Source organism: bacterium (genome assembly GCA_036504735.1).
In the GTDB taxonomy this organism is placed as follows: Bacteria; Electryoneota; RPQS01; order RPQS01; family RPQS01; genus DASXUQ01.
Genome location: DASXUQ010000005.1, coordinates 634,385 through 692,055, shown reverse-complemented (window position 1 = coordinate 692,055; position 57,671 = coordinate 634,385). Strand labels below are relative to the sequence as shown.

The 57,671-nt window shown below is 58.2% G+C and carries 52 protein-coding genes and 1 tRNA gene (2 of these 53 running past the window's edge); 45 read left to right on the top strand and 8 right to left on the bottom strand.

Going from position 1 to position 57,671, the window contains the following annotated elements; translation table 11 throughout:
• The 45 genes from VGL38_04705 to rplI all read left to right on the top strand — a co-directional run.
• Nucleotides 1-561, top strand: partial view of a sigma-70 family RNA polymerase sigma factor gene (locus VGL38_04705; protein ID HEY3294712.1) — the 3' portion only. 114 nt of this gene lie to the left of the window's left edge; only the last 561 of its 675 coding nucleotides appear in the window; its start codon lies beyond the left edge, outside the window; it ends in the stop codon at nucleotides 559-561.
• A complete protein-coding gene (locus VGL38_04700; GenBank protein ID HEY3294711.1) occupies nucleotides 558-1,052 on the top strand; it encodes a hypothetical protein in 495 nt (164 codons plus the stop codon). The genes VGL38_04705 and VGL38_04700 overlap by 4 nt, the downstream gene beginning before the upstream one ends.
• A gap of 449 nt (nucleotides 1,053-1,501) precedes the next feature.
• The gene (locus VGL38_04695; GenBank protein ID HEY3294710.1) at nucleotides 1,502-1,933 is read left to right on the top strand and encodes a prepilin-type N-terminal cleavage/methylation domain-containing protein; all 432 of its coding nucleotides are present in this window, start codon (nucleotides 1,502-1,504) and stop codon (nucleotides 1,931-1,933) included.
• Between the two features lie 78 nt (nucleotides 1,934-2,011).
• Nucleotides 2,012-3,094: a type IV pilus twitching motility protein PilT gene (locus VGL38_04690; protein ID HEY3294709.1), complete on the top strand. Its 1,083-nt coding sequence runs from the start codon at nucleotides 2,012-2,014 to the stop codon at nucleotides 3,092-3,094.
• Nucleotides 3,095-3,127: 33 nt separating this feature from the next.
• A complete protein-coding gene (locus VGL38_04685; protein ID HEY3294708.1) occupies nucleotides 3,128-3,649 on the top strand; it encodes a hypothetical protein in 522 nt (173 codons plus the stop codon).
• A 46-nt stretch (nucleotides 3,650-3,695) separates the two neighbouring features.
• Entirely contained in the window at nucleotides 3,696-4,478 is a 783-nt protein-coding gene (locus tag VGL38_04680; GenBank protein HEY3294707.1) for a hypothetical protein, read from the top strand.
• A 318-nt stretch (nucleotides 4,479-4,796) separates the two neighbouring features.
• Nucleotides 4,797-6,308, top strand: coding sequence for a hypothetical protein (locus VGL38_04675; protein HEY3294706.1), 1,512 nt, complete (start codon nucleotides 4,797-4,799; stop codon nucleotides 6,306-6,308).
• A 271-nt stretch (nucleotides 6,309-6,579) separates the two neighbouring features.
• The gene (gene pilM / locus VGL38_04670) at nucleotides 6,580-7,656 is read left to right on the top strand and encodes a type IV pilus assembly protein PilM (protein ID HEY3294705.1); all 1,077 of its coding nucleotides are present in this window, start codon (nucleotides 6,580-6,582) and stop codon (nucleotides 7,654-7,656) included.
• Between the two features lie 18 nt (nucleotides 7,657-7,674).
• The gene (locus VGL38_04665; GenBank protein HEY3294704.1) at nucleotides 7,675-8,349 is read left to right on the top strand and encodes a hypothetical protein; all 675 of its coding nucleotides are present in this window, start codon (nucleotides 7,675-7,677) and stop codon (nucleotides 8,347-8,349) included.
• 15 nt (nucleotides 8,350-8,364) lie between these two features.
• Entirely contained in the window at nucleotides 8,365-8,919 is a 555-nt protein-coding gene (gene pilO / locus VGL38_04660; GenBank protein ID HEY3294703.1) for a type 4a pilus biogenesis protein PilO, read from the top strand.
• Nucleotides 8,920-8,929: 10 nt separating this feature from the next.
• Nucleotides 8,930-9,481 (top strand): hypothetical protein, encoded by a 552-nt coding sequence (locus VGL38_04655; protein ID HEY3294702.1) that lies wholly within the window; start codon nucleotides 8,930-8,932, stop codon nucleotides 9,479-9,481.
• A gap of 136 nt (nucleotides 9,482-9,617) precedes the next feature.
• A complete protein-coding gene (locus tag VGL38_04650; GenBank protein HEY3294701.1) occupies nucleotides 9,618-11,006 on the top strand; it encodes a secretin and TonB N-terminal domain-containing protein in 1,389 nt (462 codons plus the stop codon).
• A 6-nt stretch (nucleotides 11,007-11,012) separates the two neighbouring features.
• A complete protein-coding gene (locus VGL38_04645) occupies nucleotides 11,013-12,683 on the top strand; it encodes an SLBB domain-containing protein (GenBank protein ID HEY3294700.1) in 1,671 nt (556 codons plus the stop codon).
• Nucleotides 12,684-12,804: 121 nt separating this feature from the next.
• A complete protein-coding gene (locus VGL38_04640; GenBank protein HEY3294699.1) occupies nucleotides 12,805-15,537 on the top strand; it encodes a hypothetical protein in 2,733 nt (910 codons plus the stop codon).
• 173 nt (nucleotides 15,538-15,710) lie between these two features.
• Nucleotides 15,711-17,414: an ATPase, T2SS/T4P/T4SS family gene (locus tag VGL38_04635; GenBank protein HEY3294698.1), complete on the top strand. Its 1,704-nt coding sequence runs from the start codon at nucleotides 15,711-15,713 to the stop codon at nucleotides 17,412-17,414.
• A gap of 70 nt (nucleotides 17,415-17,484) precedes the next feature.
• Nucleotides 17,485-18,738, top strand: a complete 1,254-nt coding sequence (locus VGL38_04630) for a type II secretion system F family protein (GenBank protein ID HEY3294697.1) — start codon at nucleotides 17,485-17,487, stop codon at nucleotides 18,736-18,738.
• A gap of 155 nt (nucleotides 18,739-18,893) precedes the next feature.
• On the top strand, nucleotides 18,894-19,949 hold the full coding sequence (locus VGL38_04625) for a prepilin peptidase (protein HEY3294696.1): 1,056 nt from the start codon (nucleotides 18,894-18,896) through the stop codon (nucleotides 19,947-19,949).
• 125 nt (nucleotides 19,950-20,074) lie between these two features.
• Entirely contained in the window at nucleotides 20,075-22,138 is a 2,064-nt protein-coding gene (locus VGL38_04620; GenBank protein HEY3294695.1) for a T9SS type A sorting domain-containing protein, read from the top strand.
• A 255-nt stretch (nucleotides 22,139-22,393) separates the two neighbouring features.
• Nucleotides 22,394-23,422 (top strand): GTPase ObgE, encoded by a 1,029-nt coding sequence (gene obgE / locus VGL38_04615; GenBank protein HEY3294694.1) that lies wholly within the window; start codon nucleotides 22,394-22,396, stop codon nucleotides 23,420-23,422.
• Nucleotides 23,422-24,537, top strand: coding sequence for a DNA-processing protein DprA (dprA, locus tag VGL38_04610; protein ID HEY3294693.1), 1,116 nt, complete (start codon nucleotides 23,422-23,424; stop codon nucleotides 24,535-24,537). The genes obgE and dprA overlap by 1 nt, the downstream gene beginning before the upstream one ends.
• On the top strand, nucleotides 24,524-25,855 hold the full coding sequence (locus VGL38_04605) for a putative sugar nucleotidyl transferase (protein HEY3294692.1): 1,332 nt from the start codon (nucleotides 24,524-24,526) through the stop codon (nucleotides 25,853-25,855). Before dprA ends, VGL38_04605 begins: the two co-directional genes overlap by 14 nt.
• On the top strand, nucleotides 25,855-27,462 hold the full coding sequence (locus tag VGL38_04600; protein HEY3294691.1) for a S41 family peptidase: 1,608 nt from the start codon (nucleotides 25,855-25,857) through the stop codon (nucleotides 27,460-27,462). The genes VGL38_04605 and VGL38_04600 overlap by 1 nt, the downstream gene beginning before the upstream one ends.
• Nucleotides 27,463-27,698: 236 nt before the next feature.
• Nucleotides 27,699-29,384 carry a tetratricopeptide repeat protein gene (locus VGL38_04595; GenBank protein ID HEY3294690.1) on the top strand — a complete coding sequence of 562 codons (1,686 nt, stop codon included), beginning with the start codon at nucleotides 27,699-27,701 and terminating at the stop codon, nucleotides 29,382-29,384.
• Between the two features lie 69 nt (nucleotides 29,385-29,453).
• Nucleotides 29,454-30,215, top strand: coding sequence for a MotA/TolQ/ExbB proton channel family protein (locus tag VGL38_04590; GenBank protein ID HEY3294689.1), 762 nt, complete (start codon nucleotides 29,454-29,456; stop codon nucleotides 30,213-30,215).
• Nucleotides 30,216-30,266: 51 nt separating this feature from the next.
• A complete protein-coding gene (locus VGL38_04585) occupies nucleotides 30,267-30,833 on the top strand; it encodes a biopolymer transporter ExbD (protein ID HEY3294688.1) in 567 nt (188 codons plus the stop codon).
• 18 nt (nucleotides 30,834-30,851) lie between these two features.
• A complete protein-coding gene (locus VGL38_04580) occupies nucleotides 30,852-31,451 on the top strand; it encodes a biopolymer transporter ExbD (GenBank protein HEY3294687.1) in 600 nt (199 codons plus the stop codon).
• Nucleotides 31,452-31,519: 68 nt separating this feature from the next.
• Nucleotides 31,520-32,272 (top strand): TonB family protein, encoded by a 753-nt coding sequence (locus VGL38_04575; GenBank protein ID HEY3294686.1) that lies wholly within the window; start codon nucleotides 31,520-31,522, stop codon nucleotides 32,270-32,272.
• 215 nt (nucleotides 32,273-32,487) lie between these two features.
• The gene (locus VGL38_04570) at nucleotides 32,488-33,234 is read left to right on the top strand and encodes a TonB family protein (GenBank protein HEY3294685.1); all 747 of its coding nucleotides are present in this window, start codon (nucleotides 32,488-32,490) and stop codon (nucleotides 33,232-33,234) included.
• A gap of 33 nt (nucleotides 33,235-33,267) precedes the next feature.
• Entirely contained in the window at nucleotides 33,268-33,507 is a 240-nt protein-coding gene (locus VGL38_04565) for a hypothetical protein (GenBank protein HEY3294684.1), read from the top strand.
• Nucleotides 33,504-34,391, top strand: coding sequence for a substrate-binding domain-containing protein (locus VGL38_04560; protein HEY3294683.1), 888 nt, complete (start codon nucleotides 33,504-33,506; stop codon nucleotides 34,389-34,391). Before VGL38_04565 ends, VGL38_04560 begins: the two co-directional genes overlap by 4 nt.
• 217 nt (nucleotides 34,392-34,608) lie before the next feature.
• Entirely contained in the window at nucleotides 34,609-35,700 is a 1,092-nt protein-coding gene (gene gcvT / locus VGL38_04555; GenBank protein HEY3294682.1) for a glycine cleavage system aminomethyltransferase GcvT, read from the top strand.
• The gene (locus VGL38_04550; protein HEY3294681.1) at nucleotides 35,701-36,504 is read left to right on the top strand and encodes a 2-phosphosulfolactate phosphatase; all 804 of its coding nucleotides are present in this window, start codon (nucleotides 35,701-35,703) and stop codon (nucleotides 36,502-36,504) included. It abuts the gene before it with no gap.
• Complete coding sequence (locus tag VGL38_04545; GenBank protein ID HEY3294680.1) at nucleotides 36,464-38,764, top strand: DNA translocase FtsK 4TM domain-containing protein; 2,301 nt, start codon at nucleotides 36,464-36,466, stop codon at nucleotides 38,762-38,764. Before VGL38_04550 ends, VGL38_04545 begins: the two co-directional genes overlap by 41 nt.
• Nucleotides 38,730-39,377 carry an outer-membrane lipoprotein carrier protein LolA gene (locus VGL38_04540; protein ID HEY3294679.1) on the top strand — a complete coding sequence of 216 codons (648 nt, stop codon included), beginning with the start codon at nucleotides 38,730-38,732 and terminating at the stop codon, nucleotides 39,375-39,377. Before VGL38_04545 ends, VGL38_04540 begins: the two co-directional genes overlap by 35 nt.
• A gap of 10 nt (nucleotides 39,378-39,387) precedes the next feature.
• Nucleotides 39,388-40,542 (top strand): lysylphosphatidylglycerol synthase transmembrane domain-containing protein, encoded by a 1,155-nt coding sequence (locus tag VGL38_04535; protein HEY3294678.1) that lies wholly within the window; start codon nucleotides 39,388-39,390, stop codon nucleotides 40,540-40,542.
• A 15-nt stretch (nucleotides 40,543-40,557) separates the two neighbouring features.
• On the top strand, nucleotides 40,558-42,831 hold the full coding sequence (locus VGL38_04530) for a polysaccharide biosynthesis tyrosine autokinase (protein ID HEY3294677.1): 2,274 nt from the start codon (nucleotides 40,558-40,560) through the stop codon (nucleotides 42,829-42,831).
• 228 nt (nucleotides 42,832-43,059) lie between these two features.
• Nucleotides 43,060-43,908, top strand: a complete 849-nt coding sequence (gene ispE / locus VGL38_04525) for a 4-(cytidine 5'-diphospho)-2-C-methyl-D-erythritol kinase (GenBank protein HEY3294676.1) — start codon at nucleotides 43,060-43,062, stop codon at nucleotides 43,906-43,908.
• Between the two features lie 63 nt (nucleotides 43,909-43,971).
• Nucleotides 43,972-44,277 carry a SpoVG family protein gene (locus VGL38_04520; GenBank protein ID HEY3294675.1) on the top strand — a complete coding sequence of 102 codons (306 nt, stop codon included), beginning with the start codon at nucleotides 43,972-43,974 and terminating at the stop codon, nucleotides 44,275-44,277.
• A 31-nt stretch (nucleotides 44,278-44,308) separates the two neighbouring features.
• A tRNA-Gln gene (locus VGL38_04515) sits at nucleotides 44,309-44,381 on the top strand.
• A 96-nt stretch (nucleotides 44,382-44,477) separates the two neighbouring features.
• Entirely contained in the window at nucleotides 44,478-45,503 is a 1,026-nt protein-coding gene (locus VGL38_04510) for a ribose-phosphate pyrophosphokinase (GenBank protein HEY3294674.1), read from the top strand.
• A gap of 50 nt (nucleotides 45,504-45,553) precedes the next feature.
• Nucleotides 45,554-46,201 (top strand): 50S ribosomal protein L25, encoded by a 648-nt coding sequence (locus VGL38_04505; GenBank protein ID HEY3294673.1) that lies wholly within the window; start codon nucleotides 45,554-45,556, stop codon nucleotides 46,199-46,201.
• Between the two features lie 49 nt (nucleotides 46,202-46,250).
• Complete coding sequence (pth, locus tag VGL38_04500) at nucleotides 46,251-46,889, top strand: aminoacyl-tRNA hydrolase (protein ID HEY3294672.1); 639 nt, start codon at nucleotides 46,251-46,253, stop codon at nucleotides 46,887-46,889.
• Nucleotides 46,890-46,892: 3 nt separating this feature from the next.
• Nucleotides 46,893-47,354, top strand: a complete 462-nt coding sequence (gene rpsF / locus VGL38_04495) for a 30S ribosomal protein S6 (protein HEY3294671.1) — start codon at nucleotides 46,893-46,895, stop codon at nucleotides 47,352-47,354.
• 78 nt (nucleotides 47,355-47,432) lie between these two features.
• Nucleotides 47,433-47,933, top strand: a complete 501-nt coding sequence (gene ssb / locus VGL38_04490) for a single-stranded DNA-binding protein (protein ID HEY3294670.1) — start codon at nucleotides 47,433-47,435, stop codon at nucleotides 47,931-47,933.
• Between the two features lie 89 nt (nucleotides 47,934-48,022).
• A complete protein-coding gene (rplI, locus tag VGL38_04485) occupies nucleotides 48,023-48,469 on the top strand; it encodes a 50S ribosomal protein L9 (GenBank protein HEY3294669.1) in 447 nt (148 codons plus the stop codon).
• Between the two features lie 74 nt (nucleotides 48,470-48,543).
• On the opposite strand, the gene VGL38_04480 is transcribed toward rplI, so the two are convergent.
• The 8 genes from VGL38_04480 to VGL38_04445 form a co-directional block, all read right to left on the bottom strand.
• Entirely contained in the window at nucleotides 48,544-49,296 is a 753-nt protein-coding gene (locus VGL38_04480; GenBank protein HEY3294668.1) for an isoprenylcysteine carboxylmethyltransferase family protein, read from the bottom strand.
• Nucleotides 49,297-49,299: 3 nt separating this feature from the next.
• Nucleotides 49,300-50,712, bottom strand: a complete 1,413-nt coding sequence (locus tag VGL38_04475; GenBank protein ID HEY3294667.1) for a glycine--tRNA ligase — start codon at nucleotides 50,710-50,712, stop codon at nucleotides 49,300-49,302.
• A gap of 58 nt (nucleotides 50,713-50,770) precedes the next feature.
• Nucleotides 50,771-51,556: a DNA repair protein RecO gene (gene recO / locus VGL38_04470; GenBank protein ID HEY3294666.1), complete on the bottom strand. Its 786-nt coding sequence runs from the start codon at nucleotides 51,554-51,556 to the stop codon at nucleotides 50,771-50,773.
• A gap of 71 nt (nucleotides 51,557-51,627) precedes the next feature.
• Nucleotides 51,628-52,500 carry a 16S rRNA (adenine(1518)-N(6)/adenine(1519)-N(6))-dimethyltransferase RsmA gene (rsmA, locus tag VGL38_04465; GenBank protein HEY3294665.1) on the bottom strand — a complete coding sequence of 291 codons (873 nt, stop codon included), beginning with the start codon at nucleotides 52,498-52,500 and terminating at the stop codon, nucleotides 51,628-51,630.
• Nucleotides 52,497-53,363, bottom strand: a complete 867-nt coding sequence (gene sucD / locus VGL38_04460) for a succinate--CoA ligase subunit alpha (protein ID HEY3294664.1) — start codon at nucleotides 53,361-53,363, stop codon at nucleotides 52,497-52,499. The genes rsmA and sucD overlap by 4 nt, the downstream gene beginning before the upstream one ends.
• Before the next feature lie 42 nt (nucleotides 53,364-53,405).
• Entirely contained in the window at nucleotides 53,406-56,030 is a 2,625-nt protein-coding gene (locus VGL38_04455) for a hypothetical protein (protein HEY3294663.1), read from the bottom strand.
• Entirely contained in the window at nucleotides 56,015-56,932 is a 918-nt protein-coding gene (traF, locus tag VGL38_04450; GenBank protein ID HEY3294662.1) for a conjugal transfer protein TraF, read from the bottom strand. The genes VGL38_04455 and traF overlap by 16 nt, the downstream gene beginning before the upstream one ends.
• Before the next feature lie 41 nt (nucleotides 56,933-56,973).
• A protein-coding gene (locus VGL38_04445) for a hypothetical protein (protein ID HEY3294661.1) crosses the window boundary here: on the bottom strand, nucleotides 56,974-57,671 show its 3' portion. The gene runs 1,222 nt beyond the window's last position; only the last 698 of its 1,920 coding nucleotides appear in the window; its start codon lies off the right edge, out of view; the stop codon is at nucleotides 56,974-56,976.

Below are 57,671 nucleotides of genomic sequence, written 5' to 3'. Positions count from 1 at the left end.
GCACAATTACTGTGGCGGCTTTGGCGGGGAGACACGCAGGCGTTTGCGGAGACGGTAGATCTCTACAAGGGCATGGTGTTGAACCTTGCGGCGCGCATGACGGGCAAGCCGGACTCGGCGGAGGATATCGCTCAGGAGGTCTTCCTGCGGGTGTGGAAGGGGCTTCCACAGTTTCGCGGAGAATGCAAGCTCTCGACGTGGATTTACCGGATCACCATCAATTTATGCATTGCCGAAGGGAAGACGGCGCGGGGGCGATCCGAGTTTGTGGCGATTGACGACCCCTCGATCATGGCCCAGCCGCAACTTCGGACCGAGAGCGATAATGAGTACGCCGAAGAAGTTATCCTGAAAGAGCGGGTGCAGACGCTGCTCACGCACATGCCGGAGCATTACCGCACGGCAATATCGCTTTACTATTTGAAAGACCTTTCCTATCAGGAAATCAGCGACATCATGCAGGTCCCGATGGGTACGGTAAAGAGTTACCTGTTCCGGGGAAAAGCATGGCTGCGAGATAAGCTTCTGGGACGGGAAGTGGCGAAGGAGGAAACGGCATGAAAATCGAAGACGCATACCGCCGGTTGCCGGACTATCTGGATGGAGGCTTGACCGGAGCGGAGCGAACAGAGTTCGAAAGGCTTCTGACAGAGCAGCCCGAATTGCTCGAGACCGTACAGGTATCACAGCGGCTGGACTCGGCGTTGCGCGGCCAGCCATGGCTGGTGCCGTCGCCCCATTTTACGCGAGACATCTTATTGCGTATAGAGCCTGCTCCTTCTGTTGCGGTATCCGCGTGGCCCGTGGCGTGGGAACGTGCCAAATTGGTTTTGTCTGCGGCGGCTCTGGTGATAATGGTGTTGTTTTATGGGCGAACCATTTTGTTGTGGTCGAATGATCTGTTATCAGGAGCGGGAACCTGGGTGCAATCGTTGACAGGTTTCAGTCTGTTTGCTTTGCATCCGGTGCTGATTCTGGGCTTGATTGCGCCGCTGTTGGCGGGTGGATTAGCTACGTGTGTGCTGACCGGGCGGTGCAGACTGAGTTCTTGAGCCCCTTTGGGGAGTTTTAGGATTGTATCAGGCCGTGCTTCGGGGAGATAGGAGCGCGGCCTCTTCGTTTCAAATAATTTGGATAGTTAAGATAGGATTAAGAGGCGAATGCCTCTCATTTTTCCGAAAAGTGCGGGCGGCCGGGAAATCTGCAAAAATCCGGCCTGCATTTTGTGCAGTCGTCGCACGATTTGCACACCTCATTTTTGGATGGACAGGTGTTTTTGCTGATTTTAAGGATGATGGAGTCGGGACAAATAGAGGAACGGTTGTTGCCACTTGTAAATTGAAGAATTGGTAGAAACTTCGATGTGCGAGGAACTTAGCACTTGAAATTGTGCGCACATCGTCGTAACTTTTTGTCCGTCAAATTTGTTATGTCGTTGGGGATCCGAGACGAGAGGCACCACAACGGTGCACAGCTCAAGAGCCAAAGTAAAGGAGAGACCATGCTCACAAAGTTCAATCGCAGACCGAACGAGAAAGGATTCACCCTTATCGAGATCCTGATCGTGGTGGTGATCGTGGCAATTCTGGCCGCTATTTCGGTGCCAATCTACGTCGAGTACGTAAAGAGCGCCCGTGCGTCCGATGCAAAGACGACCATCAACGCGATCTGGCAAGCTGCCCAGGTGTATTACCAGGACAAGGGTGATTGGCCGGCCACCGTTGAAGAACTCGAAACGCAGAAGTATCTGGAAATCTCGGAAGCAACCCGCCTGCAGTGGAGCTTCAGCATCGTCGGCGCCCCTCCGGTGACGATTACGGCTGTTTCGACGGAGCAGATGCGTGGTGGCGCCGGTCATCAGGTCACGTACAACATCCAGGACGGCTCGTGGGTTGGCTACGGCTTGCCGCAGGACGAAGGATCGTCGAACTGATTTTGCTGACAGTTTTATAGGGCACAGCCGTGCCCTTCGGACCGATGGATTGTGTTGAAAACTGAAAGAGGATGAGAAGTGACTGAGGTCGCGACAGGGCAAAAGCTAAACATCTACGAATTGCTGAGGTTTGCGGTAGACCAAGGAGCCTCAGACCTACACCTTTCGACTGGGTCGATTCCCATGATTCGAGTTCATGGCCGTATGCGGAAGCTGAACATGCCGCACATGGACAACGATACCATGTGGCACATTGTGCGCACGGTATTGAATCGGGATCAGATCGAGCGTTTCGAGGAGATGAAAGAAATCGACTTCTCGGCGAAGCTCGAGCAGATCGCGCGTTTCCGTGTGAACGTGTTCCAGCAGATCAACGGCATGGGCGCAGTTTTCCGTACGATTCCTTCGGATATTCGCACGTTTGAAGAGTTGGGGTTGCCGGAGGCGCTTCGCGACCTGGCTGGCCGGGACCGTGGTCTGGTATTGCTGACGGGGCCGACGGGCTCGGGCAAGACGACCACCCTGGCTACCATGATTGACTGGATCAACGAATACAAAGAACTGCACATCATCACGATCGAAGATCCGGTCGAGTTTTTCCATGATTCGAAGAACTGCATGATGAACCAGCGCGAGTTGGGTGCCAACACCCACTCGTTCGCGAACGCGCTTCGCGCGGCTCTGCGTGAGGACCCGGATGTGATTCTGGTCGGCGAAATGCGCGACCTGGAGACCATCTCTCTGGCCCTGACGGCGGCGGAAACCGGCCACTTGGTGCTGGCGACGCTGCATACCTCGAGCGCGGCGAAGACGATTGACCGTATTATCGACATCTTCCCTGCAGCGCAAAAGACCCAGGTCCGTTCGATGCTGGCCGAGTCGCTGGAGGCGGTAGTGGCACAGAAACTGCTGCCGAGTAAAGATGGCAAGGGACGAGTGGTTGCGGCGGAGGTGATGGTGGCGACCACCGCAATCCGGAATTTGATTCGCGAAGACAAGATCTACCAAATTCCTTCGGTGATTCAGGCCGGCGGCAAGTCCGGTATGCAGAGTCTGGATCAGGATTTGATGCGTCTGCTGCACAAGGGTATGATCAGCCGTGAGACGGCGGCCCACGTGGCGGAGAATCCGAAGTTGTTTGAAGTCAATCTCGCCGATTAGTCTTTGAGTTTTTCACTTTCGCGGGAGGGTTTCATGGCGAAAAGGAGAACATGGCAACGAGGCACCGCGGACATGGTGTCTGTCGGGGTGGGAATGCTGCTTTTGGGCATTGTCACCGCCGGGACATCAGCGGCCATGGTGTACGGCCGGGAGGCGCTGATTCGGCAGGAGCACTATAAGGCCGCCGCGTATATTCTGCGCGGGATGATGGAACAGGCCCAAGGTGAGCTTCAGTATGTCGATGAGGCGCGCGGAGATCGCAACCTGGGGCAGCTGACATACCCCGATAAGCCGCTGGATCTGGCGGCGGAGCGTGGCACGTCGGTGCAGCGGGTGATGGTAACGGTGAGCCGGGATGTGGTGGAAGAGGTTGACGATCCGCGGAATGGTCCGCGGATGGGTAATAACGGTCAGGTGAAGCCACCAGACTTCTATCGGCTAAGGATGCATGCCCAGTGGCGGGAGCGCGATTATGCCGAGAATCTTCGTGATGAAGCCGGCATCATTCGCGAAATTACAATGGAGACGGCGGTGTTGGTTCGCGCCGACCTTTAACCGGTGCGGCTGAAACATTATCCCGATTTAGGGGAGGGACGTTGTCATGAGCACACACACACAGAAGTCGCCGTCGTGTGCGGCAAAACCGCGCCGCCGTTGGGCGAGCGGGTTTACCATTGTCTCCACCGCCGTCAGCGTTGCGGTTGCAGGAATTATGCTGGCAGGCGGATGGATGAGTTATGCCAGCATGCTGCGGCAGTGGAAGATCGGAAACGCCGAACGCGAAATGGACCAGTACGCGGCGGCGGCCATGCAGGAGCTGACGAACGACCTGTCATGGAGTTGGGGTGGCATTCAGATTGAAGGCGGTCCGCGGAACACCCGCTGGAAGTTCATGTTCGACGATCAGTTCGAAGAGAACGGCCAGATGGGCAACTCCCGCTTCGGCCGCATGCGTGACTACAACAAGTTTGTCACGTTCAGCTACAATCCCAATTCGGGAATCCTGATTGGCGGACGCGTGCCGCCGTGGGCGGGCGATAACCGGCACAGCCAGTACCGGTTCATCGGGACCGCACCGCACCGGGGCGAAGTTCGCTCCTTTGACCGGCGCGACCGGATGACGGTAGAAGGGCTGACCATGGAGTTCAACCGCTTCCCTTGGTACCGCACGAATACGATTGAAGATCAGATTCGGCGGCAGGGTGTGGTGGAGATCAGCATGACCATGCAGTATACCTACCGTGGGACCTTCCCCAACAGCGACATGGGACTGTACGGCAACTATTACGTGCGTGAGCGGCAGTATTCGACGCAGGTGTCCCTGAAGAACTGGGACACCGACGGCAACGCGTTCAAGGACTCGTTGCTGGCGCACACCGGATAGTCCGGAAACGATTTGACGACAAGCGTCCCCACGACGGCCCGCTTCCGGGCCGTCGTGGAAGACGTCACAATATAGGCGGTGGCAAAGCTGACCGAATGGTAGGCGTGTGGCGCGAGGCCGGTTGACTGTAATTCGCACATCAACCATCGTTTGTCTCGAGCGCACTGGCATGGCGGCACAGAGGTGAGGTTCACGCCCGCTTTCCCCTTGGGAACATGGGCGAGGACTTTGCAGCCGAGAGCGCTGCTCAGGCCAGAAGTATCAAGACAATCGTGAAAAGTGGGTGAACGAAGTTAACCCGGCGAAGGGAAGGGCACGATGGACAGCAAACTTACACAAAGGCCCCAAGGCCGTCAGGGCGGTTATGTGTTGGTCGCCGTCGCGGCATTGACGACTGTGCTGTTAGCCACCGGCATCGCGTTTATGCGTTGGTCCACGGACGAGGCGCTACAGTCCCGTGAGTCTGCCGCAGCCATGCAGGCATACTATTTGGCCCAGATGGGCATTGTTGAAGAAGGCTTCATGTGGCTGCGCAGTCAGAAGGAAACGGAGCTGCCGACAGGTGAAGTGACACGCCCCGGCCGGGATGTCAATCCGGATGGAGGGTACTCTGACGTCAGCATCTTCGGTATGCCGTCCATTAACCAGGGCCAATTCTGGCTGGAAGACCGGCGCTTCCGGATTTCGGCCATCGGCAAGGTCCGAGTGCCCGTGCTGCATGAGGGGGCGAACGATTTTAAAGAGATTAAGCGCAAAGCCATTTTGTATGTGCAGGTGCGCAATTTCGCCGACTACATGTATCTTTCCGATTGCGAGTTGACTACCTTTGGCGACCGCATCAAGTTCTGGACCCCGGACACGCTGCAGGGCCGAGTGCATTCGAACAGTCTGATCGCCATCGAGGGCACACCCCAGTTTTATGGCCAGGTTAGCACCACCGAGTGTGACTTCTGGCGGGGACCGGGCTACAATCCCGGCTTCCACGGACCGCAGCCGCAGTTCCGCGCACCGCGCGTTGAAATTCCCGAGTTGGCGAACAACCTACGCCAAGGTGCTTCGATGCAGGGGCAGTTTTACAACGTTCCCGGCAAGCAGTACCGGACAACGATTGCGAGTGGAACGGTATATGTTGACACCTGGGATGTTGGAACGCCCTTTGATTCCACCTTTCGCCAGCCGGTTCCGATTGTCGGACGCCTTTGCATGTTCTTTGATGGACCACTGGAACTTAAGGGAAGCGGTCTGACCGGTCAGGTAACCATCGGCTGTTCCAACAACATCCGGCTGATCGATGACATTACTTATGCCGGTGCAGGGCCACAGGGAGAGATCCCGGTCAATTCTTTGGCCGTTCTCGGCATCGTTTCCGAGCATGATGTGAAGGTGGCGAACACGGTTGCCAATGGACGCGAGAACTCGGCCGGTGCGGGTCAGGGCCAGAACAATCGGAACCTGACAAGCATTATCATCGATGCCGCCATCGTGGCGCTGGGCGAGAGCTTCACCTTCGAGCAGCAGAATGACGTCGACAGCGGCTATGTCTACCAGACGGGCAATCCACCGCAGCCTGCGCGCGATGACCGCGGCACGATCTACGTGTACGGCTCGATCACCCAGAAGCGCCGCGGCTATGTCCACCGTTCAACCAACGGTTCTACCGGTTACGCCAAACAATACCGCTACGACTGGCGCTTCGACCGCATCAAACCGCCCTGTTTCTTCCACGTAACGGATGATGCCGGTCACGCGCTGTTCAACGTTGTCCAATGGGGCGAGGCTAATGAGTCGCGCAACGAAGTGCAGCGTTGGAACATGGTTCGTTACAACTAAGGGGTTAGCCGGATCCGTACGACTCGCGCACGCGGGGCGGAAGGCTGAGCCCGATCTGGATTAAGGTTTGCGCCGCGATTTTTCCCGCAACGTTGTGGCCTGCCTTCTTGCTCCGCTCAGAGCGCGGATGACTTCACCTGTCTCCGTCCGCGCTCCCCGTCCGCCGATTCGGTAAGCAATTCTCCCCACATCATTTGTCTGGTCCGCGGAGCCCTCGGCCTTTGCGCCGCGGAACTCCATATTCTGTATTCTCCTGCCTAAAGGAGCGAGTGTGATAGCATTGAAATCCAGTTTGCGGGTGGGCCTCGATATTGGCTCACACGCCATCAAGATGGTGCTGGCCGAAAAGGGCAGCCACGGGAAGCTCCGGCTCGTGAAAGCGATTTCCCGGGACATATATGCGGGCCAGGAGAAGTTTGACCTGGACGGCCCGAAGAAGACGCTGGTTGTTCCCCTTCTGCTGGAGATGTTTCAGGAAGCCGGGGTGCGTCCGAAGCGCGTCGCGCATCTGGGAAGCTGCATCGGCGGATCGAATCAGGCGGCCAAGGAGATTCGAACCCTGCAAATGGCCGAGGAAGAAATGGCGTCCTCGATTCTGCAGGAAGCCCGCAAGCACGTGCCACTGGACGGCAGCGAGTCTGTGGTGGATTACCAGATTCTGGGTGAAGACCCCAAGGAAGCGGACAAGGTGCGCGTGCTGGTGGCGGCCACGACCAAGCGCATGTTCGACGCTCACGTGGACATTCTGCGCGAGACGGAACTGCGGCCGGGCGTGATCGATCTGGAGCCCCTCGCGGCGGCCAATACGTTTATCGGCCACACGGAACTGCCGGATGACGGCGTGATCGTGTTCCTGAATATCGGCGCGAAGCGCACCAATCTGCTGATTTTGAGCCGCAAGGACATGTTCTTCAGCCGCGACCTGCCGGTGGGTGGTTACAACTTCACCGAAGAGGTCATGAAGAAGCTGAACGTGAAGTTCTCCGAAGCGGAAGATATCAAGAAGTCGCAGGGCATTACGGCCGGCGGTTTGAAGGCGGCGGAGAGCGGCGGCGGCGGAGAAATGTTCGCCCTGGCCGAGAAGTCCGCGCTGGATAAACTGGGCGACGAGATCAACCGTTCGCTTCGCTACTATGTGAAGGAGACGGGCCAGAGTTTCGTTCACCGCATCGAGATGGTGGGCGGCATGGCGGAGAGCCGCGAGATCGCGGAAAGTCTGCACGAGAAGTTCAAAATCGAAGTTCGCGCCTTTGATCCGTTCGTGAATGTGGAAGGATCGCAGGACGTACGGCACCGTTCGCAGTTCGCGGCGGCGGTGGGTTTGGCAGCGCGAGCACAGGGCATCTAACGAGAGAACAAGCGGCCCATGGTCAAAAGTTTTTCGATCAATCTGAACAAGGGCGAAGGCGAAGCGGTCGTACGCATGCGCCGGCAGGAGCGTCGTTCCTATCTGGTGCTCGGTCTGTTCGCAATTGTCTTCCTTGTTCTCGCCAGCCTCACCTGGGCACAGAATGGGGCTATGAACGATGTGATCAAATCGCGCCAGCAGAAGCTGAACCGGATCCGGTTCGAGCTGGACAGTCTGAAGCGCGAGGCGACGAAAGTATCCAAGGACGACGTGCTGGCACTGGCGCGTCTGGAAAATGAGCGTTTCCTCTGGGCGCGCCGGCTGGAGAAGCTGGGCGAAGTGCTGCCCCCGGCCATGTCGCTGACGGGACTGGACTATCAGAACCGCGTGTTTACGATCAGCGCCATCGCCCAGGTGGACACCGGCGTGAAGGAATTCGACATCATTTCGAAGTTCATCGAGCTGCTGAAGTCGACTCCGGAGTTCCGGCAGGGACTGTACGAGATCCGCTTCGACCAGTCTCTGCGCAAGAAGGTGGAAGGCGAAGACGTGCTGCTCTTTTCGGTGCAGTGCCTGACGCAGGATCCGGACCGCAAGGCGAAGGCCAGGGCGGCCCAGGCGGGTGAAGGCGGCGGCAGCGGCGGCACGACGACGACGAAGATCACCAAGGCTGCAACACAGGCAAAATTCTAAGGAGACCCTACTTCAATGAGAAAAGTTTTTGCAGGGTTGCTGTTACTGGCGATTGCGGCGGTGGGGTTCTACTACTACCAGAAGCTGGTCTATACGCCGAAGCCGGGCAAGATTAAAGAACTGGACAAGGTGATTCAGCAGGAAAACGAGAAGCTGATCGCGGCCCAGATCATTGCCGGCGAACTCAAGCACGTGACGAAGCTGATCGAAGGGAACCTTGCGCAGTCGGCTCGCGACTCGCTCGCCGATGACGCGTCGCTCCCGTTCATGAATCAGATCACGGATATTCTGCGCGCGCACAATATCAACCTGGTGACGATCAAGCCGAGTCCCAGGAAGAATTTCGCGGATTACGTCCAGAATCCTTACACGATGGACGTAGAAACCAGCTACAAGTCGCTGGTGGATTTCTTGAACGACGTGGAAAAGAATAACCGACTGGTGACCGTGGACCGCCTCGAGCTGAACAGCACGGTGAAGCGCGTCCAGGCTCTGGCCAAGGCGGGCAAGCTCGACAAGCGGCCGATGTCCATTACCCTGTCGACGCTCACCCTTTTGAAGCATAAGTAAGGATCATCGCATGGGACAGCGCATTAATGTGTTATGGGGCATTGTGATCAGCCTGCTGGTCGTGTGCGTGATCTGGATCGGCTACAGCGACTATCGCATGTCCAAGCAAGTGGAAAAACTTCGTCAGCAGAAGATCGTGCTGGGAACCGACGAGCAGCTCAAGGAGACGGTGAGCACGCTCGAGAAAAACCTCGATGACCGCCTGGCTTACCAGACGCATGTCGACGGGGACCCGCTGGATTTGACGAAGGTGATTCAATCCAAGGCATTTCTTCAGAGTCTCGGCTTGCGCGAGACGCTTGATCAGCAGGGCCGCATGCGGTTATCCTGCACGGCCACGTCCCCGGACGGGATGTCCATGGGAGTGGTGAAATTCATGGGCAGGAGCTACAATCTTCACGAGGGCGACACCTTCAATGGCTTCAAGGTCTCGAAGATATCGCCGTCGCAGATGTTCATGTCCAAAGGCGGAGCTCAGCTCGTGCTGGCGGTGGAGAAGGCCCCCGATGAGGAACTCTCCGAAAGCACCAAGCAGACATCAGTGTCCGGCCGAAATTACTGAGCCCCGGTTCTTCGTCATCATTAAGTTTCGTTTCATCATTCCAACCTTTTGCTGAAGAGGTAAGTTCCTGTTGAGCCTTGTAAAGCAATTCCCCTCGCGCCTCACCCGCAGAGGCTTGCGTACGCCGGCATGCTCCATGATATGGCTCGCGCTGCTGGCTCTGATTCTGGCGGCGGCCAGCCCAGCGCGGCAGGGTATCGCCGTGGCACAGACGAACGGCAACGGCGAACAGCTGTCCCGTTCCGTCACAATTGACGCTGATGATGCATTCCTGCCCGCGGTGCTCTCGATTCTTGCGGAGAAGAGCGGCTACAACATCGTGACCGGTCCCGGAGTCAACAAGGAAGAAAGAGTCTCCGTCCACCTCAAGGACGTGCCGATCGAGCAGGCCATGAACCTCGTGGTTCGCGCCGCCGGTTTGTCCTACGAGATCGTCGGAAAGTCTTTCCTCGTGGCTCCCGCCAAGCAGCTCAAGGAGCAGGCTGGTCTGACCTCCTATGTGCTCGACCTGAAGTACACGGACGCGCCGACGATGGCGAAGGTCCTGAAGAACTTCACGGCGGACATTTCGATTGACACCACCGGCAACAAGGTGCTGCTGATTACCAGCCCGAAGGTCTTCTCCGACGTCCAGAAAGTCGTCGAGCAGGTTGACCGTCCGGCGCTGCAGATCGTGCTGGAATGCCGGATTATCGAAGTAGGTGTGGACGACGAAACCAATCTCGGCATTGACTGGAACCGCCTGTCGCAGCTCCAGACCGTGATCATGGAATCGCCGGTGGACGCATACGGCAATCAGTTGAATGCCGCCGGCGCCGCCGACCTCACCGGTATCGACCCCGCGCAGAAGGGCCGCGCCCCGACGACGTTGCCGTTCTATCCGTTGGAAGCCCGCCGCATCGGCTATTTCAGCAAGCAGGTGACCGCCTTCGAAGTGGCGCTGGATCTGTTGCTGAAGCGCGGCCGCGCGGAAGTGCTGGCCAACTCGGCCGTGGCCACCTTGAACAACAAGGAAGCCAACATTCAGGTTGTGGACGAAATTCCGTACGTGGCCCGCAGTGGCGGCGTCGGCGGTCAGGTGCAGATTCAGGCGGCCACGGTGGGCATCAAGCTCACGGTGCGTCCCAAGATCAACAGTGACGGCTTCGTCACCTGTGACATCTCGCCCGAACTGTCGTCCATTTTCCAATTCATCGAGTCTTCGGACACTCAGCTTCCGTGGGTGAAACGTCGCACCTCGACAACGACCATTCGAATCAAAGACGGCGAGACGGTTGTGATCGGCGGCCTGTTGGGTGTCGAATCTTCCAAGACGGTGCACCGCGTGCCGTTCCTCGGCGATCTGCCCTTTGTCGGAGCCTTATTCCGCCATTCGGCTGACCTGACCCGGAAGACCGACCTCATCATTCAGGTGACTCCGCACATCTTGGGCGGCGGCTATGCTATCGGTCTTCCTCCGCGCGTGCAGGAAGTCCAGGATCGGTTCATGCCCTCGGCACAATCGCCGAAGCCAGAAGGGAAATAGTTCTCTGTGACGGCATACTTCCGCAGCATACTCTGCTACGGGATCGTGATCTGCCTGCTTGTACTGCCTTCTGTACACCATAGTGGATTCGCGCAGACCTTTCCAAGCCAGTCCATGCTCCCTTCGAGCCGGACTGGCCTGGAAGGCCTGCTGGGCGGACGCAGTTCCGTCGGCCCGACAGGCGAGATGTTCTTTGAAGGGCCAGTCAATCCCGACGACTACATCGTCGGGCCGGGAGACCGCCTCGATGTGGTGTTCTGGCAGCCCAATTTCACGGAGAATCCGGTGTCCGTGAACGCCGAAGGCGACGTAATCATTCCCTTCGTCGGAATGGTATCGGTTGCCAGCGTGAGTCTCCGGGAAGCCCGAGAACGCATTGAACAGGCCGTGATCCGGTCTATCCGAGTCGGCAAGGTTACGGTCTCGCTGATCGAACCGCGCCGCTTCCGGGTGAATGTGACCGGTCTGGTGGAAATGCCCGGGACCTATGTGGTGCCCGCGACGGCTCGCGTGGCGGATGCCATAGCCCTGGCAGGAGGTTTGAAGCGGTCGGTGGCCTTTGTCGGCAGCGATACGTCGACCACGGTCAGCGGATCGCAGAGACGCGTGGAACTGAGGACGCCGGACGGCGGCGACGCCGGACATGCGGACCTGCTCCTCTTCCGGAGCGGCGGACGGCTCAAGGCCAATCCGCGTCTACAGGACGGCCTGACCATCTTTGTGCCGTATGCGCAGGGCATCCGCGATCAGATCGGTATTTTCGGGGCGGTCAATAACGGCGGCCTGTTCGAAAGCGCGGACGGTGATGACGTCGAGGATGCCTTGGCACTGGCCGGCGGTCTGACTTCGCAAGCGGATTCGTCGAATGTAGTGGTTATTGAAGGCAACGGCAGCCGTACCCGGCTTGATGTTCGCGGAACAGCCCGGAGTGCCAGTCTGGCGCAGCCCCTGTCCGCCGGCAGTCGAGTGTACGTGTCAGGTTTTGCGGATACCAGCCGCGCCGGATCGGTGACCTTGCGCGGTGAAGTTGTCCATCCCGGCGGTTATCCGATCATCGTGGGGCAAACAACTCTGCGGGATGTGCTGGATCAGGCGGGCGGTCTGCTGCCATCGGCAGCGGCGAATTCGGCCCGGCTGATGCGCACGCCACGAGAGGATCCCGTGAATTCCGAGCGGATCCGGGTCCTCGAAGCCAGCATGATGATGAATCCGCGATACGGCGACAACGACAAAGCGCTGGCCGTAGAATTTGCCCGGTGGAGTCACACCGGCGTGGTGCTCGATCTGAGTGGCCGCGACAAGGCCGGTGACCCCGCCAAGGTGCAGCTTCAGGACGGCGACGTGCTGGAAGTGCCCAAGAATCCTCTGGGAGTCCGGGTGCTGGGAGCCGTTAACCGTGCCGGCGAAGTACCGTGGGTGACGGGAAAGAATTTGAATTACTATCTGGCGCAGGCTGACGGTGTCAACCATGTGGGTTGGAAGAGCCGCGCTGTCGTGGTAAAAGCCCGCAACGGCTCACAGTTGCAGTATGAGTCTTCACTGTCTATCGATCCGGGTGACGTGATCTTCATCCCCAACCGGCAACAGGTAACGACATGGGAGACGTTCAAGGACGTATTGGGCGTCACCGCGCAGGTGGCCACAGTCGTACTCATTGTTCAGAATCTCAAGAAGTAGTGACTCGCCCTTTGGAAGCTGGGGATCACTCGGAGGGTTTTCAGAACAAATGGTTTCGGGAAGCTTCCGATCGGTCTACAGGGTTTCAACTCTTTAAGGAGGGCGCATGATGGAGGCAATCATGAAGAAGATTACGTGGGCTGCACTGACACTACCGCTCATGATCCTGTTAGTGCTCGGGCTGGGATGCTCCACGGACAAGCGCAGCACTGCCACCGTTGGTGGAAGTTATCTGCTGCAGATCGTAATGCTGACCCCGACGGACACCTTGAGGTTCCTTCCAGGTGATTCCGCATCGGCTCAGGGCTACGTGCTGGTGAAGGATGCAAGCACGGGTCTGACGGTGACGGGCGTGAAGGTGAACCTGTCGCTGGTTCAGCCCAATGTAGGTGTCATCGAGCACCTCAACGATACGACCAACACGGTCGGCCGTGTGGACTTCATCTTCCGCACGAACCGTCAGGTCGGACAAGGCTACAATATCGTTCATGCGAACATCGGCAGCGCGGAGGCCAATTATACGATTTGGATCCAGCCGTCGAGTGTGCTGATCGGCCAGCCGCACATTTCGCTGTCGAAGAGCCAGGTGCAGGTGGCACCTCCGCAAGAAGATTCCGTTTCTGTCTGTGTAACCCTGGTGGACACTTCGGGTATCGGTATTGCAGGATATTCGCTTCAGCTTCGCACGAGCTGCGGGCGTATGGCTTCGCTACCCCCGACGGATGCGTCGGGCCGGGCCTGCACCATGTGGTATTCGAACAATCAGGGCGAAGGCTGGTGTGTCCTGTCGGTACAGGTGGCGAATCAGTCTACGAAGGATTCGATTTTTGTGCATCTGCTTCCGCCCGTTCTGGGCACGTTGACCATGGCGTCTGACAAGAACGTCATTCACGCGGATATGGGTATTACCCAAGCCGCGATCAGGGCGACGCTTAAGGATCAGCATTCGGTGGCGCGTTTCGGCGACACGATCTTTTTCGCCGCGCCAAACCTCGGAAGCGTGAATGCCTACGCAGTTACGGACTCACATGGCGTTGCTCATGCGTACTTCACTGCGGATGACATTCCCTCATCGTCGCCGAGCGATTCCGCTGTCGTGACCGCCAGTTACTATCGCTGGGGCCTGTCGGATACGGTCCGTATCTGGGTTGGCGAGGCTTCAAGTGTAGGGACCGTCACTTTGCGGAGCAACAAGTACGAAGGTGTCGCAGGGATTGACTCGGCACTTCTGACGGTTCAGGCATCGTATGATGATAACTCGCCGGTGAACGGCCGCTATGCACACATCCTCGCGGATTGCAATCCGTACCTGTCGTCGGATTCCTTCCTGATCAATAACGGCACTACTCAGGCGATCCCCTGGAAGTTCTGCTCCGTTGTGAGCCCGAACGGTGCTCCCGTTCATATGGTTGCCACCGTGGGCGCTGCGCGGTCGGACTCGATTAGCATCACTGTTGATGCGGGCCCGGCGCGCTACGTACACATTTTGGCGTATTCGAATCCCGTGGGTGTGGGGCAAAGCAATCCGATCTCGGTCATCGTAACGGACTCTCTGGGCAACCATGTGGGCAATGGCCAGAGCGTGTTGTTTGAGACAAACTTGGGTACCATGTCCCCGTCGCTGACGCAGACAATCAACGGCATGGCAACCAGTATGTTCAATAGCGGTACCACGGCAGGTCCCGCAATTATTAAGGCGACCATCGGCGCCGGCCTGGCTGTAGATTCGGTGCTCTGCACGGTGAACCCGGGCGGTGCGGCGACGATCCAGCTTGACGTTAGCAATCCCAGCCCGCAGGTTCAGGGAACCGGTGGTATGGAGTGGACGCAACTTCAGGCGCGCGTGCACGACGCCGGCGGCAACCCCTCCCCGGACGGACTGTGGGTCTATTTCCAGATTCTGGATGCTCCGGATGTCCTTTGCAATATCAACAACGCGCAGAATCCGCGTCTGGATTCCGCGATGACCTCCGGCGGCATTGCATTAGCCACGTTCAATGCGGGCCGCACCCCCGGCCCGGTTTCGATCCGCGCCAGCGTGTATACCGATTCGATTCACCTCGCACAGGCGACGGTTTCCAACATCAGCATCGTTTCGGGTCCGCCGCGGCACATCCTGATCCAGCCGAACAGCGTTGGTGTAGATGCCGGCGCATCGTGGGACGTGAGCGTGCAGGCGCTGGTTTCCGACGAGTTCAACAACCCTGTGCGTGACGGTGTGGCGGTGTTCTTCAGTGTGCTGCCTGATACGGCGACGATTTTGTCGGACACAGTGGTCACCGGCAACGGCGCTCATCATGCAGGTGTAGCCGAGACGATTCTGCGGTACATTTCTGCCGCGACGAACCAGCTTGTAGACATCACGGCCCGCACCGCGGGTACGGACAGCACGGAGCCTGTTACTGCGACGATCACCTATCAGCTTCCGATTCAGGCGCCTGCCATTCAGTTGGGTGTGGAGCCTTCTTCGGTGCAGTTTGACGCCCAGTACCCGAACGGCCTGCCCTGCCACATCCGCTGTATTGCCACGCTTCAAGACGGGCACGGCGTGTTGATCAATGGGTCTGTGATTCGCTTCGGAACGACGCGTGGCCGCCTCTACCCGGTGGACAACAACACGGGTCTGCCCGTGTCGCGCCGCACGACCGGCTACGATCCGGACTACCAGGTTGACGATCCGTACGGCTTTGGTTCCGCGACGCTGTACCTGGTCGACACGGCTCACTGGATCTTCCCGGATCCGCTGTCCACGGAAATCACCGGCGACGTGACGGTTGAAGTCGTTGGCTTCTCGGCGGCGACCGACTCGCGCGTGATTAACTTCCGTCGCGGTAACGGCGGTCGTCCTCAGTAAGACTCCCCGGCCAGATACCTGGCCGCAGAATGAATGACACGAAGGCCGGAGCCAGATGATCTCTCGGCTCCGGCCTTCGTGCGGTATGTGGCGGACCGCAGGCGGACCCCACCGAACGAAATCCCTCGATTGTGAACCGTCCGCGTGCGGACGAGAAATGAGTATTATCTGTCATGCGTGAAAAACTTGGCGAAATTCTGCTCCGGCTTGGCCATATCAATACGCAACAACTGAATGACGCGCTTGCGCGGCAGAAGGACTCCAGGAAGAAATTCGGGGAGACCCTCGTATCCCTGGGCCACTGCACCGAGGAAAAGGTCTATTCCAGTCTGGCGATGCAGTGGCAGATCCCCTTCCTTTCGGCGGACAATATTCTCGAAGCCGACAAGGACGTGCTCGAACTGGTCCCCGAAGTCTTCGCCCGCGAAAACCTCGTGATCCCGATTGGCCTGGCCGAGCGCACGCTGGTGGTGGGTATGGCCGACCCCGATGACATCGTGGTGGTTGACCAGCTTCAGAAACTGGCGCGGCGCGACGTGGACGTGCGGCTTGCCGCTCCCACGGCGATCATGGCGGCCATCGAGAACCTCTATTCGAAGATCCGCAAGAGCGAGGAAGTCGGCGAAGCCCTGGGTGACCTGCAATTCTTCGCGCAGTCGGATGAAGACGAAGAAGGCATGGTGGACATGACGCGGACCGTCGGCATCGAAGATGCGCCGGTGGTCAAGCTCGTCAACCTGATGATCGCCGACGCGATCAAGGAGCGCGCCACCGATATTCACATTGAAATTTTCGATGAAGGCCTGGTGATCCGCTTCCGCGTCGACGGCGTACTGACCGAAGTGATGAAGCCGCCGAAGCAGTCCCATGCCGGTATCGTTTCGCGCGTCAAGATTCTGTCGAAGCTCAACATTGCCGAAAAGCGCCTGCCGCAGGACGGCCGCTTCACGATCAAGACGGCGGATAAAGATTTTGACGTTCGTGTGTCCGTGCTGCCCACGGTCGCCGGCGAGAAGATTGTGATGCGTCTCCTCGACAAGTCGGGATTCGCGCACAGTCTGACCACGCTGGGTATGGACGAAGAGGAGTTGATGGTGTTCCGCCGCTGGATCCGCCAGCCGTACGGCATGATCATCATCTCCGGCCCGACCGGTTCCGGCAAGAGCACGACGCTGTTCGCGTCGCTGCAGGAGATCAAGAGCGAAGAAGACAACATCACGACGGTGGAAGACCCGGTCGAATATCATATGCCGGGAGTGAATCAGGTGCAGACCAAGGCCAGCATCGGATTGACCTTCGCCCACACGCTGCGATCGATTCTGCGCCAGGACCCGGACAAGCTGCTGATCGGTGAAATTCGAGATGAAGAAACCGCCGATATCGCGGTCAAGTTCGCACTGACGGGCCACCTTGTGTTTTCGACGGTGCATGCCAACGACGCCCCGGCGACGATTACCCGTCTGCTGGACATCGGCGTGCCGCCGTTCCTGGCCGGTTCGTGTATGAACCTCGTGATGGCGCAGCGCCTTGTCCGTAAGATTTGCGAGCATTGCAAGACGCCGTACGATCCGGATGACAGCGAACTGGCCGCGCTGGGAATCACGCGCGAGTTTTTGAACAACCGCAAGCTGTACAAGGGCCGCGGATGCGCCCACTGCCGCAATACCGGCTACCATGGCCGAACGGGCATTTTCGAGATGCTCGAGATGAAGCAGAACATCCGCCGTCTGGTGTTCGACAACGCCAACCAGGAAGATATTCGCGAGGCAGCCATTGCCAACGGCATGCGTCCGCTGCGTGACGCGGCCTTCCGCAAAATCTTCAGGGGAGTCACGACCGCGCACGAGTTGCTTCGTGTGACCGTTCAGGAGTACTGAGACGGCGTCCGCAGCCATTTCAGTATCGCCCATGCACAGGAGTCCATCGCTCAACCACCGGTAAACCAGTATGCCGAATTACGCCTATGTGATCAAGGATGCCGACGGCGCGCGGCACGAAGACAATATCCGAGCTTCGAGTTACGAAGCGGCGGTCGATGCACTCCGCAAACGCGGCGCGGCTTCGATCGTGTCTGTTCATGAGATCCGCGGCGGCCTCGCCTCCGACGAAATGAGCGTCGGCGAACAGGTCGGTCTCGCCATTTACCGCTTCCGCACGCGGGTGCCCCTGCGCACGCTGGTTTTCTTCACGCGGCAGCTTTCGACCATGTTCTCTGCCGGTCTGACCATCGAGAAGTCCATCACCAACCTGTTGTCCGAAGAACGCAACTACCGCTTCAAGAAGGTGCTGGTGCAGGTATCGACGGACTTGAAGAAGGGCTATGCCCTGTCCGAGTGCCTGGCCAAGCACCCCGGCGTGTTCTCGAACCTGTATGTGGCGCTGGTGCATGCCGGCGAGGTTTCCGGAAACCTGCACGTGATTCTCGGGCGGCTTTCCGATTACCTCGAGACGGTGTCCGACACTCACCGCAAGGTGATTTCGGCCCTTAGCTATCCCGTATTCTCCGTGATCTTCCTGACGGGCGTGGTCACCTTCCTGATGGTGGTGGTCGTGCCGATGTTCAAGGATGTGTATGACAAGTTCGGAGCGAAGCTCCCGTTCGCAACGCGCGTCATGATGAATATTTCGCAGATCATCGTCCACAACGCGTTCCTCGCGTTCCTGGTGATCATGGCTGCGGTTGCCGGCCTGTGGGTGCTGACCAAAACCCGCCGCGGCGGACTGGCCTGGGATACGATCAAACTGCGCTTCCCGATTTTCGGCGGCCTGATGATGAGCGCGATCATGGACAAGTTCTCGCGCACCTTCGGTATTCTGATCGGTTCGGGTGTGCCGGTGCTGGAAGCCCTCAGCCACGCCGTGCGCGTGGTGGAAAACCGCGTGATCGCCAACGGTCTGCGGCAGGCCTCCAACATGATTAAGGACGGCTTCGCGATTTCGGTTGCTCTGCGCAAGACGGGCGCGATTCCGCCGATCGTTGTGCAGCTCATTGCCACCGGTGAAGAGACCGGTGAAATCAACCGCCTGCTCGAAAAGGTATCCGAGTTCTATGCCAAGCAGGTGGACGCCACCATTGGCCGTCTGACGGCGTTGATCGAGCCGCTCATGATTATCATGATCGGCGCGGTGATCGGCATCATTCTGATCTCGATTTACCTGCCGGTGTTTATGCTTGGTCGCGCGGTCCAGTCGGGCGCGTAAGAGCCGGGTGCCGGAAGTCCGGTGAGATGTCAAGCCGCCGTGGCCGGTGCAATCCGGTCACGGCGACTTTCTATTAGCCTTTCCATGAACGGCAGGAGACCGTAATGGTTGACTCCCCCTGGGGACCGCTGCCCTGGTGGCTGGTGTATACCCCTGTGACGATTCTGGGCCTGGCCCTGGGCAGTTTTGCCAACGTCCTGATCTACCGCCTTCCGCGCGGTGAATCCATCGTCCAGCCGCCTTCACATTGTCCGGGCTGCAACCGGGAGATTGGCGCGCTGGAAAATGTCCCGGTTCTAAGCTGGCTTTTTCTGCGGGGCCATTGCCGGACCTGCCGGTCGCCGATTTCGGTGCGATATCCGTTGATCGAGATCGCGGGCGGGGAGTTGGCCATCGTCGCGGTGCGGCTCTTTGGACTGAGCTACGCAAGTTTTGCGTATTGCCTGCTCTTTATTGCACTGTTGGCCTTGGTTATCATAGACTTGGAATCGTGGCTCTTACCCTTTGCGATCACTGTTCCGCTTGCGATCATTGGTCTTACGGGGGCCATCTTCTTTCACCTCAGGCCGTTGGCAGACAGTTTGCTTGGACTGGTTGTAGGAGGGGCCGTTCTGGCCGGAATCGGTGGGTTGGGCAATGTCCTGTTTCGCCGCAGGCGGCAGCAGTATCCAGCCGACGAGATCGACGATGCGGCGGCGGATGAACCGGATTCCCGAAGCCTTGCCCTACCCTATGCCGTCACGCTTGGCATCATGATCGCCGCCGTGGCCGGCTCCTTCCTTGTTCGCCTCAATTCCGTGACTTCAGGGTGGTCTTACGTGCTGTATGGTGCGCTTCCCTTCGTAGTGGTGGCGTTGCTGTACCGTTGGGCGTTTCGCCCCCGCAAGAGCACTTCGGCGCACGATTCTGTAGCCTTCGGAAAAGCCAGTGAGGAAATCGGAGAGGAATTGAAGGATGCAGGGTCAATGGGAGGCGGCGATATAGTCTTTGGTATGATGGCGGGAGTCTTCCTCGGTTGGAAGCTGGTGCTGCTGATGACCTTCATGGCCTCGTTTCTCGGCACCTTTCTGGCCCTGCTCTTTGTTGTTATGCGTATAAATATACGTGACTTAAAAATACAATTTGGACCATTGCTGGCGGTGTCTGCGCTGGTTTGTCTACTGATCGGCGACAGCATCATAGGATGGTATATCGCATTTCTTACCGGATAAAAACTTGACTTTTAAGCACGCGAGTCTTAAGTTATCCGTTATCAGGTTTCAACCACCTCGGAACACCCTATAAAAGGCCTTGCGGCTCTCCCCTTCAAGGTCATAATGCTAAAGGAGCGATTCACATGCGGAGATTATACTGTATTTTCCTTGCGGCAGTCGTGCTGTTTGCCGTAAGCGCATTCGCCGGAGTAAATGACAAGGTACCGATGCGGAATCTGCCGATGTCCGGCGGTTCAAGCGATCCAGCCTATGTGCCTGTCACACCTCCGCAGCACGGTAATCCTGTGAGCTTGGATGACCCCACGGGCCGCGTTTACAATTGTGGAACGACCTGGTATGATTTCCAGCACAACGGCACGGCCGGCAAGATGGTTGGCGCCGATGCTGACGGTTTTGTGCATCTCGTATGGATGAACGGTACCACCAACGTATTGTCCGGACCGCGCCAGATCAACTATCAGGTGTGGGATCCGACGGGCGATTCGATGACTTTCGTGACCAATGGCCAGCCCACGGGCGTCATGGTCAACACGACCCGTGCGGGCTACACCGACGTGGCAGTGCTGCCCGGCGGTTTTGCCTTCCCGGGTTACCATCAGATCATGAACAGCTACATCCATTCCACGGCGGCGATGGACTTCAACGCCCGTGTCGGCGCGTTCACGAGCAACAATCCCGCGTATTGCCTGACCGGTTGGGGCTCGGCGGATCACAACGGCCAGTATCTTTGGCCGAAGATGGCGATCAGCCCGTTTGACAGCACGGTCCATATGGCGACCTGCTGGAGCGACGCTGCCAACACGTCCGGTATTCCCCAGCCCGTCGCCTACTCGCGTGGTCATGCCACGTGGGACGATCAGGGTTACGGTGTGCAGATTGAGTGGGACCAGTTGGCCTGCAACGGTTTCCAGATCATGGACACTGTGAAGGTGATCGCTCAGTTGGTGGTGGCTTCCCCGAATTCCCACCGTGTGGCGTATCTGTGGTCCAAGAGCCGCGACTGGCCGCTCGATTCCGCGACACAGTACAACAACGATCTCTACGCTCAGATTTCCGAAGACGGCGGCCTCAACTGGGGTCCCCGCATCAACATCACGAACTTCATCGCCGCGGATATGGACTGCGCGTCGCAGGATACAGCGGTGTGCGATCGTGACACGTTCCGCGTGTACACGGATTGCAGCGCGATCTTCGACAATTCCGACAACCTCCACGTCGCGTTCACGACCAGCCCCTACTTCTCGCTGGAAGGCACGATTCAGCCGTGGTTCTCGGATGTATGGCACTGGGACGAGGCGAACACCGAGTTCACGCCGATCTATCATGGCCGGTTCGACTCCACCGACTGGACCCTGCCGACTCCCGCCGCCGGTGCATGGCAGCGCGTCGTTCAGCGCCCCAGCCTGTGTCTCGACCGCACAACGGGCTATCTCTACTGCTCGCTGTGGATCTATGACTATGTCGACGGCATCTCCGAAGGCGGCTTCCCGCAGAGCGAAGCCTACATTTCCATGTCCCGCAATTGCGGCCGTACGTGGAGCGTGGCCAAGGACGTCACCAACACGCGTCCCCCGGTTCCGACCCCCGCAGGCCAGTGCCAGAGCGAACGTGACATCACGATTTCCGACTACGTCTCCTATCAGGACAACGTCGGCTACATCAACATGGAATATGTGCTCGACCTCGATGCCGGCAGCATTCCGCAGACCGAAGGTACCGCGACGCTGAACCCCGTGAAGTACCAGCGTATTCCTATCGATTCGATCCCGGCGCTTCCGCTGACCGATTGGGCGTTCCCGCTGCTGCACGTCGACTCGACCGGTATGCCCGGCCGCGTGCATCCGCTGACGGATCCCGAAGCTATCGCCGCTTGCCCGGCTGCGCCTGGCGCCGCGAATCCGCACGACATTTTGCGTCCGACGTCGTACAAGCTCTACCAGAACTACCCGAATCCCTTCAACCCGACGACGAACATTCAGTTTGACCTGACCCGCGACGCGCGCGTGACCTTGAAGGTCTTCAACGTGCTGGGCGAAGAAGTGGCCACGCTGTTCAACAACAAGTGGATGAGCGCCGGCGCTCAGACGGCAGCCTTTGATGCTTCCGGTCTGGCCAGCGGTGTGTACATCTACCGTATCGAAGTCGCCGGCAAGGCTCAGTCGCTGAAGATGGTGGTGATGAAGTAACGCACCCTGCGTTATCCGCAAGCCTGTCATAGGGCGGACGGACTTCATCTCCTGCTAAACGCGACTACGTATCTGTGCTTGCCCCAAGGGCCAGGTGTTTGTAAGGGCACCTGGCCCTTTGGGTCTAAGCAAAATCAAAAATGTAAAAACCAAAAATGAAAAATGAGGAGCGCATACTGCCGATGCCGGTGTCATGCTCCATCAGTGTTTCCTATTTCTGGTTTCTGATTTCTAATTTTTAGTTTCGAGTTACCATTGCCTTCATTTGTTGATCGTGCAAAAATCTATGTAAAGGCCGGGAACGGCGGCAACGGCTGCGTATCTTTCCGGCGTGAAGCTTATGTTCCTCGCGGGGGACCTGACGGTGGCAACGGCGGCCACGGCGGCTCCGTGATTCTTGAAGCGGATCCGCAGTTGCAGACGTTGCTGGACTTCCATTATCGTACGCGTTATATGGCCGAACGCGGCAATCATGGCGAAGGTGCGCGCAAGTTCGGGCACTCGGGCGAGGATCTGCTGGTGAAGGTGCCGCTGGGTACGCGCGTCTACGATGGCACAACGCTGGTCGTGGATCTGATCGAACCGGGGCAGCGGGCCGTGATTGCGAAGGGTGGACGCGGCGGCAGGGGAAACGCGGAATTCGCGACTCCGACCATTCGCGCACCGCGTCATGCGACACCCGGGCAGGAAGGCGAAGAGCGCACTCTGCTGCTCGAACTCAAGCTGATGGCCGACGTCGGCCTTGTAGGACTTCCTAACGCTGGGAAGTCCACGCTGCTCTCAGTGCTCACCGCTGCCCGTCCGAAAATCGCCCCGTATCCGTTTACTACGCTGCATCCCAATCTCGGTCTGGTCCGTCCTTCGGAATATTCCACGTTTGTGATTGCGGATATTCCCGGGTTAATTGAAGGCGCATCGGAAGGGCGGGGACTGGGCTTTGAATTCCTGCGCCATATCGAGCGCACACGCGTGCTGGTGTACCTCGTGGACGCCGGCAGTGAGCATCCGAAGGAAGACCTCAAAGTGCTCAAAGCGGAACTCAAGCGATGGAATCCTGACCTGATCAAGCGGCCCAGCCTGGTCGTGCTGTCCAAGTGTGATCTGTTAGGTGATGAGCCTGCGCCGAAGGGGCCGTGGAAGCTCAAGATTTCTTCGGCGAAGGGTGAAGGTTTAGAGAAGCTGGTGGAGAAGATCTGGGAATTGCTGCAGAACGCTCCGGCTCCGGAGATCTTCCGCACCCCGCCGAACAAAATTCCTGTTCAAGAATCTTCTGACGAGGACTAATGGCAGAACCCGTCCCGGTCTCCGAGAAAATTGCGTTGCTCAATTTGCTCTCCGTGGACGGCATCGGATCCGGAACGGCCGTACGGCTGGTCAACCAGTTCGAATCGGCCTGCGCCGTGTTCGATGCCCCGGAAGCCCGACTGAGCGCTGTGCCGCGCATGGCGGCGGCGGCGATCTCCAAACTCAAAGCGGTGCGCGCGGATGGGGATGTGGGCAAGCGGCAGTATGAGAAGGCCGTCGAGAGCGGGGTGGAGGTGCGCACCTTCTGGGATGACGCCTATCCGCCGCTGCTCCGCCAGATTGAGCATGACGCTCCGGCGGTGTTGTTTATCCGGGGCAATTTGCCGACCGAAGCTCGCCGGCTGGCCATCGTCGGCACGCGCGGCGCAACGGTGTACGGCAAACGCATGACGCACGACCTGGTGGTGGGATTGGGCGGCAGCGGAGTGCATATCGTCTCCGGGCTTGCATCGGGCATTGACGGCTTCGCGCATGAAGCGTCACTGGAAGCGGGCCTCATGACCGAAGCGGTCTTCGGCTGCGGCGTGGACCACATCTATCCGCCGTTTCATGAAACCCTGAGCAATCGCATTATCGCCGCGGGCGGCGCGCTGCTCTCCGAGTATCCTCTGGGGACGACGCCGGACCGGTTTCATTTTCCGCAGCGAAATCGCATTATTTCGGGACTCTCACAGGTGACACTGGTGATCGAAGCGGGGGAGAAGTCGGGCGCGCTGATCACCGCGCTGCTGGCGCTGGATTACAACCGCGAAGTGGCCGCCGTGCCGGGCGCGGTGACTAATCCCAAGTCGGCGGGCTGCCACGAACTGATCAAGAACGGCGCGGCGCTGATTGAGCGAGTGGATGATATTTTGCAGTTGCTCGAGGTGAAGACCGCTGACGGCCAGCCGGATAAATCCCGGCAGCCGGAGCTGGTGCTGGATGGTCCCGAAGCCAATGTCATCAAGCTGCTGGATGCGTCTGAAGCACAGCACATCGATCTTATCGCCGAGCGCCTGGGTCTTCCCGTCGGGGAAACCCTTGGCCAACTGCTGCTCTTGGAACTGAAGGGCGCCGTCAAACAACTTCCGGGGAAGTACTTTGTCCGAGCATGATACCGCGCTCCGGCTGCTGCCGGAATCCTGGCTCTCCGATTGCAATGTGGTGTTGTTCGAAGATGACCGCACCGCCGAGGAACTGTTTCCGCTGTCGGTCCTGCGTCCGTCGTGGGAAATTCGCTGCGGCGCGGGCTGCTTGCGGCAATGGCTGTTCAGCCTGAAACTGGCCGGACTCTCGGTGCTGATGCGGCCCCGCCACGAGCTGCAGCGCATGGCAGTGCAATTGGCCGGGCGGGATGACGATCCGGTGGATCTGGAGATGGACACGCTGTTTATCAACGGGCGCGTGATCGGCATCTGGCAGAATGAGGCGAATGGCGAGGAATTTCCTGACACCCTTGTGGATTCTGATGGCCGGATCCTGCTGGCCCGGCGGCGCGGCGCGCAAGCGCAGAAGTTGCTGTCTTTACAGGGAAACGATTTAGCGGCTTCGCTCGTTCAAGAATCGTCCGTCCAATCTGTGCCCAAGGGTTGGACGGTTCGTTATGCGCGTTACGTATGGGACTTCATGATTCACAATCAGGAAATCCTGGAACGACAGCTTATTGTAGGAAATCGTGCAACCAGCGAAGTTCTGGGCGCACATACGCTGCGCGAACTGCCGCCGGGAGTTCAGATTACGGATCGCAACGGCGGGCATCCGACGTATGTCGGTATTGGGGTAAAGCTGGCTCCCGGAGTTGTCATCGGGAACCACGCCGGGCCGGTGTGGATCGGCGCGCATACGGACGTGGAACCGCACACCTATCTCGAAGGACCGCTCTATATCGGGCCGAACTGCCGTGTGAAGGCGGGAGCCCGCTTCTATCATGGGTGTTCGCTGGGTCCGCACTGCCGCGTGGCCGGCGAGATCTCCGCTTCGATCCTGCAAGGCTTCGTCAACAAGCAGCATGAAGGGTTTTTGGGAAACAGTATTCTGGGCCAGTGGGTGAACCTTGGCGCAGATACGCGTACATCCAACCTGAAGAACGATTACTCTCAGGTGAAGGTGCAGGTCGGAAAGGGAATCGTGGCGACGGGGGAGCAGTTTATCGGCTTGATGTGCGGCGATCATTCCAAGACCGGGATCAATACCATGACCAACACGGGAACGGTGGTGGGCGTGGGAGCGAATGTGTACGGGGCGGGATACCCGCCGCGGTTTATCGATAGTTTTATGTGGGGTGGAGCAGAAGGGTTGAAGATCGGATCACTGGAGCGCACACTGGCCGCAGCGCAGATCGCCATGCCGCGCCGCGGACAGGAGCTTTCGGAGCGTGAAGAAGAGTTGCTGCGGCGACATTACGCGGATATTGCCAACAGGGAGATAAAGTAGTGAAGAAAACTCGCTTAGTTCTCGGGACGGCTTTTGTAGTGCTGACCGTAGGAGGGTTGCTCCTGTGGGGACCGGCGCTGTGGGCCGAGGCCGATGACGTCCGGATGCAACTTGACAAACTTAATTACGTCTTGCACACGGTGCGCGACAATTACGTGGAACAGCCCAATGTATCCAAGATGCTGGAAGGTGCGATCCGCGGAATGCTCGAAGAGTTGGATCCGCATTCGGTGTACATTGCCGCCGATGAGCAGAAGAAGATCGCCGAGCGCTTCAAGGGCGAGTTCGAAGGTGTGGGTATTCAGTTCTCGATTCAGAACAAGTGGATTACCGTGATCTCGCCGATTCCGGGAACTCCCGCCGACCGGCTGGGGATCCGCGCGGGCGACCGCATTGTGAAGATCAACAATGTCTCCGCTTACGGTATTACCAACGATCAAGTTTTCGAAAAGCTGCGCGGTCCATCCGGAACCACGGTTGATGTGACCATTGCCCGTCCCGGACTCACCGAGCCGCTGGACTTTACCATTACGCGTAACAAGATTCCGATCTACTCGGTCGAAGCATCCTTCCTGATGCCGGACAAAGAGACGGGATACATGCGCATCAATCAGTTTACGGCGACCACCGATCATGAAGTGCAGAGCGCGATTGACAGCCTGAAGGGTCAGGGCATGAAGCGCCTGGTGCTCGATCTGCGCGGCAATCCCGGCGGTTATCTTGATCAGGCGTGGAAAGTCGCGGACCTGTTTATGCCCAAGCCGGGCATGATGCTCGTGTTCACCAAGGGCCGCACGCCGCGGTCGAATCAGGAATTCCGCTCGACGGGACGTGGCACGAAGGATGGTTTCCCGCTGGTGGTGCTGATTAATCACGGCAGCGCTTCCGCATCGGAGATCGTTTCCGGCGCGATTCAGGATCATGATCGCGGTCTGATCGTCGGCGAAGTCAGCTTCGGCAAGGGGCTGGTTCAGACTCCGTATCCGCTGCCCGATGGCTCGGCTGTTCGGATTACCACGGCGCGTTATTACACGCCGTCCGGCAGACTGATTCAGCGGCCTTATGACAAAGGCATCGGCGAGTATTTGATGGAAGCTGCAGGTGATGAAGACAGCACGGTTGCGGCCAATGATACGACGCCGAAAGAGATCTTCCACACGGACGGCGGACGGACGGTGTACGGCGGCGGCGGCATCACACCCGACAGCACCGTGCATCCTCCCAAGGGAACGTTGACATCGCAGCGTCTGCTCAGCCAGCGGCTTTATTTCGAATTTGCTAACGACTATGCGTCCAAGCACCCGGAGTTGAAGAAGAATCCGGACGCCTTCCTGAAAAACTTTGAAGTGACCGATGCGATGCTGGGCGGGCTGAAAGCCCTTGCCAAGGAGCGCAAGGTGGAGATCAAGGAAGAAGAATGGACGCAGGATCTGAGCTTCGCCAAATCCAACATTAAGGCGGAACTGGCCAGCATCCTCTTCAACGACCGCAACTTCTACTACCTGGTCAGGCTGGGCGACGATCCTCAGGTTAAGACCGGCATTGCCCTCTTTGATCGTGCCAGCCAGCTCGGGGCAGGAATGCTGAAGGATATGGGCAAAAACTGACCCCTTCCTTACGCCTCCGAAAAAACAACAAAATACATCGAAAGATTGGCAGGGCTTAACGCGGGATGATCTATTTATCCTGCGTTAAGCCTATTGTGATTGAGAAAGAAATCACGAATTCTGCTTGCTCTTTTGAGAGGTATTTTCTATATTTCCATATTCTGAACCTCCACATGGTTCATGTCGGCAATGCCGCTTTTCCCATTCCATTATCGAAGCAACACCACGTGACCATTATGTCGAGACGAACATTCATCCTGCTGATTGTGACCTGTTCCTTGTGGTTGTCCGCAACGGCTGCCTGGGCGAAGAGTGATGCCGTGAACAAGGCGAAGGACGCTGCGAGCCATAGCGATTGGGAGCAGGTCGTTCAGTTTGCCGGTCAGGCCACGAAGGAAGATCCGGGCAACGAAGAGGCGTGGACGCTGCTGGGTCAGGGACAGATGGCGATGGGCGACACCGCCTCCGCCATAGCGGCCCTTGAACAGGCGGTAAAGATCGAACCCCGTACTCCCGCTGCCGTGCTGGACCTGACGTCTTACTATCTCAAGAAGAATGACCAGGCCGCTGCCGAACGAGTGGTGGCTGCCGCTGAAGAGCGTGACAGCAAGGGCAAATACGAAGAGATCAAGGTGGCGCGCGGTCTGATTTTCGCCAAGCAGGGCGATATGGCCAAGGCCACGCAGATTCTCACCAGCGCGACGGTGAAAGATCCGAAGAATCCGCTCTATCCGCAGATTCTGGCGCGGATCTACGCCGACAAGAAGGTCACGGATCTGGCCGAGAAGTACTACGCGGACGCGTGGAAACTGTCTCCGGGCAACGTCAGCGTCGCCTACGAGTATGGCCTGGTTCTGTTGGACAAGAAAAAATACGACGAAGCTCTTAACCTGTTCAAAACGGTCCAGCAAAAGGATCCCAAGAACAAGTCTGTTGACTATCTGATTGGCCGCCTGTACTATGCGGCAAACCGGTTTGGCGATGCCTCGCAGCAGTTCGAAGGTGCGGTGCAGAAGCGGCCTGACCATTTCCTTTCCTGGCTGCTGCTGGGTAAAAGCTATCTCGAGTACTCGCGGGCGGAGAAGGTGAATTCTTATCCCAAGGCGGAAGCCGCGTTGCGCAAGGCCCTCGAACTGCGGCCTGACAATCCGGACGCGAAGAAGTCTTTGGGCGAGGCCATTTTCACCGAAGCCCGCATTTACTACCAGCGCGGTCTCGTGGATTCTTCGGGGAATGCGCGCGCCTTGTATGACTCGTCGATCACGTTTGCCCATGAGGCTCTGAAGTACGATACGACGCAGGCCGGGGTGTACGGTCAGATTGCCCGCGCCTTCTTCAAGGAAGGGAATCTGGATTCGACGATTGCCTATTCGAAGCTGCAGCTCGTGCAGACGCCGGATGATGAGGGCGAATTCGCGCGGTTGATCAACTCGCTGCAGAAGAAGAAAGATTACGCGGGGCTGGCCGAGGTACTGCAGCCTGTCTATGGCAAGCAGGACTGGACACAGACGAAGTCGGCGGCCGATTCGACCAAGAAGCCGCAGGACCGCTTCATCGAGCGTTACGGCGGCGTTTACAGCTATGCCCTCATGGAAAGCGGCAAAGCCGCTCAGGCGAAGGACGCGTTGAAGCAGATGCTGGCGTACAATCCGGGCTGGTGCGACGGTTACGGCCAACTCGCGGGGCTCGATATGCAGCGGCAGAATTTTGCGGGGGCGATCCCCACGCTGCAAGCGGCGGTACGATCCTGTCCGAAGGACGGAGATCTGTGGGACTCGCTGGGCCAGGCCTACTATTTCTCGACCAAGAAGCCGACCAAGGGCGATCTCGAGAAGGCCAAGGAAGCCTGGACGCGCGCGTGCGCTTTGGGCAACAAGGATGCGTGTGACAAACTGAATCAGTTGAAAGGGGCCGGCCAGTAAGTTCGCGGACCTGCCTACTACTACAATACGACAATCTCGGACATAGATTCATCGGGAAAAGGACAAGGAATGAAACAGGGCATCTTCACAGTCATCACCATGGTCGCAGCGGCGGCTATTGCGTTCGGCTTCTTCTTTCTCGGGCTGCCCGGCATGGACCAGGGCCAGGAGAAAACACCGCTTCTTCATCAGATTCACTTGGGTGGAATTCTCGTACCGTTCCTTATGACCGTGCTGCTTATGCTGATCACGTTCGTGTTTGAGCGGATCATTACCCTGTACAAGGCAAAGGGCTCTGCTCCGCTGCCGACGTTCTTCTCCAACTTCACGAAGTCCGTGCGCGAGGGCAAGTACCAGCAGGCGGCGGAACTGTGCGACAAGCAGCGCGGCAGTGCTGCGGCCGTCTTGAAGGCCGGCGCCGAGCAGTATGTTCGCACCGCCAATGACAAGACCATGACGACGGACAAGCGCCTGGCCGAGACCCAGCGTGCGATCAACGAAGCCCGTCTGCTCGAAGTGCCGTTCCTGGAGAGAAACCTGATCGCGCTGTCGACGATTGCGTCTATTGCTACCATGGTCGGTCTTCTGGGAACGACCGTCGGTATGATTCGCGCGTTTGCCGCCATGGGCCGTCAGGGCGCGCCGGATGCGACGCAGCTCGCCGTCGGTATTTCCGAAGCTCTGGTAAACACGGCGTTCGGTCTGTTCACGGCGATTATCGGCATCGTGGCGTACAACTTCTTCGTCAACAAGGTTGACCAGTTCAACTACCAGATCGACGAAGCCGCCTACTTGATGGTGGAAATTCTGAAAGAGAAAGAAGCGGCCTAAGTCCGGTCTCCGTCCTCTATGGAGGTTGGGACTTAACCGAAGGATTGAAATATGGCAGCACCGAAAAAGCGACGTATTCCCATCAGCATCGACATGACGCCGATGGTGGACATCGCCTTCCTGCTCCTCATTTTCTTCATGTCGACTACGGTATTCAAGAAGCCCGAGGAAGTGCCCGTGCAACTCCCTGCATCGCACTCGGTCCGCAAGCTTCCGGAAACCGGCGTGATCGTGATTACGATCCCGAAGAAGCAGGAAGGGGAGAGCACGGAAAAGATTCTGATGACTCTTGAGAACGCCGCGCTGGACTATGATAACGGCCTGTCCCAGCAGAATCCCCAAACGGGAAAGATCTCGGGCAAACCGTTCGTCACCGATTCCCTGCCGACGGTCATCAAGCGGCTGCTGATCAAACGACTGGTCAGCCGCGTGGTGATCAAGGCGGACAAGGTGGTGGATTACGGCACGGTCGAGAGCGTTCTGGAGACTCTTCAGAAGAACGACCTGAACATTGTCAATTTCGTAACGGACCTGAAGGGCGACGTGCCGAAGGATGCCACCAAGCAGCCGACGGCGGACCTCAGCGGGTCGCGGAACGATCAATTCGCTCATCGTTAACCCGAGTAGTAACTACATATGGGTGCAGTTGATTTAGGCGGATCCAAAAAAGCGGCGGGCGGACCAAGCTGGAAACGGCCCCGCGTCAATATTCGTATTGACATGACGCCGATGGTGGATATCGCCTTCCTCCTGCTGATCTTCTTCATGGTGACCACCGTGTTCCGGCTTCCGCAAACCATGGAAATGGCTCTGCCGGATACCAAGGAACAGACCAAGACCATTCAGAAGATCGCCGAGAAGAATTTGCTCACGGTCTATGTGATGCGGCTGGGCGAAAAGGACTCGCTGGCATACCGGGTGGGCAATGATTCTCCGAAGCCACTGTCATGGGCCTTGCTGGGTGACACGCTGGTAAAACGCCGGGAAATCGCCGGTTTTACGGTGCAGGATTCGGTGCGCAAGCCCAATCTGACCGTGCTGGCAAAGATTGACCGCAAGGCTTCCTATGAGTCCCTGGTTAATCTGGTGGATCAGTTCAACGTGGACTCGGTCAACCGTTTTTCGATTGACAAGTACAACACGATGGACGATTCCCTGATGCGGGCCGCGGGTTTCACCACGGCCGGACCGAAGGGGCTTCCTGAACCGCCGCAAGCGGCGGAAAGCTCGGACTAAGGGGTTCTCCCCAGCCCGAGCGTAGTGACAAGTGAACCGTTAACAATTAGCAACCTCTCGAGGTTTGCGTGGATTTCTTTGAACAATTAGAACAGGGCCGCTACGGGTCTTTCGAGCTGAAGCGGATGGTCGGGCCGAACCTGATGCGGGGTTTGATCATCAGCGTGATTATTCACGTGGTGGTGATTTCCACCCCGTACATCATCGCGGCACTCCGGGGCGAAGAAGAGATTCCGCCTCCGCCCACGCGTGTGGTGGACATTTCGCAGCTCACCAAGCTTCATAGCGAGGAAAATACCGCCGAGCAGGTCCGGATTGCGATGCCTAAGCTGGCGCCGCCCAAGGCGGCCATGCCGGTTGCCGTGCCTGAAGAGGAAGTGCCCGTCGAGCAGGCTCTGCCGATGACGCAATCTGAAATGAAGCAGGCGTTCACTCAGTCAGCCGACTCCGGCTTGGACATCAAGCCGGGCGAGAAGATTGAAATCTCGGACGTCGGCGCGAGCGAAGCGATCCCGGACATGGGAACGTTTACGCCGTTTGAAGTCCCGCCCCAGCCGCTGCCGGCTTCCAGCCCGCAGCCGGAGTTTCCCGAACTGGCGAAAACCGCCGGCGTGACGGGCAAGGTCATCGTGCAGGTCTATGTAGACAAGCACGGCGAGGTGAAGAAGTGGAAGATCGTCAAGGTCGACCCGAAGGGCCTCGGATTTGAAGATGAAGTGCAGAAGGTGATCGATAAATGGAAGTTCACCCCGGCGATTCAGCAGGGTAATCCTGTGGGCGTGTGGGTGGCCGTTCCCTTTAACTTCAAGTATAAGAAGTAGCTGCGAATCGGCGACGGGCCGGCTTCGGTATGAGCAGGACGGGCAACTAATCGGAGGTTTGAAGAGTAAAAGAAGTAGGACAGGTGCAGTAGGGATAACTTAAAGGTTCTGCGCAACCCATATCGCGGGAGGTGAACGGGCATTAAATCCGGTCAGACTGACGCTATCTTTGGGACATATTACGGGCGCATGATGCAACACCTTTGGAGGTTCCCATGGACTTCTTCGAGCAGTTGGAAAAGGGCCGATACGGCTCCTTTGAACTGAAGAGACAGGTTGGACCGAATTTGTTGAAGGGCCTGCTTGTCAGCTTTCTGATCCACAGCACCGTCATTGCTTCTCCCTTCATTATCGCCAGGTTGTTCCTGCATGAGGCGGCTATTCCGCTGCCGCCGATTGTGGTCACTGAACCGACCAGGATCATTCCGTACGAAGCCGATCCGCCCTCTGTGGTCAGGATTGCTCTGCCGAAACCGGATATGGCCAGATATGTTCTGCCTGTTCCTGTTCCGATAGACCAAGTTGACCGGGATGCGCCACAGGTTCCGGATCAGACCACGATCAAACGGGTTCTTGGCGGAACACCGCTTCCGGAGCCCGGTGAAGGCACCGGTCAGGTGGTGTATCGCGAGCCGCCGACCGACACGGAAGTGATTCCGGATCCGAAAGAGTACCGGCCTGTTGAGGTCGATCCGCTGGCCCTGAGCAGCAACCCACAGCCGGAGTATCCCGATCTGGCCCAGATAAGCGGCATGAGCGGCAGAGTCATTGTGCAAGCTTACGTGGACAAGCGCGGTAACATCCAGAAGTGGCAGTTCGTTCAGGTGAATCCCGCGGGATTCGGCTTTGAAGAAGAGGTGGCAAAGGTCATTACCAAGTGGAAGTTCACGCCCGCCATTCAGGGCGGCAACGCGATCGGCGTTTGGGTGACTGTGCCGTTCAAGTTCAACGTGAAGAAGTAGCGTAAGGTCAGGCCCGAATCCTGATCCATTCCTATGCAAGTATTCTCTCAGTGGGTATTGCCGATTGCTATGATTGCAATCGGCATTGCCATTTTAACAGGCGTCCTGATCCCGACATTGCCGGCGGGGAGTTCGCTCCGCTTCATGTTCGGTCTGGTGGCTATTCTGCTGGGTGTACTGCGCTTTGTCTCGTCGCGCAGCCAGCGGCGCGGCCCGCCGGACGATCGCCGGCGATTCGGCGGCCCACGTAAATTTCCTTGGGAGAACCGATGAAGATTCTGCGTTTCTCACTGCTGGCCGGCGCGCTTGCGCTGCTGTTTGCTGTTGGCTGCGGGCCGAAGAAGACGGTGCCCGGAATGACGGAAGGCCACGGAGTGGTGTTTGTGTCGGATGCCGTGTTCGATTTTGCCCGCTATCTGGCCAACGCCTTTGAGACCACGTACAACAATGCCTTTGTCGATCTCAAACCCTATCCGGGCATCATGAGCGTGGACTCGCTGCTGAACGAGCGTACGGACCAGATCCTTTTAGACCGCGGTCTGATGCCCGCCGAGTCCGCCGCCTTCAGCCAGGCGAATCTGAAGCTCTACACGTACAAGGTCGCCTACCATCCGGTCTTTCTGCTGGTCCCGAAGTCGAACCCCGTAGCCGTGATTGACAGTGCGGCGCTGCGCGGCGTGCTGACGGGTTCCATTCGCAACTGGAAGGATCTGGGAGGCCCGGACCAGCGTCTGCACCTCTATGTGCCGTCGCCGGGCGAAGGCGCTTGGGTGAGCCTGTTGAACTACTATGGCAAGTTGGATTCGATCACAGCCATTCCCTGTTCCACGGCGGCTACGATGCTGGATACGGCACGAAGCGATCCAGGCGCGTTGCTGGCCTATTCCAAGCCCATAGACTCCCTGAGGACGCACAAGGCCCTCGATTTCCACAGGCAGGACGAGGACATATCCCCTAACTACAAGACGATTCTCGACACACTGAGTTACCCCTTCCGGCTGGATATTACCTACATCACAACCCACCAGAAGGAGGACGTGGCGGCGGGCTATTTGACTTATATCATGGGCAATATCGGCCAGCGCCGGATAGGTGGTGAACTGAAGTACCGTCCAGCGGCGATTCCTGTACGTTTTGTCAAACAACCGGCGCAATAACGGCCTCTTTTCCTTCAATTTCTGCCTTGTTGGGCGAACTTTGCCCGGTCTTTCGTCGTCCGAGCCCGGCTTATTTGCCCCATTTCATCCTTCCTTCTCTGCTATTCAGTAAAAACAGTATCTTACGCTAACCCTCGTTTCACCCCCGCGCTTGCTGATTTGCGGGGAAATTGCTATACTACATAGCTTACCCGAAACTTCCCTGGAGAATCTTACTGTGAAAAAGACTGCCCTGACTGAAATCCATCGCTCTCTGGGCGCCAAGATGGTTGAGTTCGCCGGATATGAAATGCCGGTACTGTATACTTCTATCCGATCCGAGCATCTCCGTGTGCGCAACACGGTGGGTGTGTTCGATGTCTCGCATATGGGTGAGTTCTTTGTGACCGGTCCAGATCGCGAAGCGTTCGTGAATCGCGTTACGGTGAACGACGTCAATGCCCTGTCCGCCGGACAGGTGCAGTATTCGTGCATGTGCCTGCCTCACGGCGGCATCGTGGACGATCTTCTGGTCCACCGCTTTGCGGATAAGATTATGCTCGTGGTGAATGCTTCGAACATGGAGAAGGACTGGAACTGGCTGGTGCAGAATAAGAGCGGCAACGTGCAGCTTGACAATCGCACCGATGACTACACTCTGCTGGCCGTGCAGGGCCGTAAGGCCGCGCCGCTGGTGCAGAAGCTGACCGCGACGGATCTGTCGCAGATCAAGTATTACTGGTTTGCCGAAGGCAAAGTCGCCGGCGCTAATGCGATTATCGCCCGTACCGGCTACACCGGCGAAGACGGCTTTGAACTCTATATCGCCAACAAGGACGCGAAGACCGTCTGGGAAGCACTGTTCAAAGAAGGCAAGGAATATGACATCGAGCCCATCGGCCTCGGCGCTCGCGACTCGCTGCGTCTGGAAATGAAGATGGCGCTCTATGGCAACGACATCGACGAAACGACGAATCCGCTGGAAGCCGGACTCGGCTGGATTACCAAGCTGGCCAAGGGTGACTTTATCGGACGCGACGCGATTCTGAAAGCCAAAGAAGCCGGCCTGACGCGCAAGCTGGTTGGCATGGAACTGGAAGGCCAGGGTTTCCCCCGCCACGGTTACTCCCTCCTGAGCCCGAACGGTGACCGCTCGGTGATCGGCGCGGTAACATCCGGAACGGTCTCTCCCTGTCTGAACAAAGGCATTGCCATGGGGTACGTGCCCACCGAACTCAGCGCCATCGGCAGCGAGCTGAAGATGGATTGCCGTGGCACGGTTCTCCCCGTGCGTGTCGTGAAGACTCCTTTCTACCAGCGACCTTACTGAATGAGAAATGACCCCAAGGAATCGGACTCCGCGGCGCTTGAAGTTAAACTCTTCACGTCGCCGCGCGAGGTGACCGATGATGATTTGCGTGGCTGCTCCGTGGTGGTGATCGACGTCCTGCGTTCGTCGTCGTCGATTATTACCGCCCTGGCGTCAGGCGCGCGCGAAGTGATCCCTGTACTCTCGCCGGCCGAGGGCGGTAAGCTCGCCGGCCGTGCGGAGCGGGGGATCAGTTTGCTCTGCGGCGAGCGGGAAGGAAAGAAGATTGACGGTTTTGATCTGGGCAATTCTCCTTTAGAGTACATTCCCGACCGCGTGAGCGGGCGGATTCTTATTTTCTCATCGACCAACGGTTCGCCGGCCATTTTGCGGGCTCGCATTGCCGAGCACGTGTATGTGGGCGGCTTCAATAACTTCGGCGCGGTGGTCAAGCGGGTGCTGGAAGACAGGCTGCCCGTGGTGGTGATCTGCGCGGGCAAGCTGGAACAGTTTGCCATCGAGGATTTCGTGTGCGGCGGTAAATTCGTGAATGCGCTTGAAACCCGCGCCAAACGAGGACTGAACCTGAGCGACGGCGCACGCGCCGCCGCTCTGCTTCACAGGCACTTTGACGGCAGTATTGTTTCGCTGCTCAAAAGCAGCAGCCACGGACGCTATCTGACGTCGCTGGGTTTTGAGGAAGATATCGAGTATTGCGCCCGCGTGGACACCCATCAGATGGTGCCGACGCTGGTGGAAGGGAAAATTCGAGGGTACAGGCCCGATGGCAACCCGGTCAGCGAACCCGCACCCAGCCAAAGCTGAGTCACGCGTTACGGCCTCCTTCTGGTGGGGGTTTGTGCTGCTGGCCATTGCGCTGGTGGTCTTCTTGTCGCTCGTCAGTTATTCTGCCGAGGACAGCGAAGCCATGCGGGAACTGTCCTCGCGGGACGCGGGGCGGATTGCCTTCAACTGGATGGGCAAGCCGGGCGCGGTGATTTCCTACGCGCTGGGGACGATGCTGTTTGGCCGTTGGGCGGCGTTCGGCATCGCCGCGGTGATCGGCATCTGGGGCTGGACGCTGCTGCGCCATCTGCCGTGGAAGAAGCCGCTGATTCTTTCAGCGTTCTTTCTCGGGGCCACGGTGTGGTTCTCGACGATGCTCGGACTTCTCGGACAGATCGGCGGCCTTGATCAGCGGTCGATTTTTCATCATGAAGGTTTATTTGGCAGCGAAACTGCCGGCGCGCTGGTGGGTTTTTTGAATGTCCCCGGCGCGATTTTGATGATGGGCCTGGTGCTGATTCTCGGCCTGGCGGCGACGGTGGCCGGATTTGCGGGATGGTTTGAACACCGCGTGAATACCGCAATTGACCGCGCGGCACAGGTCAAACTGCCGCCGGTGACTGTGCCGAAGCTACGCTGGTTCCAGAAACGGCCCAAGCCGGAAAAGGTGGAAGAGGAAGACGACGCGATCATGCCGGTAGTGGCCGTGTTGCCGCCGGAGACCAACGGCGCGCGCAACAAGCCTCCGGAAATTATCAAGCCTGCGGTGCGCAAGGAGAAGGCTCCCGACGTGGCGCAGCTTGCCATGCAGATTGAAGACCGCACGGGCTACGTCTTTCCATCCGTAGATCTGTTCAATCCGGCCAAGCCGGGACAAGATACCGGCATGACTCCCGAAGAGCTGACGCGCATGTCGGAGTTGCTGGAAAAGACGCTGGCTACTTTTGGCGTTCAGGCGAAGGTGGTGCGGGTCAATCCCGGTCCGGTGATCACGCGGTTTGACCTCGAGCCTGCGCCGGGCGTGAAGGTCTCGAAGATCGAGGCGCTGGCGGATGACATCGCGCTGGCGCTGCGTGCGCGCGGCCTGCGCATTCTGGCGCCGATTCCCGGCATGGCGGCGGTGGGTGTGGAGATTGCCAACCCCAAGGCCGCGCTGGTAACGTTCCGTGAAGTGGTGGAGTCCAATGCCTACCAGACATCCCGTTCCAAGCTGCAAATTGCGCTGGGACGAACGGTGGAAGGTGATATTTTTGTGACCGATTTGGGATCCCTGCCGCATCTGCTGATTGCCGGCACCACCGGCAGCGGCAAGTCGGTCTGCGTGAATACGATCATTGCATCGATTCTGCTGCGCACGACGCCGGAGGAGGTGCAGTTCGTGATGATCGACCCGAAGAAGCTGGAACTGGCCGCCTATAACGAACTGCGCAACCACCACGTCACGCACCGTCCCGATTTGTCGGAATATGTCATCACCAAGCCTGATGAGGCGGTGAAGGTGCTGCGGAGCTGCCTGATCGAAATGGAGCACCGCTATGACCTGCTTGCCGAGCGGGGCGCGCGCCACATTCGCGAGTATAATGAGATGGTGCGGGAGAACCCCGGCGAGAACGACGAGCGGGAACTGCCGTTCATCGTGGTGGTAATAGATGAGCTTGCGGACTTGATGGTCACGGCGCAGCGGGAAGTGGAAGAACCGATTGCGCGTCTGGCGCAGCTTGCGCGCGCGGTAGGTATTCACCTGATTGTCGCGACGCAGCGACCGTCCGTCGATGTAATCACCGGTGTGATCAAGGCCAACTTTCCGGCGCGGATTGCATTCCGCGTGGCGATGAAGGTCGATTCCCGCACCATTCTGGATACCAATGGCGCGGAAATGCTCTTAGGCCAGGGGGACATGCTCTTCCAGCATCCGGAAGAACCCGCCCCGATTCGTGTGCAGGGCGCACTGTTGACGTCATCGGAAATCTCGCGGTTGATCACGCACATTTGCAAGCAGCGCCCGCCGCGCTTCAAGCTTACGCTTCCGATTGAGCCGGATGACGAAAATGAAGGCGGCACCCTGGCGCTGGATGGCGCGGACCGCGATCCGTTTTTCATGGAAGCGGCCAAGATTGTGGTGCGCACGGGACAGGGCAGCGTTTCGATTTTGCAACGCCGGTTGAAGGTCGGCTACAGCCGCGCGGCGCGGCTGATCGATCAACTGGAACGCGCCGGTGTGGTGGGACCGTTTGACGGGTCCAAAGCACGGGCGGTACTCGTAGATGAACATTACTTTGACACGCCACATGAAGCATAATGTGCTGATCCTTGGCCTCCTGCTGCTCGGGCTTCGGGCTACGGCGGCAACGGATCCTCAGCCGCTGTATGCGTCGTTGGAACGGCGTTTGCAAGCTTTGAAGTCGTTGGAAATCCAATATCAGGCGGAAGGTTCCGCCGGCGGGAATGTGGTGCAGGGACGCATGATCTGGATCAAGCCGGATCGCTACTATCACGACACTCCCGAGTGGACTGTCTGTCAGAACGGCGCGGAGCAGTGGCGGTATTTGAAGGATCAGGAGACGCTGATTCTCGAAGCGGCCGCGGCGCAGAGCGAGTTTTCGCCGCAGAACGTGTTGTTTGATCTCAAAAAGAATTTTCACGCGGTGTCTCTCGATGAATCCGGAGAGGGCCGGCGCGTTTTGAAACTCGAATCGGAGAAGCCCGACGTGGCGGGCGGAGTGTCGATTGAGTTTCCGGCGCGCGCGAATGTTCCCGATGCGATGGCCTTTTCGCAGCCGGACGGCTCGGTCGTCCGCTACAATGTCACGCAGTGGGAAGAGAATGTAAAGCCCGATCCGGCGCTGTTCACGCCTCCCGGCGTGCCGCCGGAGAATATCATAGATTTCCGCGGCGCGGGGAAAGGCAAGTAGGGATCTGTTCATGCGCGGGAGCCGCCTATATGTCAGCTTTGGACTGAGTCTTGTATTCCTTTACCTGACGCTCTTTGTCCCCCAAATCGGTTCGTTGGCTCGCGGTGAGATTGGGCTTGGAACCGCGCTGTTCGGCCATATGCGTTTCGACCTGTCGCAGCTTGGCGATGTGATTGCGACGGCCAACTGGGCGCCGATTCTCGGTGCCGGTGCGCTGCTGGTGGTCTCGCTGTTCGTGCGCGCGTGGCGCTGGAAGGTGATGCTGAACCCGCTGGTGCCGATGCCTTACGGTGACGTGTTCTCGGCAATGTGCATCGGGTATATGGCCAATGACCTGCTGCCGTTCCGCATGGGCGAATTGTATCGCGCACAGGTCGTACATCAGATTTCCGGGCTCTCACGCAGCGCCGCGTTCGGCAGTATTGTGCTGGAGCGTGTGCTGGATCTGCTGTTCATGGTTCCCTTTATGGGGCTGGCGATTCTGCTCTTTCCCGTTTCCCCCGCGCTACGGCAGGGAGCCATGGTGATGGGGCTGTTGACCCTTGTGGGCGCGGGATTCCTGGTCTGGATTGTCGTGGACCGCGAACGCGCGCTGGGGCTGGCGCAGAAGATGCTGGCGATTTTCCCGAAGAAGATCGCGCATGGGATCTTTAAGCTGCTCGAGAAATTCACTTCGGGGCTGTCGATTCTCAGAAAGTCGGAGCATCTGCTCGGACTGTGCGTGAGTTCGTTGGTGCTGTGGGCGATGTATGCGATGATGGTGTGGATGGTGCTGGCCGGGTTGGGATTTCTCTCGCAGGGATTTGAATCGATCGATGCGAATCCGCTGGGGGCCGTGCTGGCGATCCTGATGATCAATACCGTCGGGTTTGTGGTTCCCAGTGCGCCGGGCGCGGTGGGAACATATCACGGAGTGATGACGCTGGGTTTGACCGCGATGGGCGTGCCCGGTGACCGCGCGGCAGGATTCGCTATTCTGCTGCACGCGCTGAATTTCATTCCGCTTACGGGGCTGGGTCTGTTCTTCTTCTGGAAAATGGGGTTGACGTTCCGCGAGGCGCGCCGTTTGACCTCCGAGCCGGATGACACGCAAAATGGCGGTGGCGGAGCCAAATCCGGCGCTGCGGAAGATCATATGGATGGCGCGAAACGCGCGATAAGCTAAACGTCGAGGCGAACTTTGGAAAACAAAGAGACATCGTATCAGCTATCGGAATTCCTCCGGATATTGTTTCGTGGCCGGTGGGTGATCGTCGTGGCGTTCCTCGCGGTAGTCGGTGCGGTAACCTTTCTGACGTATCGCATGAAACCGGAATACGTGGCGACGGCCAGCGTCCTGATCGAGAATCAGGATCACATGGAATCGGCGCTGCTGAATACGAGGCCTGCGGATGTCCCCAAGTCGCGAAACCTGAACGCCATCGAACTGCTGCAGAGCCGCAAGATGGCGGAAGATGTCCTTCGATCCCTTGCCGATTCGCCGTACAAGGACGAGCTGGAGATCATGGCGGAGACGGACGGGACCGGCAAGCCGATCACGTTCGACGACCGCGTCTTTGCATTCCAGAAGCATACCTCGATTTCCCTGCTGAAGGACACGGACGTTCTTAAGGTGAGCGTCAGCGCCCATTCGCCGTTTGAAACCGCCTTTTTGACCAACGCGCTGGCCGAGCAGTATTACCGTTACTGCCTGAAGACGTCGCGCGGCGAGATTTCCGATATCCGTCAGTTCCTCGATCAGCAGTTGGATGTGGTCAAGCACCAGCTATCGCAGTCGGAGGAAGTGGAGCGCAATTACAAAGAGAGCCAAGGAGTGACGGCGCTGGACGAAGAGACGTCGCAGAAGGTCCGGCAGTCGGCGGATTTCCACGCGCTGTACAATACGACGCAGACCGATTTGAATGCGCAGATCCGCCGTCAGGAATACTTGCGTAAGCAGCTTGCCGAGACCAAGGGCACCATGGTCGAGGACGTGACCAATGCCACCAGCCCGATGATCGACGCCATGCAGCGCGAAATCGCCGACAAGCAGACGCGGATTGCGACCCTGATGGCCAATCCCGGCCCGGGCACGGATGTGACGGTGTCGGCCCTGGATAAAGAAGTGGAGATGATCAAGGGCAAGCTGGTGGAAGAAGTGCGCAAGGTAGCCGTCGGCGGAGCGTCCACCGTGGACCCGCTGAAGACCTCACAGCAGCTTTTCGATCAACTTCTGTCAACTGAAGTGGAAGTGAAGGCCCTGACCGCCAAGGCCGAGGCGTTGCGGGAAGTGATGCAGAACGCGGACGGAGAACTGGAACGCCTGCCGCAGCAGACGCTGGTTCTGGCGCGACTCACTCGCGACCGCGAACTGAACGAGAAGCTATACCTCATGCTGAATGACAAGTATGAGGAGACGCGGATCACCGAAGCGGCCAAGTCCGCCGGCGTGCAGATTGTCGACAGCGCCAAGCCGCCGACCGTGCCCGTGCGGCCCAAGAAGAAGCTGAATATCCTGCTGGGTATTCTCTTCGGATTGTCCATCGGCGTGGGCATTGCCTTCCTGCTGGAGATTCTCGATGATACCGTGAAGACGGGCGACGATATCGAGCGGCTGAGTCTGACGCTGCTCGGCACGATTCCGCTAGTACACACCGAACAGATTATCCGGCGATTGCGAAAACAGGGGAAGCAGTTCACCGATGCGGACCTGCACCGCGTGGAAGCGAAGATGATCACCCGCTTCTCGCCCAAGTCCCCTGTAAGCGAAGCCTACCGCAGCCTGCGGACGAATATCCAGTTTGCGGATATCGACAAGCCGAAGCGCGTCATTCTGATGACGTCGACAACGTCCAAGGAAGGCAAGTCGACAACGGCGGTGAACCTTTCGGTGACACTGGCGCAGACGGGATCGCGCGTACTGCTGGTCGACAGCGACCTGCGGCGACCGAATATCCACAACTTCTTTGCGTTCGATAAGACCTACGGCCTGACCAATGTGCTGATCGGCTCGCTGTCGCTGGACGATGTGATCAAGACGACCGAAGTCGAGAACCTCGACGTGATTACGGCGGGAGATATTCCGCCCAATCCCGCGGAGTTGGTGGCATCGGAGAAGATGAAGAAGTTCATCGATGACGTGCGCGCCAAGTACGACTACGTGATTCTGGACAGCCCGCCGACGATTGCCGTGACCGACGCCGCCGTACTGGCGACGCGGGTAGACGGGACGCTGATGGTGGTCAGTTCGGGGACCGTGAACCGCAAGGAAGTCATGCGGGCCGTCTCGCTGATCAAGAATGTGCGCTCGAGCATTATGGGAGTGGTGCTGAACGGCCTCGACGTGAAGAAGATTTACGGGTCGTACTATTACTACTTCCATTACTACCAGTACTATTACTACTACGGTTCCGAGTCGAAGAAGCACAAGAAGAAAGTGCGCGTCAGCACGACGGATTTTCAGGAAGCGACCTGAGAAAAAATCTGAAACGCTGAAAGGCTGAAAATCTGAAATTCGGATTTCCGGACGTCCCCTCATCGTTTCTCGTTCATCGTTTGTTTCACGTTGGATATCTGAACCCTGTCTGTGTTACCCTCCCCAAGCAGACAGGGTTCAGAGTCCCGTGTCATCCTTCTTCCATTCCGACGTCCTCTTTTGTCCTCCTATCCCGACACTGTTGATCTGCCCGGCGGCGGCTTTGCCATGGCGGCTCCGGCCAAGATCAATCTTAGCCTGCGTATTCTCCGCAAGCGCCCCGACGGATTTCACGAAATCGAAACGGTTTTTCAGGAAATTGACCTGACCGACCGCCTCGAGTTTCATGATGCCTCCGATTGGTCTCTCGAAATTCGCGGGGCGGAATTGGATTCCGGGCCGGAAAACCTCGTAAGGCGAGCGGCAGCGCTGCTGGCGGCCACGGCGGGAGTTCCCTGCACTGGGCGGGTGGTGTTGACCAAACGGATTCCGATTGGCGGGGGGCTGGGGGGCGGATCCTCCGATGCAGCGGTCGCCCTGATGGGCCTGAATCGGCTATGGAAACTTGATTGGCCTGTCGAGCGTCTCCATACTTTGGCCGCTCAGATTGGTTCGGACTGTGCTTTTTTCCTGCATGGCGGATTGGCCGTAGGACGGGGCAGGGGGGAAGTGCTTGAGCTTCTGGAAGGGGCTCTGGACCAAGACATCGTCTTAGTCGTCTCGCCGTTTGGGGTGAGCACAGCCTGGGCCTACAGCGAGGTACAGGTCCCCTTGACAGATGATGAGAAAAGTGTTATTTTACAGTTTTATCTCAAAGCTTATCCCGACCCGTTACCCGCCCGGAAATCCTTCCGTAACGATCTGGAAAACATAGTCTTATCCAGATTCGGCGAACTCTCCCGGATCCGGCAGAGGTTGCTTGACCTCGGCGCTGACGTCTCTCTGCTCTCGGGGAGTGGGTCAACAATTCTCGGAATATTCCAGGAGCGGGCTCGTGCCCTGCATGCCGCGCAGCAGTTCGAGTCGCCGCTCCAAGTTGTCATATGTAGGGCAGTTAAACGGCCTCGCGTACCTTAAACCCTCGGTTCAGGGCACGCGCGAGTGCTCACATTTTACGGGAGAGCACGAGGAGGAGTCAGTATGAACATCACAGAGGTGAACATCAACCTCCGGGATGAGGACAAGCTCAAAGCCTTCGTCAATGTCACCTTCGACGATGTATTCGTCGTGCGGGGCTTGAAGGTGATCGCCGGCAAATCCGGCTTGTTTGTGTGCATGCCCAGCCGCAAATTGGAAGACGGCACGTATAAGGACATCGCTCATCCGATCAGCAATGAGTTTCGCCAGAAGCTCGAAGGGCAAATTCTGGATGAGTATCGACGCCTTGTGGAAGCGGATGCCGAACTTCCCAATGCTCCCGGGCACGGGGTCACCGCCGACGACTAAGGCGGAAATGGTTAGGTTGTGATTGGGTTGTTGGGGCGTAGCCAAGTTGGTAAGGCACCAGGTTTTGGTCCTGGCATCCGGAGGTTCGAGTCCTTCCGCCCCAGCCGGATCGGTGCACCGCCATTGGACGATGCTACCTTTCCTTGTGTTGTAAGTTTCCTCGAAGGCCGTGGAATCAAGCCGGCCGGAGATTGTAAAGAATGACTGCTCAGTCTACGGCGTTGTCCCGCCTGCGTGTGTTTACCGGGACGGCGCATCGTGCCCTTGGTGAGGCAATTGCCCCGCACCTCGGCTTGCCTTTGGGGCAAATAGCGATTACGCGTTTTTCGGATGGCGAGATCGGCGTGCAGTTCATGGAGAATATCCGTGGACTGGATGTGTTCCTGGTGCAGCCCACCAATCCCCCCGCCGACAATCTGATGGAACTGCTGATCATGATCGATGCGGCCAAGCGGGCTTCCGCGCGGCGTATCACGGCTGTGATTCCCTATTACGGTTATGCTCGCCAGGATCGTAAGGATGCTCCCCGGGTGGCGATCACGTCCCGCCTGATTGCGGATATGATTGAAGCTGCCGGCGCGCAGCGGATCCTGACGATGGATCTCCACGCCGCACAGATTCAGGGTTTCTTCAATATCCCCTTCGATCACCTGTTCGCGTCCCGGCTGTTTGTCGATCTGCTGACCGCGCGTCCCATCGAGAATCTCACGGTGGTGGCGCCGGATGTCGGCTCGACGCGACTGGCCCGCTTCTATGCCAACTTCCTGAATACGGATTTTGCCGTGGTGGACAAGCATCGCTCCGGCCCGAACAAGGCTACGGCGATGAATCTTGTCGGCGACGTGCGCGGGAAGAACTGCCTGATCGTGGATGACATCGTCGACACCGGCGGCACCTTTGCCGCGACGGTGGCGATGCTGAAGGACCGCGGTGGCCTGGACATCTACGCGGCGATTACCCACCCGGTGCTTTCCGGCAAGGCCGTGGAGCGGATTGAGTCCAGCGAGATCAAACGCCTGTGGATCTGTGATACGCTGCCGACGCCGAAGGAGCATCTTTTCCAGAAGATCCGCCGGCTTTCGACGGCCAAACTGTTTGCGGAGGCGATTCGCCGCATTCATATTGAGGAATCGATCAGTGACCTGTTCCTCGATCAACCCGCCGTTCCGCGTGTACCATTGCTGGATGTCCCCAGCGATGCCGAGACCAAGGCCCGCGCTCTGTGAGCGCAACCCAATCGTTTGCAATAGAAAAAATAGAAAGATAGTTCCGACTCATGGCTGAGACACGTGTTTCCGCGCAGCCGCGCGACCCCAACAAAGGAACCGGCAAGGCGCTCCGCCGGTCGGGCTTCGTTCCCGCCGTCTATTACAATCGTGACGGTGTGGTGCGCTGCCTCCAGTTTGAGCGCAATACCCTGAACAACCTTCTGCGCAAGGAAATTGGTCTGCTGAAGGTGGAAGTCGACGGCGAATCCCTCGACTGTATTATTCGCGAAGTTCAGCGCCATCCTGTGCGCCGGGACATCGTGCATCTGGACCTGATGGGCATCGTCAAGGGCCAGAAGATCACCGCGCGCGTTCCGGTCCATATCGTCGGCATCGCCGCCGGTATCAAGGATGGCGGCACGCTCGAGTTGGTATTCCGCGATCTGCAGATTGAGTGCGAGCCGGCGAATCTGCCGACTCACCTTGATATCGACGTGACGGCCCTTCATATGAATGAAGGCTTCCGCGTCAGCGATCTGCATTATGAAGGCATCAGTGTCATCGGTGATCCGAGCGCGACCGTCGTGCACGTGATTCCGCCGCGGACTGAAGTCGAAGGTGCAGCCGCGGCGACGCCGGGTGCAGCCGAGCCGGAAGTTATCCGCGAGAAGAAGGTCGAAGGCGCCGAAGAGTCCAAGACGGAAAAGAAGAAGTAACGGTCTCAGAGCCTGCTCTGATGGTCGCCATAACCTTTGGAAACTGCCCATGCCGCTGATTGTCGGATTGGGCAACCCCGGCAAGGAATACGAGGGTACCCCGCACAATGTCGGTTTCGACGTGCTGGTTCGCCTTGCTGAACGCTCCGGAGTGGCGTTTCGCCGTTCGCGGAGCGGTGACGCTGAAGAGGCCGTTGTGCCCGCGTCACCGAAGGTCGTGCTGCTTCGCCCGCTGTCTTTTATGAACCTTTCCGGCAGGCCGGTCAGTGCCGCGCTTCGCTGGCACGGGTTTCAGATCAGCGAACTGCTGGTGGTCTGCGATGATGTGAATCTGCCTTTGGGCCACATCCGGATCCGCGAGAAAGGTGGAGCCGGAGGCCAGAAGGGGCTTCTATCGGTGATTCAGCATCTGGGCACGGATGAGGTCAGCCGCCTGCGCATCGGCGTGGGGGGCGGGCACCCGGGAGCCAATGTTGCTCACCATGTATTATCCAAGTTTTCCCGCGCAGAGCGGGAGATTATCGAGTCGGCGCTGGATCTGTCGGCGGATGCCGTGGAATGTTACCTGAAAGAGGGACTCGGCACCGCGATGAATCTTTACAACACCAAGCGTCCGGCACAGAAAGATGTTAACCCTTCCGGAGGGAAAAGCTCTCCGGACGAAACGAGTCCACAGGGAGAAGTTTAGCGAATGCGTACATACGAACTCGTGCTGGTGTATGATCCGGCATTGGAAGTGGAGCAGGTCGAGACCGATCTGCGAAAACTGAATGATACTATTTCGGCGAACGGCGTCATGCGTCGTTGGGAGCGTTGGGGCAAGCGCCGTCTGGCCTTCGAAATCAAGGGCCGCCAGTACGGTTACTATGTATTGGCCGTGTATGACTCCGAGCCGAAGTTTATGGCGGAACTGGAACGTTCCGTGCGTCTCAATCCGACTGTTATCCGGCATCTGATTACCGTGGTTGAACCCAAGCGAGTTCCGGAAGTTGATCTGGAATCCGTGCGTACGCTGGGTGCTGCCCCCGAGCCCGTGACCGCTCCCGCCGAAGCTGCACCGCAGCCCGAAGCCGCCGTTAACGTCATCCCCAGTGATAGTGAAGTGCCTGCTCTGGGCTCCGATACGATTGAAGGGCCGGAGACCTTGGCTTGATCCTCGCAATATGTACGCGGCTAAACCACGGGGTTATCCGCGAGGTATGATGACCGGATAAGCAATGGGGAGTACATTATGGCTGATTTGCGAATGCCGGATATTAACAGCGTAATCATCGTCGGGAATCTGATCAAGGATCCGACCTTCCGGAGCACGACGACGGGAGTTCCGGTTGCGAATTTCACCATCGCTTCCAACCGCAAGTTTAAAGACAATAGCGGTTCGATCAAAGAGGATGTCTGTTTTATCGGTGTAGTCGCCTGGTACAAGCTGGCGGAATCCTGTTACGAGAACCTGCGGAAGGGCAGCGCCGTCCTGGTGGAAGGCGAGTTGCAGAGCAGGAGCTGGAAGACGGAAGACGGATTCAACCGCAGTACGGTGGAAATCAAGGCCAGGCGAATTCAGTTTCTTAATCATCGCGATGCGCATCACGATGAGGCGGGGGTTTACGACCACGAGCACGAAGCGGTGCCGGAAGGTGTCGATTCGCAAGATATTGCTCCCGAATCCGAACCGCACGACCAGCCAAAGACGGAAAACGATTTCGATTTCGGTTATCGCGGAATCAAGCTCTAAGAGTTCACAGACAGTCTGAGGGGATGTGGCCGTATTGGCCGTCCGCTCACTATCCAATGTCGCATTTCTATAATCTCATTTGGTGATACATGCAGGTCATTCTTCGCAAGGAATTTGAAACTCTCGGCAAGCCGGGGGAAATCGTCACGGTCAAGCCGGGGTACGCGCGCAACTATTTGATTCCGCGCGGAATCGCGTATCAGGCCAACAAGTCCAACATGGCCCGTCTGAACGACGAGCGCAAGGTAACGGACCGCCGCGATATCAAGGAACGCCGCATCGCCGGCGATCTGGGCGCCAAACTGACCGGACTGCGCGTCATTGCTCAGGTTCAGGTGGGTGAGGAAGACCGGATGTTCGGATCCGTCACGGCTTCGGACATTGCGGACTTGATTAAGGAGCGCGGGGTTGACGTCGACCGCCGCAAGATCCAGCTCGATGAGCCGATCCGCCATCTTGGCGAGTTCGAAGTGCCCATCAAGCTGCACCGCGACGTCGTGGTCAACGTCACCGTGGACGTGATCAAGACGAACTGACGAGACCGTTAGTTTTCGATACAGAAAAGGCGCACCTTTCGCGGTGCGCCTTTTCTTCGTTCCTTATGAGCGACTCAATTTTGAGTCTTTACCTGTGGCCCTTCAAAAAATGCGGTGTGTTTGCGGAGGTGGCGAAGCACAAAGAACGTGACTACAGACAGGGCGAAGAGCGCCAGCCAGACCAGATCTACCCCCAGACGGCCTTCAGTAAACCAGTACTTGAGGAAGTCCATAAACAGGATTACCGATACCAGCGCCGTGAACCCGTAGAATTCTCCCTTGATAGCGGCGCGCAGGGAGAAGGGATAGCCGGGAGAGCGCCACTGAGAAAAGCGAGGGAGAAGGGCAGGGGTCTGGTCGGCCCAGGCGCGATAGGTGTCTCCGAACTTGCCGGACAGAAAAAGTTCTTCGGCGGCCATAATGCGTTCATAGAACAGCAGGTAGAAAAGCATTCCAGCCAACGCAAACATGAAGGACTTGGTGAAGAGCATGACGCCCAATACCATCAGTATGTTGCCGAGGTAGAGCGGATGGCGGACCACCGAGTAGATGCCCGAGGTGTTCAGATGATCGGCAATCTGCCGCTGGGTGTTGCGGCCGGAAGAGCCGGGCTGGGCATATCCGAGGGCGATGCCGCGAATCACCAGTCCACTGAGAGAAATCAGAAAGCAACCGATGCCGTAGAAGAGTTCGATCCCTTCCGAGTCGCCGAGGTAGTGGTTGTGCTCGGCCAGCGCCAGCACCCCAAAGGGCAGCAGCACAAGGGGAATCCAAGTCCGCCAGCGAAACAGCCAGTTCCCCTGTTCTTCCAATTCATGAATGAGCATAGACTACTTTTCCAACCGTCCGCGAATCATGTCTACCACCTTGTCGGTGGAAACGCGAACCTGCTCCAGCGTGTCCCGGTCGCGCAGTGTGACGGTGTGATCTTCGAGTGTCTGGTAGTCGACGGTGATGCCCCAGGGCGTGCCGATCTCATCCATGCGGCGGTAGCGGCGGCCAATGGAACCCTGGTGGTCGGTAAACACCGGACAGACCTTACGCAGATCCGAAGCGATCTTGTCGGCGACATCGGGCAGGCCGTCCTTCTTGACCAGAGAGAAGATCCCGACCTTGATCGGCGCGATCTTCGGAGAGAGATGCAGTACGACGCGCGGCTCACCTTCCTGCGTGTCTTCATCGTAGGCATCCACCATGCAGGTGAGCAGCGTGCGGTTCAGACCGGCGGACGTCTCGACGATGTACGGGATGAAACGCTCTTTGGCTTCTTCGTCAAAGTAGGAAAGATCCTTGCCGGAGAATTCGGCGTGGCGCTTGAGGTCGAAGTCCGTGCGGTCGTGGATGCCTTCCAGTTCCTGCCAGCCGAAGGGGAATTCATATTCGATATCAAACGCATCGGCGGCGTAGTGCGCCAGCTCCTGCGGCGTGTGCTGGTGAAGGCGGAGCTTCTCGGGACGAATACCCAGCTTCAGGTAGTACTGGAAGCGGGCGTCACGCCATTTTTCGAGCCACTGCTTGTCTTCACCGGGACGCACAAAGAACTGCATTTCCATCTGCTCGAATTCACGGGTGCGGAAGATGAAGTTTCCCGGCGTGATCTCGTTGCGGAAGGCTTTGCCGATCTGCGCGATGCCGAAGGGAATCTTCACGCGGGCCGTGTTCACCACATTCTGATAGTTGACATAGATGCCCTGCGCAGTCTCGGGGCGAAGATAGACGGCGGCGGCGGCTTCTTCGACGGGGCCGAGGAAGGTCTTAAGCATCAAATTAAAGAGCCGGGGCTCGGTAAGCATTCCCGTGGTGCCGCAATTGGGGCACATGGCCTCGCTCCAGTGGATGAGCTTGAGGTTTTCCATGTGGCTTTCGCCGCCCTCGGGAATGTCCGCGCCGCCCAGAGCTTCGATCTTCTTCTTCTGCCGCCAGGTCTTCACCAGATCCTGCGCCTTGAAGCGGGCTTTGCACTGCTTGCAGTCCACCAGCGGATCCACGAAACCGGCGACGTGGCCTGAAGCTTCCCACACGCGCGGGTGCATCAGAATGGCCGCGTCGATACCCACGATGTTCTCATGGAGTTGGGTCATCTCGCGCCACCAGAAGGCGGCGATATTGTTCTTGAGTTCGACTCCGAGCGGGCCGTAATCCCACGTGGAAGAAAGGCCGCCATAAATTTCGGATGACTGAAACACGAAGCCGCGCCGCTTGCAGAGGCTGACGACTTTGTCCATCACAGTTTGCTTCGCCATAAGGTTCTCGTGATTATCGGTAGGGTGGGGACATGGCCTGCCATGCCCGTGGGAGATTTCAGGATTGTTCCGGCTCGCCCCAGTTCAGGGCCTCGAGGGAGCGGATTTTGCCGCGTACGGGCAGATGAGTTTCGAGATAGCGCGACAGAAAATAGGTCAGCTCTTTGCGCACACGCGGCCCAAAGGCGATCTGTCCTGCGGCCTGCACGCTGAATTGTGACAACGCCGACAGAACGGCAAAGGTCTCACCGGACATCTCGCCGTCGGACGGCGGATTGTTGCGCGGGTCGGACACAAAAAAGGATCCGCTGGACCAGCGATACCGTATGTAGGACGGAAAGGGTGGAGTCAGCGGGCGGCCCGTCAGCGCATCCAGTTCTGTTTGCAGACCAAAGCCAAGAGTCTGGAAGAGACTGGTCTCGAAAGCCCACAAGAGGGGAAGTGCAGACTCGGGACGCTGATCCAGCGCATGCAGCGTGGCAGATGCGGCGTCATAGAGATCCGGATGCGGATCCTCGTCGGTCAGACAGCGCGCTAATAATTCCACTACGGCGCTGGCAATGGTCAGGCGCTCGAAATCCTCACGCACCACAGAGTGCGGCGAGATGGTTGCCCACTCTTTGAGGAGCTGCAAGTCCCGTCCGGATTTCCGGTAGAAAACGAACTGCGCTTCGGTAAACAGCTCCAATCCGGCAGAACCGCCCAACTTGCCCTTGGCTCGCGCACCCTTGGCCATCAGACCGAGCTTACCCATCTCGCGTGTAAAGGCGGTCAGGATGAGGGAAGTCTCTCCGTGCCGCACGCGGTGCAGCACAATGCCGGTGGCTTGTTGAAGGACGGACATGGAGGTAACTGCTCACGAGTGCGCCGGCCTGGAAAAGCCGGCGTGACATCGAATAGTAACTGAAAACACTCTCAGGCGTTCTTGCGCGAATGGGCGCGAAAAACGACATCGGCAAGGTAGACCCACTCGGCGGGCGTCAGGGTCTCAGGACGGCGTTTGAAATCAATCTCCGCTTCCTGCCAGAAAGGATGCACGCCTGCCAAGCCCGATAAGGAAGTTTTGAGCATCTTGCGCCGCTGATGGAATGTGTAGCGGACGATGCGCTCCAGCGTCTGGTAGTCTTCGGGATAAGCTTCGGGGATGCGCTGGAAATCCAGCCTTACGACGCCGCCATCGACCTTAGGCTCGGGACGGAACGCTCCGGCGGGAACGGTGAACATCGCGTGGCAGTATGCTTCAAGCTGGGCGAATACGGATAGTTTGCCCCACGCTTTCGAATCGGGTTTGGCCGTTACGCGGTCCGCTACTTCTTTCTGCATCATAAGCACGGCGGTTTCGACCCAAGGCAGAGCAGAATCCTGCCGTGCTTTGCGCGCATGGATGAACAGCTTGTAGAGCACTTCCGACACAAGATGATACGGCAGGTTGCCGGCCACTTTCACCGAACCTTGCGGGAGGATATGCTCCAGATCGGTCTCGACGAAGTCTTCATGCCAGAGGGTGAAATTCGGATAAGATCCAAATTTTTGCACGAGCGGATCGAGGAGGCGCTGATCTATCTCAACGGCAATAACACGCGCGCCGCTTTGCAAAAGTTCCTCTGTGAGGATGCCGCGGCCGGGTCCGATTTCCAGCACCGTATTGTCCGCCTTCAGGCCAAGCGCGCTGACGAGGCGGCGCGAATAACTCGAGTCCGCCAGAAAGCACTGGCCGAGGCTCTTCTTAGCGGGCGGCTCTTCGCTGTGGTTGTGTTCTTTGTGAGGGTGGCGGTGTTTGTGGTTCAAACGCCCAGCCGTGCGAGGATTTCGGGAATGTCCTGAAAGGTCTTGGCGATATGAGCGCCGCCGTCCTGCAACGCTTTGATTTTCGAGGCCGCCGTTCCCATTTCACCTTCCACGATAGCGCCGGCATGTCCCATCCGCTTTCCGGGAGGGGCAAACACGCCGCCGATGATGGCAATGACCGGCTTGCTCATTTTGCCGATGGTGCCTGCGGCGATTTCTTCATACACGCCGCCGATTTCTCCGGCGAGGCAAACGGCCTTGGTTTCGGGATCTTTGTCGAAGAGTTCCAGCACGTCGTTGAAGGTGCTGCCCAGAACCGGATCACCACCCAGACCGACGCAGGTCGTTTCACCGTAACCGGTGCGGGAGAGAGTATCCGCCAGATAATAGGTGATGGAACCGGAGCGTGACACCGTGCCGACACGTCCGCGTTTGAAGGCGAGGGGCGGGATGATACCGATGTTGGCGCGTCCGGGCGAGATAATGCCCGCGGTGTTGCCGCCGAGGATCAACGCGCCGTGCTTCTTCGCTTCGCGCCGCACCATCATCATATCCGCGATGGGAATATGTTCAGGAACAACGACGACGGTGCGGATGCCCGCATGAATGGCTTCGATCACCGCGTCCTTTACGGCGGCAGCGGGGAGGAAGATCACCGACGTATCCGCCTGATGCGCCTTGACGCATTCCTTAACGGTGTCATAGACCGGAATCTCATGCACCGAAGAGCCGCCCTTTCCGGGGGAGGTTCCGGCCACGATGTTGGTTCCGTAAGATTTCATCTCGCCTGCGTGAAACTGGCCGGCTCCTCCTGTGATGCCCTGCACAATTACGCGGCTGTTTTCGTCAATCAAAATAGCCATAGTTCATCAAAGGGTTGAACAGGCGCCATGCGCCTGTGGGTCTTAAAAGAGATAATCTAACTGGACGCGGAACGAGAAGGATTTCACGGTCGCGTTATCACCCGAGTAGTTGCGTCCTGGAGTCTGAGTCGGATAAGCGTTGTTGTTGCGTGACTGGATCCACGTCCCGGGAAGACTGCTGTCACGAGTCAATTTGAAACGGACCGAAAGATTGTCTGAAAGGCGGTCGGATACCGAAAACCACCAGCGGGCGCTTTTTCCCTGAAGCACCGCAAAATCGCTGTCCTCGAAATTCCAGAAGAAGCCGTCATACATTTCCCAGGCGGCACGTACGCGCAACCGCTGCGAGAAGTAGTGGGTAAGCTGAACACCGATGGCTTCCGTGGGCGATGCGCCGTTGGCATCGATCGGGGAGACACCGGTCGGATTGGCTTCGCCCGTCAGTCGCGGGCGGGGAGTGAAACTGGTGTAACCGTTGGCAAAGAGCAGATTCAGTCCGTCGAAACGGGAAAGTCGGAAATCCAGATTGATGCGGTTCTCGTACGTGGTGAATCCGGTTTCCTTGGCCGGATCGAAGTGCCAGCGGCCTTGCAGTTTCTGGCGAATGCGCACCACTACCGGCCATACGGGACGGTAGGTGATATTGCCTACCCAGCGGTAGTAGTCCGCCTGATCGGCGACGCGCGTCCAATTGTCCACCTGAGCGTCGAAGGTGATAGGCCGGGAGACTTGGAAGCGGCTCTCGAGATACACGCCGCGCTCGGCCTGCGGAACCGCCGAATTGCGCTGGATCTGCGCGAACACCGGATTGGACAGGTAAAACTCGTCTTCGTACGTCGTCCCCTTCCAGCGCGCATAATTCGAGAAGCCGCGGCAGTAGGGATTGTCGTAGCCGATGCTGTAGTCGCGATACACCGCCAGCAGCGACAGGGAATTCCACTGGGCATAGGCCGATGCCACGAGAGCGTGGGGATCGTCGCCGAGACGGAGGAAGTGGCCCTGGTCCTGAAACTCGCCGTATTCGAACTGGAAGGTGTAGTTATTGACCACAGACAGCATGTTAAGGCCGTAGATCTGGCGCACCGAACGGGCGGCAGACCACAGGGCGGACGTCGACGAATTGTAATAGCCCTGCGTGATTTCCGGGTTTACCGCATTGGCGCCAACCTTGTACACGGATGGCGCGGCAATCAGCGGATAGATGTCCACCAGAGTATCCGGAGGCGTCGTGGCCGCGGCGCCGGTGGTGTCGGACAACAGCGAATTGTGCAGCGTGCGGGTATAAGCAGAATCCTTGTAGCTCTGGCCGAAGTCCGGTTTCAGCGGGCGGTCATAAAGAAACTCCGTGCCGACAAAACCAATCGAAACGCCCGTCCACGGGCGACAGGCCAGTTCGCCGCCGAAACCGACTTCGGTGACGTTGTTGAGCATGGACTGATTGCCTTCGAAAGAGGGAACCCACACCGTGTCCTTGTTGCCGATAACCTGTGCGGTCGGATACATGTCTACGTCGTCGCGGGGCACAAGAGTCACGAGGCGGTTCAGTGAACCGTCGGGGTTCAGAATGGCGTCCTTCTTCTGCTTGGAAAAGAAGCCTGTGCCCTTGAAGGGGCCGAAGTAAGTTTCCGCCGCGGCGCCGCGCAGCGTGAATTCCTGAGCGCGGGACAGGTCGGGAGCAATGCCGGTGATGCGCTTGTCGAAGCCGAAACCGGAATAACGCGGGCTGAAATAGTCGCCGCTTTCCATGACCACGCCCTGGCCGAGAGATGTCTGGTAGTTTCCGATGTAAGCGCGGTCGAGCAGCACGGGACCGAGTTTCTGCTTTTCAATTCCGGCAAACCACTTCATCTCGGGAATCTTGATATCGCTGCCGCTGTTGGCGTAGTAGGTCGGTTCGCCGAGGTTGCGGTGCCAGAGCAGACCGCCCTTGTAGCGGCGTTCATAGGTGAAACGCAGCTTGTGGCTGACGTCCGGGCGCGGGTCAACCAACCGATCGGGATTGATCGCCAGCTCTTCATCGGCAAAAAACGGCGTGTTATAGCTGCGGAAAGTGTAATTGCCGTGCAGCTTGCCATGAGTTGTGACTTGGTCATAGCCCAGATAGTTCCGCGAATTGCGGTAGCCCCAGTCGGACAGGCCGGGCACGGCGCGCAGGTCCCGTGAACCGCGAATGCCGCCTTGACGCTGCACCGCCATGTAGATGGCCACGGCGTCGGCGGGCGACACGTTCTGCAGATCCATCAACTCATCGAGGCTGGCCTCGTTGACGTTCAGCGGTTCCATCAGGCGGTCGATCCACTCATCCACCAGACCGACATTGGTGCCTTCTTCCGTGCCGAGATTTTCGATGCGGTAATAGGCGTCTTCGATGCGCTGGATGCGTTCTTCGGCAGGGCGGGGCGGAGTGACGCGCACCAGCGCTTCAATGGCCGCCATGGTCGTCGCGTCAATTTCCGGAAGTTCGCGCAGTTCATAGATGTTGTGGAACGGGCCCTCAAACTGCAGCCGCTGCCAGATGGCGTCGGCCTGCTCCTGCGTTACAGGGAGCGCATGAATCTGCTCTGCTGTCATCGAATTCAGGTCCGGCTTTTCCGCAGCGGATGCGGACAGCGCCAGCCCGAACGCGAGCAGCAGAATCGCACACAACCGGATCACTTGGCTTGCCATATGTCCGCCAGTGATTTGTCGAGGTTAAAGCCGACACCGATAAGATGCGAAGGATTCAGGACAGAGTGATAGATGAACGCATAGTCAATCACCAGTTCCCGCCAGTGCAAACCAAATCCGGCGGTGAAACTGTTGGGATTGGACATGACGCCGAAACGGATGTCGAGGGGCTTGACCACAGTGGCGTTGATACCGCCCTTAAACTGGGTCTCACCGCTGATCACGCGCTCGATGTCGAGGGTGGTGCGGACGCCGTAGTAGGGCTGATAGCAGAGACCACCGGAGATCATGCGCGGCAGATCGCGTTTAAGATTTGCGCCAAGCTGCGGCTGATTGATATTCTTAAAGGAGCCACCCAGCGTGAAGCGGTCCCAAAGCTGTGCCGTGGCGCCGACATCCAGACCGAATGTGGTTGAACTGCCGAGATTCTGGGAGACGCCCTGATCATTGGCGACCGATTCGCCAAGGTCATAGTTGATCAGCTTCAGGGTGTAGCCGAATGCCAGCGAGGAGTGGATGTCCTTCTGCAGCATTATGCCATGAGCCAGATAAGCTTCGGTCTCGGCAGCCAGCGTGTGGCCGTCTGACCGTGTACCGAGGCTTTGAACGCCGAGGGCAATCCCGCCGAATTTGCGGGGGAGAGTCGTGTAACCGGCGGCGGACAGATGGGAGATGCCGACCATGCTCCAAGGCTGCTGATAGGCAAAACGTCCTTCGGTGCCTTTGCCATAGGCCAGACCGGCAGGATTGTAGAACGGGGCTTCCGCGCCGATGGCGGCGGCGGTATAGGCTCCGGCGACGGCCATGGCGGCAGGCACCGGCGGATAGGGATTCGAAATGAGTTGAGCAGTCGCCAGAAGCGGCACAGCCAACAGTAACAACGTTGTAAGAAAGGATTTCAAAAGCGCCTCACAATGCGTAAACAACTTAGCCAACACTCCGCTCAGAGTTTAGTACCAACGACAATAGGTTTCACCTTTGTCTTCGAATTTCCGCTCTGGACGGATTCGAGGTGCACGATGTAGGTGCCGATGGGCAGAAGTTCATTCAACTCGTTACGGCCATCCCACTGGATTACATTGGGGCCGCCGGACAGTTTATCGACGAGGGTGCGGACAAGCCGACCGCGCAGATCGAAGATCCGCACACGCACTTGTCCCAGCGCCGGAGCATTGTAGGAAATCTTAAGGGTTTGCCCGATCTCCGGGGCAAAGGGGCGATTGGGAATGTCCAGTGACAGCCCCTGGGCGGGCGTTCCCGAACCGGGAGTCTCGAAATCGCTGACATCGCCACCGCCCAGCAACTGGAAGTCGCCGTTGTAGCTGGAGGACGGGCCGTAGATGCTGACGAATTTGCCGGCGAGGTCATGCAGGGGATGCCAGGCGCCGTCCAATTGAACGCTGTCGATGTTCATGGAATCCCACACGCGAACGGTGGTGCTCCCTGTGCCGTCATCGATGGCGATGTTGGTGCCGCCGCCGACATTCTCATCCACGCGATAGACCGTGCCGGTGAGTTTGCACCATGTTCCCGTGCCGTAAGCTCCCGCCGCAGAGGTGCGAATGATTTCGCGCTGCGTGTGGCGGTCGCCGGTCTTCAGTTCGATGGGCGCAGGCATGGGCACACCGCTGGCCATCACGG

Coding starts and splice junctions, on each gene's coding strand:
- VGL38_04665 (HEY3294704.1), top strand. CDS start 7,675: ATGGTCAAAAGTTTTTCGATCAATCTGAACAAGGGCGAAGGCGAAGCG.
- VGL38_04675 (HEY3294706.1), top strand. CDS start 4,797: ATGGACAGCAAACTTACACAAAGGCCCCAAGGCCGTCAGGGCGGTTAT.
- VGL38_04590 (HEY3294689.1), top strand. CDS start 29,454: ATGAAACAGGGCATCTTCACAGTCATCACCATGGTCGCAGCGGCGGCT.
- dprA (HEY3294693.1), top strand. CDS start 23,422: ATGGCAGAACCCGTCCCGGTCTCCGAGAAAATTGCGTTGCTCAATTTG.
- VGL38_04630 (HEY3294697.1), top strand. CDS start 17,485: ATGCCGAATTACGCCTATGTGATCAAGGATGCCGACGGCGCGCGGCAC.
- VGL38_04680 (HEY3294707.1), top strand. CDS start 3,696: ATGAGCACACACACACAGAAGTCGCCGTCGTGTGCGGCAAAACCGCGC.
- VGL38_04565 (HEY3294684.1), top strand. CDS start 33,268: ATGCAAGTATTCTCTCAGTGGGTATTGCCGATTGCTATGATTGCAATC.
- sucD (HEY3294664.1), bottom strand. CDS start 53,363: ATGGCTATTTTGATTGACGAAAACAGCCGCGTAATTGTGCAGGGCATC.
- pth (HEY3294672.1), top strand. CDS start 46,251: ATGCCGCTGATTGTCGGATTGGGCAACCCCGGCAAGGAATACGAGGGT.
- VGL38_04550 (HEY3294681.1), top strand. CDS start 35,701: ATGAGAAATGACCCCAAGGAATCGGACTCCGCGGCGCTTGAAGTTAAA.
- VGL38_04475 (HEY3294667.1), bottom strand. CDS start 50,712: ATGGCGAAGCAAACTGTGATGGACAAAGTCGTCAGCCTCTGCAAGCGG.
- VGL38_04595 (HEY3294690.1), top strand. CDS start 27,699: ATGTCGAGACGAACATTCATCCTGCTGATTGTGACCTGTTCCTTGTGG.
- VGL38_04505 (HEY3294673.1), top strand. CDS start 45,554: ATGGCTGAGACACGTGTTTCCGCGCAGCCGCGCGACCCCAACAAAGGA.
- VGL38_04545 (HEY3294680.1), top strand. CDS start 36,464: ATGGCAACCCGGTCAGCGAACCCGCACCCAGCCAAAGCTGAGTCACGC.
- pilO (HEY3294703.1), top strand. CDS start 8,365: ATGAGAAAAGTTTTTGCAGGGTTGCTGTTACTGGCGATTGCGGCGGTG.
- recO (HEY3294666.1), bottom strand. CDS start 51,556: ATGTCCGTCCTTCAACAAGCCACCGGCATTGTGCTGCACCGCGTGCGG.
- VGL38_04520 (HEY3294675.1), top strand. CDS start 43,972: ATGAACATCACAGAGGTGAACATCAACCTCCGGGATGAGGACAAGCTC.
- VGL38_04695 (HEY3294710.1), top strand. CDS start 1,502: ATGCTCACAAAGTTCAATCGCAGACCGAACGAGAAAGGATTCACCCTT.
- VGL38_04655 (HEY3294702.1), top strand. CDS start 8,930: ATGGGACAGCGCATTAATGTGTTATGGGGCATTGTGATCAGCCTGCTG.
- VGL38_04580 (HEY3294687.1), top strand. CDS start 30,852: ATGGGTGCAGTTGATTTAGGCGGATCCAAAAAAGCGGCGGGCGGACCA.
- VGL38_04585 (HEY3294688.1), top strand. CDS start 30,267: ATGGCAGCACCGAAAAAGCGACGTATTCCCATCAGCATCGACATGACG.
- VGL38_04560 (HEY3294683.1), top strand. CDS start 33,504: ATGAAGATTCTGCGTTTCTCACTGCTGGCCGGCGCGCTTGCGCTGCTG.
- VGL38_04540 (HEY3294679.1), top strand. CDS start 38,730: ATGAACATTACTTTGACACGCCACATGAAGCATAATGTGCTGATCCTT.
- rpsF (HEY3294671.1), top strand. CDS start 46,893: ATGCGTACATACGAACTCGTGCTGGTGTATGATCCGGCATTGGAAGTG.
- VGL38_04455 (HEY3294663.1), bottom strand. CDS start 56,030: ATGGCAAGCCAAGTGATCCGGTTGTGTGCGATTCTGCTGCTCGCGTTC.
- ispE (HEY3294676.1), top strand. CDS start 43,060: ATGGCGGCTCCGGCCAAGATCAATCTTAGCCTGCGTATTCTCCGCAAG.
- VGL38_04650 (HEY3294701.1), top strand. CDS start 9,618: ATGATATGGCTCGCGCTGCTGGCTCTGATTCTGGCGGCGGCCAGCCCA.
- VGL38_04510 (HEY3294674.1), top strand. CDS start 44,478: ATGACTGCTCAGTCTACGGCGTTGTCCCGCCTGCGTGTGTTTACCGGG.
- ssb (HEY3294670.1), top strand. CDS start 47,433: ATGGCTGATTTGCGAATGCCGGATATTAACAGCGTAATCATCGTCGGG.
- VGL38_04700 (HEY3294711.1), top strand. CDS start 558: ATGAAAATCGAAGACGCATACCGCCGGTTGCCGGACTATCTGGATGGA.
- VGL38_04535 (HEY3294678.1), top strand. CDS start 39,388: ATGCGCGGGAGCCGCCTATATGTCAGCTTTGGACTGAGTCTTGTATTC.
- rplI (HEY3294669.1), top strand. CDS start 48,023: ATGCAGGTCATTCTTCGCAAGGAATTTGAAACTCTCGGCAAGCCGGGG.
- VGL38_04640 (HEY3294699.1), top strand. CDS start 12,805: ATGAAGAAGATTACGTGGGCTGCACTGACACTACCGCTCATGATCCTG.
- VGL38_04620 (HEY3294695.1), top strand. CDS start 20,075: ATGCGGAGATTATACTGTATTTTCCTTGCGGCAGTCGTGCTGTTTGCC.
- VGL38_04570 (HEY3294685.1), top strand. CDS start 32,488: ATGGACTTCTTCGAGCAGTTGGAAAAGGGCCGATACGGCTCCTTTGAA.
- VGL38_04635 (HEY3294698.1), top strand. CDS start 15,711: ATGCGTGAAAAACTTGGCGAAATTCTGCTCCGGCTTGGCCATATCAAT.
- VGL38_04480 (HEY3294668.1), bottom strand. CDS start 49,296: ATGCTCATTCATGAATTGGAAGAACAGGGGAACTGGCTGTTTCGCTGG.
- VGL38_04685 (HEY3294708.1), top strand. CDS start 3,128: ATGGCGAAAAGGAGAACATGGCAACGAGGCACCGCGGACATGGTGTCT.